A 57,671-nucleotide genomic window follows, 5' to 3' on the forward strand; every position below is an offset into this window, starting at 1 on the left:
GCAGAAAAAATGGTGTCAGTGCCTCTGAAGCTCTTCGACTTTTATTTGAAGGCAAGCTACCTGCTTTTATCGCGGAGGATCTGCCATCATCAAAGCATTTTCATATTGTGACATGCTGAATAGTTACACTTTGCTGGACGGCAATTATCCCCAGGAATGGAAAATCCGCCTCGTATTGGATAATCATTCTTCACATACTTCCAAAGAAACCCAAGCATATTTGCATCGCAAACCTGGGCGTTTTGAATTCGTCTTTACTCCGAAACATGGCTCATGGCTGAATCTGATCGAAGTATATTTCAGCAAACTGGCGCGTTCTCTTCTGCGTCATATTCGGGTAAATTCTAAGCAAGAGCTCGTTGAGCGTATTTACCATGGAATCGAAGAACACAATAAAGAGCCTGTCATATTCAAATGGAGCTATAAAATGGATGAATTGACCGGCGTATAGCTTCTATGTTATTTATGGAGCGATCTACTAGTAACCACGGACAAATTTTCCCAACATCGTCAGGAAATTTGAATTTTTGACCTAATTGGTGATGATCACAGTTTTCACCTTCAAAAATCTCTATCTCAATTTCAAAATTTGTTGTTCCCATCTGAAGATTTCTCCAGAGTTATAACGGGGAGCTAACCGACGCTGCGAGGTTTTATCGTGCAGCGTCCGGTTGAGAGCCGGGTTAGCATTAGTGTAATTTTAGTTTGCCGCAACGAAAATCGGATACCCGTAAATCTCCCCAATTCCATGTTCCTGCCAGCTACTTGAACCCCAATTTAGTGCAGAATTGCGAACTCGAAACAAGACGGTAACTTCTCTAGGTGTACTTACTAAAGCATTTATTTTTTTTAGTGATTTATTGCTCGGAGATTGGAGGCCGCCTGTTACATTCGGATCAAAATTACTAAAATCAAGATAGTTCATATTGTCAGAAACAGTACTGTTTATTATCGACCTTATTTTCTTATGAAACTCGGCCTCCCTTAACCGTTGATTCTCAATAATACTCTTATCTGATTCAATGAAGCCAGCAGCAAGCAAGTGAGTTAACGCATAATACGGCGACCCTTGAGAAACTATGCTTTCAGGCTCCTTGTCTATCTCATTGTGGCTTTCAAGTATAACAAACGATATCCAGCCCTCTTCGTTAAAACAATTATTTACCGCAACGGAACCAAGCCAAAATGAAAAATCCTTATTTTGATTAGGAACAAACAACTGTATGGCTTCAAAACTCACAAGGGCATATTTCTTTTGCGAAATACTCTTCGATCCAGGTTTTTTGGCATAACTCGCATAATACTCAATAGCGTCAGATGTACCGTCAATGAAATCGTTACAATTTCTTAGATAGTCCAAAACAGCAATTATTTTCTCGTGTTTTGTAGCTGGACGGGCGATTAATGATTGTTTCGCTTCAACCCCTATCGATGTTAAACCAAGTGATCCTTTTATCTCTGTTTGCTTGTCGTAGGTATAAATAGAGTCCGTTACTTGTGTATAGTATGAATCCAATCGATATTCGTTGATATAAAGATAATCGACAAGATTTCTTGTAAAGTCTTTCGAATTCATCTTGAGTTACCCCTCTTAACAAATCAACGCAAGTGATTGTTTTCATTTTGTTGAGGTTTTCTTCCATAGTATCCTGGGAGAACCCTGATTGGAGGCTAACGGCGCGGCGCGAAGCGTCCGCGCCATCGTCGGCCATGAGGCGCGCTGTCAAGCGTCGCCCCGATGGCCTTGTTATGCTCCGCTCGTTGAGGACAAGTGTTTCTTCAACCAATTACTCAGCACAGCGAAGAAGTCGTCCTTTGCATACTTCTCGATCTCAGGATCATGACCGCATCGCGGGAACTCGTGATATACCAAGTGGGGTATGTACCGCTTCAGGGTGTCCCGGATCATTGTTCCCGGATGGGGATCGTCGGCACCATGTAGCATGATCGCCGGGACCTTCACAGAAGAAAATGACTGCGGGTAGATGCAGGCCTCTTGGCATCGCACCATGTCTTGCCATGTCTCTGTATGGCCTTGCATGTCGAACGGCTCGGACTCCTGGGGTTCATTGTCAATGGCCAGCGGTTGATAGGCGTCGGTCATCCCGTGCCATTTCATCATCTGCGCACCGATGTCCAGTTGCAGGTCTGCCTTATACTCGGGGTGCTTGGAGATGTAGTCAGCAATTTTCTGTGTCCGTCTCTGGACGATGACATTCCGCGATGCCTTGTCAAATGTCCCGCAGCCAACGAGAACGATGGCGTTGATACTGTCCGAGTGTTCTGCTGCGTAGGCCAAAGCAAGCATAGCGCCCCATGACGAACCGACAAGGGCAGGTTTCTCACCATTGAAGCGCGAGAGGATTAGGTTGTGCAGATCCTCAATATGGATTGCAACAGTCAGCGGTCTGTCCCCGCTTGGCCGTTGCCATGGTTCGATTACCCGGAACTCCTTGGACAAGCCCTGTGCCAAATGTACGGCGCTACCAAACGCGGCCGGCCCTCCGTGCAGTGTGATTACTGAGGGGCCGTGATCGCCGTGGAAGCGAATACGCCGACCTTCCTTCCATCCTGGTTGCTTCATCATGTTCGATTTCTTTTTCATCTGGCACAACGGGGCGCCGGGCAGCATGCGGATGGTATCCGCCGCCCCGATGGCGCGGCGCGAAGCGTCCGCGCCATCATAGTATTGTGTGGTTCCGCATACCCATCAAATTTTTTTAAAACCCGACAATAGAAAACCACAAAATTACATTTCTCTAACCGTATAATCCACAATGTGTCATGGGAGGCAGAAAACTCCATAAGTTCGATTTTTTAGTTCCTGTAAAAACAGCCTTAAAAATTTTGTCTTCCACAGCGTCTAAAAAAGCGATCCAATTTTCATAGGCTACCTTAATCATCATGGCAAGTTTTTTTGTGTTGCCACCCCCCCGCTGCGTTTTCCCGCCATTTTTCACCTCCAATCCGGCTGCCCTTACTCCTTACCCAAGGTGGATCAAAAGGGTAAGGGCAGCTCGGTGCCTGTGGGGTTTTGACTGAAAAGCAAGGGACAGGTCCCATGGCATTTTCCCGGACATTTTTCCCGGCTCTTTTTTTAGAGAATGGAGGAAGAAGGATCGCCAGAAAGAGTCCCGTCCCTGGGGTTTTCATGAAAACCGCCGTGTATGCGCAGGGTGATGTCCCTGGTGTTTTTCTCTTCATGGAGATGCCAGCGGGTGTGGGCCAGGTGTGAGAGGAAGGGCAGGTCGTGGCTGACCAGCAGCAGGCCGCAGGGGCAATCCCTGAGGGCGGCTTCCAGGCTTTCAATGGCCGGAAGGTCGAGGTGATTGGTGGGCTCGTCGAGAATGATGAGGTGGGGACGGCGGAGAACCCCCAGCGCCAGCATCACCTTGCGCAGCTCCCCCGGACTGGCTTCAAGGTGCTGCATGAGACGCTCAGGCCGGGAACCGAGGGCACTGACCACGGTCATGACCCGACCCAGCTGCTCCGGCGGAAGGCGGTGCACTTCCTCCATGATGCGGCGTGTCTGATTGAGGTCAATCTCCTGAGGCAGGTAAACGAGATGGGCTTCAGGCAGGTGGAGATGGTCGAGAATGGAGCGGACGAGCGTGCTTTTGCCTGTGCCGTTGGCCCCGGTGATGGCGATGCGGTCCTGGCGCAGCATGCGGATGCCGGGGATGAGGAGCTGACGGGAAGCGTCGAGCCGGAGGCTTGTTTCTTCCATGCTGAAAAGTACCTGCCTTGGAGAAACGGAGCCTTCCAGCCAGAAGTTCGGAGCATAGCGTTTGTGTACTTTGAGAGCGCTGAGATCCGCCTGGGCCTGGGCAAGGCGGCCTTTAAGCTGACGGGCGAGGCGTCCGGCCTGCCCGTCTTTTCCGGAAACCCGCGCCCGATGGATTCTTTCACGGGCATCGTGGTCGTTGGGGGCCAGGCCCTGTTTGGATTTTTTACGATCCGCACGTGCGGCTTCGTCATGGCGGGATCGCGCGGTACGGGTCAGGCGGTCGAGATGCTGGTGACGTACTTTGCGTTCCGCAAGCAGGGTTTTTTCCTCACGTTCGGCTTCTGCGCGGGCGGCAGTGTAATTTCCAGGCCTCAGGATGGCCTGGGGCGGATCCAGAAAAAGGCATTGGGTGCAGAGGGTATCCAGCAGGAAACGATCATGGCTGACAAGAAATCCGATGCCGGAGAAGGCTCCGAGGGCTTCGGCCAGAAGGTCACGTGCGGTGGCATCCATGTGGTTGGTGGGTTCGTCGATGAGCATGAGATCGGGTTGCTGCCAGAGTGCCACTCCGATCTGGGCCCGTTTTCGTTCCCCATGGCTGAGGGTGTTCCAGCGCTGAGCCCAGTCTTCCCGGATCTGAAGTCTGCCGCGCAGCACGCAGGCCTCGGCGTCCGAAGCCTGGATGAATGGGACAAAGGATTCTGGGGGGGCATCGGTACGCTGGGGACAGAACACCGCATGGACAGGGCGGCGGATGCTTCCCTGCTGGGGTTGGAGCAGATTCGCAGCAAGGCGCAGAATGGTGGTTTTGCCCGCGCCATTGGGGCCGATAATGCCCGTCCATCCGAAAGGAAAGTGGACGTTCAGATCCTCGATGAGGGGTGAGGCGCTGCCCTCAAAGGCAAAGGTGATCCGATGAAATACAAGGGACATGGTAAACCTCCAGCTAGGCAGAAAACATACATGCTGGCGGTTTGTCGCCGCAGGGGACGGGCCATGGAACATGCCGCGAAGGATGGGCAAGGAATGGAGAGGCCCTCCGAAGAACACGGAAACAGAACACGCCAGCTCCGGAAATTCTGGATGAATTCCGAAGGAAACACGAAAAAGGAGTCGTGGGCGCAGGTTCTGTCAGATTCTCAAGGGCCTGTCTCCGTCTGGGTGAAGGGAAAGTGAAGGGCGGCAGAGCCTGAGGCTTTCTGCCAGGGGCAATAATTTAACGCTGGCTTTCCGGGGTGTCAAGGACCTTGGGACAGGGATTTCAGCCTGGAAGGATTTTCAGCTTGTCTGATGGGAAGGCGAAAAGCCTTTGGCACCTTTGGGTGGGTTGATGGCAGCCCCGGCCCAGAGCTTATGTCGTAGCATGGGGAGATTTGTCCGTTTTTTTATCACAGTGAAAAAGATCCGTGAGTTTGGAGCTTTGCCGCAAAGGGATGATGTCTCGCCTGCATACCGCATGGGAGTCGTTTTGTGTATGATTGTTTGTTTTTTTAGAGTTGTATTTTTCCCTCGTGCTGCCAGGGGATTCACTGGGCCGCTTTGGTGCATTTTGTGCATCCATGTACTGCGATTTGCGTCAAGCAGTTTTTGAGGATGATGGGTTTGGCAGAAAGTTGTTTTGAATCTGGGGAGCTGGATGAGGGATTTGTTTTCAGCTCTTGCAGGGCCAGGCCATGTGGCTCCCATGGATGGGAAGAGAGGAGGAAAAATGCCCAAGTTGAAAAGCGATCCTTGTCTTGTGGAACAATTGATTCAGACACGGGCCTGCCATCAGTGCGATCTGGATGGGGCCAACCTGACCCAGGCGAAGCTGAGCGGTGTCAATCTGAGGGGAGCCCGTTTGGGAGAAGCCGATCTCAGCGGAGCGAACCTCAGCGGAGCGGATTTGGCGGGAGCCCGTATGGGGGATGTGGATCTGACGGGAGCGGACTTGTCTGGAGCCAACATGCTGAAGGTGAACGTGAGCGGGGGGCGATTGAGCCGCGCCAACCTGACGGAAGCCACCTTTACCATGGGCAATCTTCTGAAGGCCAATCTCATGGAAGCCTGCCTTGTTCATGCGGATCTTTCTGCTTCGGATCTTCGCATGGTGAATCTTGTACGTGCGGATCTGCGTTTTGCGGATCTGAGCGAAGCGAATCTGACCCAGGGCAATCTTGTGGATGCGAACCTGAGTGATGCCAGCCTCAGTTCCGCAGATCTCAAAGGCGCGGATTTGGATGGGGCGAATCTGAGAAGGGCAAATCTGCAAGGGGCGAACCTTACCAGTGCAAGCCTTAAAGGCGCTGTTTTGTCAGAGGCCAATCTCAGCGGAGCCCTTTTGCATCTGGCGACATTGAGAAAGGCGGATTTGCGTGGGGTGTATCTGAAAAATGCCCATCTGAGGGGCGTGGTTCTGGCCGGAGCGGACCTGAGCAAAGCCTGTCTGAGTGGCTCAGATCTGGGAAATGCCAACATGAAAGAGGCTCATTTTGCGGGGACGGACCTCATCAATGCCAACCTTTGCGGTTCTGACATGAGCCTTGCGCGTCTGACGGGTGCCAATCTCAGCGGGGCCTTGCTGAAGAACGCCTTTCTCACACGAGCAGACCTTGATGGTGCCTGTCTTGTCAATGCAGACATGGAGTATGCGATTCTGGACGAGGCCAGCCTTGTGAATGCGAATCTGAACGGGGCAAACCTTAAAAATGCAGATCTGGAGGGGGCCAATTTATCCGGGGGCGGACTGGCGGGAGCCTGCCTTGAAGGGGCGGATCTTTCGGGTGCAAATCTGGATAAGGCGAACCTGAAAGGAGCCAACTTAAAAGGGGCCAACCTGGAAGGGGCCAGCCTTAACGGAGCTGTACTGACGGACGCGAATCTGGAAGGTGTGAACCTGAAAAGAAGTCGGTTGGCAAAGGCCGTTCTCAGCAAAGCCAAGCTGCAGGGAGCAAGCCTGCTGAGGGCGGATCTGAAAGGAGCGAATCTGAATAATGCCCATCTTTCAGGAACCAACCTGAGTGGGGCAGACATGGATGGAGCCAGTTTTGTGGGTGCGCTGTTTGCCAAGGCCGATGTTATCAATGCCCATCTGGAAGGTGCCAATATGGCGGAAGCCGATCTTTCGGGTTCTTGTTTTGTGGGCAGTGAGATGATGCATGGGGATCTGACAGGAGCGCGCATTGTGGATGCAGATCTCAGCGGTGTGAAGCTTATGGGCGCAAATCTGGCAAAGGCAGATCTCGAAGGAAGTGATTTCAGTGGTGCAGACCTGAAAAAGGCCAGTCTCCGTGGGGCTAAACTTAACCGGACCCGGTTTGTCCATGCGGATCTGACGGGTGCCAGCCTCATGAATGCGGATCTGGGCAGCGCCAACATGAAAGATGCGATCCTTGTAGGGGTCAATCTGAAAGGAGCCAATCTTTCCCGTGCGGATTTGGAAGGGGCGGATCTGGAAGGGGCCAATCTTGAAGAAGCCGTTGTGGAAGGCGTTTTTTTTGATAGCGCGAATCTGAGCCGGGCAACCTGGACAAATGGTCGGACCTGTTCTGAAAACTCAAAGGGAGAATGCAAGATAGGATAGGCATCCTCCTTCTTGTGAAAGAAAAAGAGCATTTACAAGGGATCTTGCATTCCGGCCGGACTTTTTTTCATAAAGGGAGGGAAGTGCATCACAGGGGCGCGTTCTTGGGCCGCGGCTGAAGGCCAAGCCTCAGAGAATCCCGTTTTTGTCCTCTTTTTTTCCGAAAAGCACCTCCACAGCCTTGGCCCGGAAATCAAAAACAGCCTCCAGTTTTCTGCGGATGAAGGGGTGCATGGGCCTGCTGAAGGGATCAAGCGGAAGGCTGTAATGCACGCAGTCTTCCATGAGAAATCCCTTTTCGCAGGGGGTGAATCGGTGCAGGTGATGCCAGAAGCGGTAGGGCCCGAACCGTTGCTCATCCACAAAGAAGAGGCCTTCCTGCACATGGGTGATTTCCGTGACCCAGGTCATGGGAATGCCAGCGAGGGCCTTGATGCGGTAGGTGAGGATCTGACCGGGAAACATGGGCCTTTCGTGGCCGGAGCGGATGTCAAAGTGCATCCACTCCGGTGTGATTTTCTGGAGATTGGCGGGATCTGCGAAAAAGGTCCAGATTTCCGCCTGATTTCCCCAGAGCATCTGTTTTCTTTCAAGCCGCTGCAATTGCATGGGGTTGGGGTCCTTTACGACGGATGAAATCGAGGATGTGGGCCGCACAGATGTCGGGCTTCTCCATGGGTACAAAATGCCCGGCCTTTTCCACCACCTGGAGTTCGCAGTCCGCCATGGTGCGGACAAGGCGTCTGGCCGCGTCATCAAGGAAGGTGTCGGATTTTTTTCCCCGGATGGCCAGTACCGGGCATTTCACCCTGCGGGCGTAGGACCAGATGTCTGCGGGAACGGATTCAAAGATCTGGGCTTCCAGTTCAGGGTCGCATTTCAGGATGGCCGTTTCTTCGTCCACTTCAAGAAGTCCGCATTCGAGGTAAGCGTCCACAAAGGCCGGGTCCCAGGTTTTGAAAATTCCCCGGCCTGCGGTGAAACGGGCGAGGGCTTCCTGCTTGCCCCTGAAGACGAATTTTCTGCGGCGCGCGCCCTTGGCCAGGGGAAACTGGCCGATGAGCCCTGTCATGCGGAGAAGCTGCATGAAGAGGAGATAGCGTCTCGGCAGGATGACAGGATCCATGAGAATGATGCAGGAAAAAAGCTCCGGATGCCTGGCTGCGGTGATCAGTGTGGTGACAGCACCCAGAGAATGGCCGATGCCGATGACCGGAGGCTGCATGAGGCCTGAAACCATGAAGTGCAGGTCATCGGCAAAGACCTTCCAGTGGCGGATGGGCATCTCCATGGGAGAAAGGGAGCTGCCATGGCCCCGGACATCACTGCCGATGATATGCAGCTCTTCGGTCATTTTCCGGATCAGGGGATCGTAGGTGCCTGCGCAGAAACCGTTGGCGTGGAGAAGGTGGGCAAGGGGGCCTTCGCCGCCCCAGTCAATGTAGTGCAGAGGCCCTTTTTCCGGATGATGAATATAGCCCTCCTGGGGCTCCTGTTGGGACATGGGAAGCTCTCCTTATCGGTTTTGAAGAATTGTGAAAAATCAGGCAGCAGAAACCATAAGGAGACGAGGCGCGTCGGTCAAGGCTTTCGTGTTTCTTTCCCCCGCATCCAGGAGGGAATCATGGAAAAAAGGGCAAGACAGGCGCCCGTTGCCATGGCGGTGCGGAAGGCCTGCATGAAGACCTCCGCATGTTCCGGAGAAAAGGCGGAGAGGGAAGCGCCCGCGCTGTTTCTGTCAAAGACAAAGTGAAAGATGGCCCCGGCCAGAGCTACGCCCAGCACCATGCCAAGGTTTCTTGCCGAAGCCAGCACCGCACCTCCGGAGCCTCTGTGGGTGGCGGGGACTCCGCCCATCACCGTGGCGGAGTTGGGGGATACGAAAATGGCGGTTCCGATACCCACCATGGCAAGACGCCAGGCAATGTCCCAGATTGTTTCGGTGGCGGTGAGGCATGAGAGGAAAAAAAGCCCGCATGCCATGATGAAAAGCCCCAGTGTACAGAGAAACCGGGAGCCCATGCGGTCGGAAAGGCTGCCGGAAAGGGGGGAGAAGATGAGGAGAAAGGCAAAGGGGATCATGAGCATTTTACCGGCAAGGCTGCTGGAGAATCCTGCGGGCAGCATGAGGTAGAAGGGCATGAGGAAAACCATGAAAAACAGGCTGCAGAAGAGGAGCATGCCGCAGAGGGCGGGCAGGGCAAAAAGCCGATTCTGGAAAAGGGAAAGGTCCAGCATGGGTTCGGGTTTCTTTTTTTCCGTGAGAATAAAAAGGAGCGCGCACACAAGGCTGAGGCCGAGGATGCCGAGAAAAAGGAAAGAGGTGAATCCCCAGTCATAGCCGTGGGTGAGGGCCATGAGCAAAAGTCCCATGCTGAGGGCGGCAAGGAGGGTGCCCTGCCAGTCAAAGTTCCGGATGCCCTTTTGCCGGGTGGATTCTTTGAGGTAACGCAGGACAAGGAGGGTGGCCACAAGGCCGATGGGGATATTGACGTAAAAGATCAGCCGCCAGGAGGCTACGGAGAGGAGAAAACCGCCGATGGCGGGACCAGCGGTGAGGCCGCAGGCCACCACAGCGCCGTTGAGTCCCAGAATTCTTCCCCTCTGGGAATCGGGAAAGGCGTCCACAAGAAGGGCGGGGGTGCAGGCCATGATCATGGCCGATCCCAGGCCCTGCAGAAGCCGGGCGGCGATGAGCATGCCGATGTGGGGAGCCAGGGCGCAGAACAGGGAGGAAAGGGTGAAAACAAAAAGGCCTGCGGCATAGATGCGTTTTCTGCCCAGAATATCCCCCAGCCTGCCAAAGGTGAGGAGAAAGCAGGTGATGGTCAGAAGGTAGACCATGACCACCCATTCGGTGATGGCGAGGCTGCTGCCGAATTCTTTTAGGATGGTGGGCAGGGCGATGTTGACAATGCTGCTGTCCAGCGTGGACATGAAAACACCGATGGCCACGAGAAAGAAAACCTGCCAGGGACTGGCCTTGGCCGGAGCTGTATGCATGGAAAAATCCTGGGCTGGGGTTTTTCAAGGACGCCCAGGGAACCGACCCTGAGGCTCATGGAAAGATGGCATAGGCCGAAGCCTCCCCCTTTGTCAATGCCGACAAAGGGGGAATAAGGGGAGAGGCTTTGTGTCAGAAGAATTTTCTGTCAAGAAGCAGGTGGGAGAAATAGCCCAGCACCAGGGCAAGGTAATAGGGCAGCACGGACTGCCAGGAATGGTGAAAAAGAAGGACAGGCGCTGCCAGAATGGGCAGAGGGATCAGGAGCATGGCCCACCAGGAATGGGTCCAGCCCCTGTGATGGCCCAGGGCGGGCAGCATGGCGCAGAAGCCTAAAATGGCCGCCCATTTGTACTGTTCTTTGAAAATGAGAAAAAGATCAAAGAGGATGAGCAGAGTATAGACGAGGTTTTGTCCCTTGGAGTCCGTGTCCACATCCGGGGTGAGGGCACCGATGAGGCAGAGGCCCATGAGCAGGGCCATGGTTTCCGGAGAGGGCCTGAAAATTCCCCAGAAAAACAGAGCCGCAAGGGTAATGAGACCCAGGAAGAAACCAAAGCCCAGATGGGCCCTATATCCGGGCATTGAGAGCATCCTCCAGAAGGGTTCCGATGGCTTTGAAATAGGTTTTCATGCCGTAGTAGAGCAGGCTGTTGTGATCGGCTATGGGAATCACCACCATGGAAAGGGGCTGGCCTGCGGCGTTTTTTTTCAGTTTTTCCGCCTGGGTCAGGGGAATGACATGGTCGTTTTCCCCATGAAGGATGAGGGTGGGCCCCGTGTAGGTGCGGATACCCGCAAGGTTGCCGAAATCCGCGTCTCTGGGAATACCCAGCATCTGGGGGTCTGCGCCGAGAAGACGGATCAGGGGCTGGGTGTCGGCAAAGCCGGATTCAATGATGAGGGCGCAGATTTCCTCTGGCCTTTTGGAAGCAATGTAAAGGACAGCCGCCGACCCCAGGGAACGGCCCATGAGGGCCATGGGTTTTTGGGGAGCTTCCCTGCGGAGGGCGTCAAAGATGAAAAGGGCGTCTTCCTGAAGATTGATGGCTGTGGGCTCTCCCTGGGATCTGCCGTAGCCACGGTAATCCATGACGAGAAAATCCCATCCCAGTGCAGTGAACAGGGGGGCAATATCCCGGTAATCCGATGCAATCTCCCCATTGCCATGGAAGAAAAGGAGGAGGGGCGCATCCGTTTTTCCGCAGGCGTGCCATTCTCCGGAAAGGCGCACTCCGGAAGGCCGCAGGATGTCTTTGTAGCTCACCGGCGGCCGGGGAGGTGCTTCCCCATCGGGCCGTGGGTGGAAGAGAACGCGCTGGATAAAGGGATGGTTCAGGGCTGCCAGGATGTGATTTTCGGTCATGGGATACCTCCGTCTTATTCCTGAAGAAGTTCCTGCTGCACAATGGGAGCAGATCTCTGGCCGCTGGTTTCCACAGGGGGCATCCCCGCACGGATGGCGGCATCCAGAGAAACCTGGATCTGCTGAAATTTCTGATTGATACGGTTTTCAAGGGCTGCGCGTTCGCTCTCATTGCGCCGCGCCAGGGTATCGAGGTCCACCCTGCGGACCGCATCCCGTGGGAGTTTTTCCATCTCTTTTTGCAGATTCTGATGCTCAGTGCGGATCTGCTGAAGGGTTTTCAGATCATTCTGGCGGGAAAGGGTCATGGCCTGAAGGTCTTTCTGCAGGCTGTCCACAAGGGTTTTCTGGCTTTCCTGAAGCTGTTTCAACTGGGCGTTTTCACGTTTGGAAGCGGCCAGTTCCGCAGCAAGCTTTTTCTGTTCTTCCCCTGCACTGCCAAGGTTTGCGCGGACCTGGGCCAGCCCCTCGCTGAGGGTTGTGAGGATTTTGGGATCCGGGCCTTTTGGTGCCTCAAGGAGGGCAAGACGTTTTTCTAAGTCTTGGAGGGACTGGCTGATACTGTCCAGATTTCCCCGACCTTCCCCATGGGCTTTATCCAGGGCTTTACGGATCTGCTCCATGCTGGCCTTGTGCAGACCCAGCTGATGGGAAAGCTCTTCAGTGCGGGCGGACAGGGCAAAAAGTTGCTGATGCACGGGATGGTTGGCTGGGATGGGATCTTCTGGCCGCTGCATGGCTGATCCCAGGGCGTTAAGACGGCTGTATCCCACAAAGGAGAGGGCCGCGATGGCGCCGAAGATCAGAAGCAGGGCCAGAGTCAGGCGAAAGGAGAGGCCGTCCACCCGTTTTTGCAGGCGTTCGGTTTCAAAGGAGGCGTCGGAAAAATCTCGCCCGATCTGCATGACAGGAATCTCCCTTTGGATCCGGAATAAAAAACCGTCCGCCCTGAGCGGCCGGACGGTTTGGGAAAGACGTTATTCCCACTCAATGGTTGCCGGAGGTTTGGAACTGATGTCGTAGGCCACCCGGTTGATGCCCCGAACCTCGTTGATGATGCGGCTCGACACCTTGGCAAGGAATTCGTGGGGCAGGCGGGCCCAGTCTGCGGTCATGGCGTCCTTGCTGTTCACGGCCCGGATCACGCAGGTGTATTCATAGGTGCGGTGATCTCCCATGACGCCTACGGTGCGGATGGGCAGCAGCACGGCAAAGCTCTGCCAGAGGTCCTTGTACAGGCCTGCCTCCTTGACTTCCTCAAGCAGGATGGCATCCGCCTCCCTGAGAATGGCAAGGCGTTCTTCTGTGATTTCTCCCAGAACCCGGATGGCAAGGCCTGGGCCGGGAAAGGGCTGACGCCAGACCATGAAGTCCGGCAGGCCGATTTCCTCACCCAGGGCGCGGACCTCATCTTTGAAAAGGTACTGGAGGGGCTCGAGAAGCCTGAGGTTCATTTTTTCCGGCAGACCGCCCACGTTGTGGTGGCTTTTGATCACAGCCGAAGGCCCGCCAAAGGCGGATCTTGATTCAATGACATCCGGGTAGAGGGTACCCTGGCCAAGAAAGGCCACGTTTTCCACCTTGTGGGCTTCGGCATCAAAGATTTCGATGAAAAGTTTACCAATGGTCTTGCGTTTTTTTTCGGGATCCGTGACCCCTTCCAGGGCGGAGAGGAAGGTTTGGCTGGCGTCCACAAAACGGATGTTCATGGAAAGGTTCTGCGTGAGCACCTTTTCCAGGGTGGTGGCCTCGTCTTTGCGGAGCAGACCGTTGTCCACAAAAATGCAGGTGAGCTGATCACCGATGGCCTTGTGGATGAGAAGGGCGGCCACAGAGGAGTCCACCCCTCCGGAAAGGCCTAAGACCACATTCTTATCGCCAACGGTCTTCCGGATGTCCTCAATGGTTTCCCTGGCAAAGGAGGCCATGGTCCAGGTGCGGGAACAGCCGCAGAGGGCAAGGAAGTTGTCGATGATCCTGCGGCCTTCTTTTGTGTGCTCCACTTCCGGATGGAACTGGACGCCGTACAGGTTTTTTTCCGGATGCTGACAGGCGGCGGCCTGGGTATTGGCCGTACTGGCTGTGATCTCAAAGCCCTGGGGGAGGGCATCAATGGAGTCCCCATGGCTCATCCAGCAGGTGGTGTCTTCCACACCTGCAAAGATTCCGTCTTTTCTGTGCAGGTTGAGGGAGGCAAAGCCGTATTCCCTTTTTTCGGATTTTTTGACAGAGCCTTTGAAATGATCCACCATGAATTGCATGCCATAGCAGATGCCGAGTACGGGAATGCCGAGATCAAAGATGGCGGGATTCACCCTGGGGCTGCCTTGGTCATAGATGCTGGCCGGTCCGCCGGAAAGGATAATGCCTTCGGGCTTCAGGGCCTGGATGCTTTCTAAGGATACGGTGGGCGGTTCGATGACGCAGTACACGGAATGTTCCCGCACCCTGCGGGCAATGAGCTGGTTGAACTGGGAACCAAAATCAATGATGAGAATCATGGCACTCCTGAAAGGGGGAGACAGGGTTCGTAAGACATAAAAAAACAGGCCCTTTTTCCGATAAAATCCATGAAATTGCAAGCCGGAATCCCAAACGCAGGAAAGGAGAAAAGGGGAGTGGATGAAGAATTGCGAAGCTTTCGGGAATATGGTAGAAACCCTCTGGATTGTCAAGATGGTGCGGAAAGGATGTTTTTGCCGTTATTCTGACCTTTTATCCCCGTGATGGAACGAAAGCCGTTTTTTGTTTGTCCATGGGGGCCTGAATTTTGATTTGCGGGGATTATCCTGCACGCCTGGGTTAAAATTCCGCCTCCTGCCACAAGAAAAAAAATCTGATTTTCGGACCGTCGTGATCCTGATGAAGGATAAGGATGGCAGCTGATTCGCAAAGACCGGTTCTGACATGGGAGCTTCCGCAAGGAGGCTTTTTTTGGGGCGCTGTCCTGAAGACGGCTCCTTCAGAGGTGTTTAAATTCATTCGGATTGAGGAGTTTTTAAGATGCTGGAATGTGGAGATCTTCGTAAGGGCCTGAAAATAGAGTATGAGGGAGATCCTTATGTTGTTACGCAGTTTGAGTTTGTAAAGCCGGGCAAGGGCCAGGCCCTTTACAAGTGCCGCCTGAAAAACATGGTCAACGGAAGTCAGTTTGACAGAACCTTCCGTTCCGGAGAAAAATTCAACAAGGCCGATCTTGAAGAACGCACCATGGAATTTTCCTATATGGACGGGGAAAATTACTGCTTTATGAACACAAGCACCTATGAGCAGGAATTCCTTACACCGGATCAGGTTGCGGATGTGGTGGGCTTTCTCAAAGAAAATACCGTATGCAGTGTGTTGTTCTGGGGAACCCGCGCCATTGGCGTGACCCTGCCTAACTTTATCGATCTTGTGGTGACAAAGTCCGATCCCTGGGTGAAAGGGGATACGGCCTCGGGTAATTCCAAGCCTGCGGTGCTGGAAACGGGCATCACGGTGCAGGTGCCTTCCTTTGTGGAGGAAGGGGAAAAGATCCGCATTGATACCCGCACAGGTGAGTATGTGGAACGGGTAAAGGACTAAGGGCAGAGAGGGGACCGCAGGTTTTGCGGTCCTTTTTTTTATCCGCTTTTTTCCGGGTGGGGTTGCCAGATCGGAAATGGTGGTGAGAGGGGTTTTATGTTCTGCTTCCGTAAGATTCTTGTGGTGGATGATGATCCGGCCCTGCGCCAGCTCCTGCATCGCATTCTGACCCTTGAAAAATATGAGTGCAGGCTGGCTGCCAATGCATCGGAAGCCCTGCTTGCGGTGGAAAGGGAGCGCCCCGACCTTGTTGTTGCGGATATCACCATGCCGGGCATGGACGGAATCGCACTCATGAGGCTTTTGCATAAAAAATATGCGGATCTGGACGTCATGATCGTCACGGGGATGTCCGAGCGCTACAATTATGCGGATATCGTGGAGGCTGGGGCTTCGGATTACGTGAGCAAACCCTTTAACCGCAGGGAGCTTGTGGCGCGGATCCGCCGTGTGGAGCGCGAGCGCGGGGCCATGAACGCCCTTAAGGAAATGAACCATTCGCTGGAACGTCTGGTTTCTGTTTCCGGTGTGCTGGCGGCTCGGGCCGAGGCGGCATCCCGGGCAAAAAGTGAATTTCTTGCGGGCATCAGTCACGAGATCCGCACGCCCCTGAACGGCATCATCGGTTTCACAGAGCTGCTTCTGGATACTTCCATGGACGAAGAACAGCGGGAGTTTCTGGGTATTATCCGATCCAGCAGCGATACCCTTCTCAATCTTCTGAATGATGTGCTGGATTTTTCCCGCATTGAAGCCGGAAAAATGGATGTGGAAGAGATCCCCTTTGATCTGGAACTGCTGTGCTTTGATGTGATGGAGCTTCTGCGGAGTCGGGTGGATGGAACCAGGATCAGCCTGATTTCTCATTTTGAAGATGCCGTACCCTCCCGTGTGGTGGGAGATCCCCAGAAACTTCGTCAGGTGCTGGTGAATCTTCTGGCCAATGCGGTCAAGTTTACGGAAAAGGGCGAGATTGTGCTTTCCGTATGCCTGGAGAAGGAGGAAGAAAACACCCTCCGGCTGGCCATCTCTGTCCGGGACACGGGCATTGGCATTGCAAAGGGCGAGGAGGAAGAAATTTTTGCCGCTTTCCGGCAATCCGAAGGCACCTGGACCCGTAAATACGGAGGCACAGGACTGGGGCTTGCCATCTGCCGTCGCCTTGTGGGGATGATGAACGGAACGATCACGGCTTCCAACAATCCTGAAGGGGGAAGCACCTTCCGTTTCACCCTCCTTGTGCGCAGGGACAGAGAAAGACAGGGAGAGGGCGAGGAGAGCTTTTTGTCCCAGAGCCTTGGAGGCAGGAAAATTTTTCTTGTTAATCCCCTGGGTGTGGAAGCCAAGGTCTGCGCCCAGTATCTGAGGGCTGCGGGCGCACGGGTGGATGTGTTCTCCCGTCTTGGGGAGATTCCCTGCGAGGGCTTTCCGGATCTCATTGTGCTGGCTCTGAATGACGGGGAGGAAGACGGAGGAGAGGAAGCGCTTTGTGTGACAAAATTCTTTCCCGGTATTCCGGTCATTGGCCTCTGCCGCCCCATGCAGGGCAGTGCGGCCCTTTGTCGGAGTCTCGGGTATGCGGGGTACCTCACCCAGCCGGTGTCCCGTTCTTTTCTTGTGGAAATGGCAGCCCGGCTCCTGGAAGGCCAAGTCCAGGAAGGTATGCTGACCCGGCATCGTTTGCGGGAGGTACAGAAAAAAAGTCTTCGGGTGCTTGTGGGAGAGGCCGGTCCGGAAGAGACCATTGGTGCCCTGGTGATGGCATCGGGCTACAGGCGGCACCAGGTTGCTGACCCTTCAGCCCTTGTGGCGGCGTATGTGGCGGAAGCCGGGCTTTTTGACGGCGTGATCATGTATTTTTCTCCGGAGAGCTGCCACAACGCCATGGTACAGATCCGAAACTGGGAACACCTTGCCCAGAAACCGGAAACCCCTGTACTGGTGCTTTGCCAGAAACAGGAAAGAGGGCTTTGGACTGTGACGGAAAATGGATATCCCCAGATCATGGAGGTGGATGCTTTCAGCCGGGAGAGCCTTCATGGCTTCATGCAGTCTGTGATGGGAAAATCCTTTTTGTATTAAACGCGTCTGTACGGGCCCAGGACACAGGGCGGCGGAGGTCTTCTGCCGCCGTTTTTTTGTGTGTGAATCCCGCTTTATCCCGTTAAAACTCCGGGGGCCTGGGAGGCAGGGGAAGAAAGCTTTGGGGCTTGAACTTTCTGAAGGGCCAGAGCCAGGGTTTGGAGAGTGAAGGGTTTTTCCAGGACAAAATCCACAAATTCATTACGAGGATGGGGCAGCCAGTGCGGACATCCTGTGGTGAGGATGATGGGCAGATCCGGCTGGGTGCGGCGGATATGCCAGGCAAGCTTGAGTCCGTTGGTTTCAGGCATGGCATAATCACTGATGATGGCGTCAAAAAAACTCGATGTTTTTTCAAGGCAAATCATGGCTTCCCTGGCATTGGAGGCTGTGGTGACCGCATATCCCAGGTGTTCCAGCATCTCCTTTCCCACACAGCCGATTTCCTTTTCATCGTCCACCCAGAGGATGTGCCCCTTTCCCGCTTCCGGAGGCGGAGATGCAAGTACGGGAGGGGCTTTTTTCTGGGCCAGGGGCAGGTCCACCCGGAAAACGGCTCCTGCGCCCGCCTGACTTTCCACGCGCATACGTCCCCCATGTTCCTCCACGATATCCTGAACCTGGGAAAGCCCCATGCCATTGCCCTCTTCCTTCAGGCGTGTGGTGAAAAAAGGCTCAAAGATACGATGCCGGATATTCTCCGGAATGCCATGCCCTGTGTCTTTGACGGATATCCGCGTCCAGCCCTGTTCCTGTTCACCCATGGGGAGAATTTCCTCAATCTCCAGGGTGAGAATACCTCCGTTTTCCTCCATGGCATGGCAGGCGTTGGTCATGAGATTGATGAGAAGCTGATGGATGCGGGTGGGATTGCCTTCAATGCAGGCGTCCATGGCGCCATTGCGGTATCGGATGGCGATGTGGGCGGGAAGGGCGGCCCGGATGAGACGGAGGCTTTCCGTAAGAATGGGTTTCAGGGAAAAGGCGTGGTGGGTGGGCCCCTCGGGTCGACTGAAGGTCAGGATCTGCTGCACAAGGTCCCTGGCCCGGTATCCTGCGGAAAAGATGGTGTTTAAGTGATGGGTTCGGCGTTTTTCATTTTCGCAGAGTTCCGCCATCTGGGCGGCTCCCATGATGGAGGAAAGAATATTGTTGAAATCATGAGAAATACCTGCAGATAAACGGCCAAGGGTCACCATCTGGCCGGATTGCCGGAGGCGGCGGTGGAGGATCATGAGCTGATCGGCCCGTTGTTCTGCCAGTCCGCGGAAGGTATCCGCCTCTGCCTTGAGACGGGTTTCCCTTTCCATATAGGTGCTTACGTCGAGGCCCACCCGCCATCTTCGTCCTTCCAGTTGCAGGGGCATCCAGTAGACCTGACGTTTTCCTTCAGGATGAACGTGGCTTGTGAGGGTTCCGCCATGGGGGCCTGGACCTGCGCCGGGCAGCTGTGAAATGAAAGAGCCCGAAGGATCCTGCCCTGTGATCCGAATGGCTTCGGCCGAGGCCTTGAGGATACGCCCTGAAGAGTGCATGAGCAGGAGGGGGCGGTTTTCCCCAAGGAGGGCTTCTTCCCGCTGACGTAAGAAGAAAAGCCAGGCCCGGAAGCGTCTATCTCTGCGTTGGATGCGTTTTTGGAGTCTGTTTTCGGCTTTGGCCATTCGGAATTGATAAAAGGCCCAGGGGATGAGGCCGCAAAGGGTCGGGAGAAGAAAGGAAAGGGGCGAGTGAAGGGATTCTGCGACATGGAGGCCGAGAAAGGACAGGCCAAGGGCCGCTGCGCAGGTCAGCAGAAAGTCCTTCGAGAAAAAATTCATGCAGCACCTGTATCGGAAAAAAGACTTGAAAAACCCGGTGTTTCACGGCGATCCCGCACCCATGCGTTGCCTTTGCGGGATTTAGCGTAGTTTTTGATCTGGGCTACGCGCTGGCTCAGGATTCGGGGATCGAGTCCGGGGTGAAAGTGACAGTCCACAATGCCCAGGGATATGGAAACCAATGGGAATTTTTTGGGGTTTCCCTCCCTGTCCTTGGCCTGGACAAAACCCTGGCATCGGATGTCCTCGGGATAAAAACCGCAGATCTCATGGGCAAAGGTTTCCGTGAGGGTTTTTGCAAAGGATTCGGCCTCCTCGGGCCGGGTGAAAATGACAAAATCATCGCCTCCCACATGACCGATGAAGGTATCCTGACCACAGCAGCGGGCTGCGGTTTCCCGGATGAGATTGGCCGTGAAAAGAAGCATGCGGTCTCCGGCTTCAAAGCCAAAGGTGTCGTTAAAAGCCTTGAAATGATCCAGATCCGCATAAATGAGGCTGATCTGTGCGCAGGTTTCCCGGTAAAAGCCCATCCTTTCTTCAATGGCCGTATTGCCGGGAAGACCTGTGAGTGGATTGGCGCCCTTGGCCATTTCCACCTGAACCTGGGAAAGGGCCTCGAGAAGGCCGCGGACAGAAAGGGCACCTGCATAAAGGCCCTTTTGCGTGATGAGAATATCATCGTAGAGGCGTTCCGCAGGACGGGCCATGGCTGCACGGGCCACCTCGTCCAGGGGCGTGCCTGCGTCCCGTATCATGGGTTCCCTGTCCATGATGCGGGACGCACTTTTTTTGAGAAAAAGGGCGTTACCATAGGGGGAACTGAGGTGACGGTCCAGGTGGTAGCGCATGAGCAGACCCACGGGTCGGTTTTCTTCCAACAGGCAGACGCTTTCCGTGGGAGGACGGTTTTCAAGTTTTTTGACGATCTGCTGAACCGTATCCGAAATGGAAGCGGTCAGGCCGCGGCGGGCGAGGTTCCCCACCTGGGGACAGGTACGGAGGGAAGGGGAGGCGGAGGCGCTTAGCTGAAAATCAGGAAGGGATCTGGGGAGGAGATCCTGGGAAGGAAAAGGGCTGGGAGCTGCAATGGCTTCTCCCTGCATGAAGCGTATGCCGAGGTTCAGAAAATGGTGAAGGTCTTCGGCGCGATGGACGCCGGAGACCGCAAGGCGAGATCCCAGGCGACGGCAGATGTCCGAGATCATGGCAGAAAGGAGGGCGGTTTCCTCTCCGTTTCTGGGTTTCTGCGTGAAAAGGTTCGGGTCTGCGAGAATAAGATTGGGGCGGATTTGCAGAAGAAAAGAAGGAGAAAGGGCCTTGGCATCCGCGCCGTAGAGGCAAAAGCCGAATCCTCGGGGTGTGAGGGCGCGCAGGGTGGAAAAGAGGCCTGGGGAGCGGGGGGCCAGATCCCTGGACCGAACGGCAAAGAGCAGATGGCGGGGATCCAGGGGCAGATCTTCCATCCCTTGTGCGAGGTGGCGGGCAAAATCCGGATGGTCAAAGCTTGCCGGGTGCAGAAGAAAAAGGAGCTGACCGTTTTCGGGCAGGCGGGGGGCTGCTGCGAGGGCCTTTTGCAGACATGCGACATCCAGGGAACTTTCCAGGCGCCAAGGGGCATCGGGCCTTACACGGTTTTCATGGAGGGCGTGGGCGGACAGGCGTCTGACTTCCCAGACAGAGATCTGCCCCTGAACCATGTCTGCGATGGGATAAAAGTCAACGTCCGGCAGGGGAAACGGGGTCTGCGAGGCTGCAATGCGCCTTGTCGTTTTATTCTGAAGAAGATTTTCCGGATTCAGGGTCATGGGACTGTCCTTTCCTCTCTGAGAAGGCAGTCTTCTTGTAGGCCTGAAATATAAAAACCGTGTTTGGATTTGATGAGAATTGGGTGTTGCAGGGCATTACCAGAAAGCAGAGCCTGACCAGAGGCTTCTGAATCCGGGCTTGAGTCCCTGGATGGACATCGTGTAAGATTCCTTTTATGCGGATTTTCTGAGCCCCGAACGGATCAGCCCCCCTTTTAGCCAGTGTGGCCTTACAAAAAGGGAGGCTGATACAAGCGGCTTTTTATGCGTCATCCAATGCCAAGGAAGGAGGAACATGATACAGGTGATTGCCAGTTTTCTGAAAGTTCTGAATTCGGAATCCGATCCCGGTCAGATCAGCCTTGCCCTCTGCCTTTCCATGGTGGCGGGTTTTGCTCCCTTTTTCAGCCTGTCCACCCTGTTTATGCTGTTGTTGGGGCTGTGTTTAAGGGTCAATCTTTCCGCCTTTTCCCTGGGCTGGGGTCTTTTTGCCCTGCTGGCCTTTTTCCTTGACCCGCTTTTTCATCATGTGGGGTGGCTGCTCCTGAACCTTCCGGATCTGGAAGGTTTCTGGACCCGTCTTTACAACCTGCCCGCCATGCGCATGACCCGTTTTTATAACAGCGTGGTGATGGGAAGCTTTGTGATTTCCCTGATCCTCTTTGTCCCGCTTTTTGTTTTCCAGTGGGTGATGATCCGGAAGTACCGCACTCATTTTATGAGTTGGATTCAGAAAACCCGAATAGCCCAGATCCTCAAGGGAACCAAAATCTATGCAGCCTACAGGGCGCTTTCATGAAAGCGAGCGGAAAATGAAAAAATGGATCCGGTGGTGGGGCTTTCTGGCCTTTGTGGTGTTTGTGGGACTTTTTGTGGCTGGCATATTTTTGTTTTCAGGTCCTTTGATTGCAAAGGGCATTGAAAAGGCGGGCACCCTTGCCATGGGGGCCAGGGTGGATGTGGGGAGTGCACATCCTGGGATTTTCCCCCTGGGACTGACGGTGAAAGGTCTGCAGGTCACAGACCCCGACGCACCGATGACCAATATTCTGGAAATTTCGGACCTGCGGCTGGGGCTGGATACGCAAGCGCTTATGCTTGGCAAGGTGGATATCCGGGAGATGGCTGTGGAGGGCATTCGATTCGGGACGCCTCGGAAAAAATCGGGAGCCTTGCCGGAAAAGCCAAAAGAGGAAAAAAGAAAGGAGGCAGCACCTGGGAAAAGTCTGCAGGAGCGTATTCCCATGCCTGCCCTGCAGATTCCTGATGTGGATGCCATTTTAGCGCGGGAGTCTTTGGCGGCCCTGGAAGAGGCAAGGGCGCTGGAAGAAGAGCTGCGGGCCGAGTTGGGGTCTTTTCAGACCCGCTTGCAGACGCTTCCTGACCTCAGAACACTGGAGGGGTATAAGACCCGGCTTGAGAATCTGAAAAAAGGGAGGGGATTGGCTGCCATTGTCACGACGGCCCGGGAGCTGCGGGAGCTCAAAGCCGCAGTGGACTCGGATATAAGAATCCTGCGCGAGACCCAAGAGGATCTTGGGAACAGGGTCACGGTTTTAAGCGGGAGGATTCGGGCTCTGAAGGAACTGGCTGCGGAGGATGTACGTCGTCTTGTTGCAAAGTACAACATTTCCGATGAAGGGCTTGGCAATGTCACTGGCCTTCTTCTGGGACCGGAATGGGAGGCGCGGATCCGAAAAGGGCTTTGGGTGTACCGCAAGGCCGAGCCCTGGCTTGCCAGACAGGCTGTCCATGAAAAAACCCCTGAGCCGGAAAAAAGGGTGCGGTGGGAAGGGGTGGACAGGGTTTTTGTGGAAGCACCTCTGCGTCCGGATTTTCTCGTACGGAAAGCAAGCCTTTCCCTCCATATCCCGGCAGGCGATCTCAAAGGAAGTCTTCGGAATGCGACAAATCAGCAGGCCCTGGTGGGAAGTCCCATGATCCTGAACCTCGCGGGGGATGGGCTTTCCGGTATGGAACGCATGGCGCTGGAGATGGTTTTCAATCGTATCAACCCCGCAGCACCTGAAGAAGGTGTGAAGGCTGAGATCCGAGGATGGCAGCCCCAGGCCATGGGAACCGGGGATTTTTCATTGGGAGCGGAAAAAGGAGACCTGGATCTGGAGATGGGGATCCGATCCGGAGTGCTTTCGGGAAAGGGGCGCATGAATCTGACCGGAGTCCGGTTCAGCGTGGCGGATTCCGGGAATCCCATGGCAAGGGTTTTAACTTCGGCCCTGGAAGAAGTGGACAGCCTCCTTGTACGGGCGGATATCTCAGGAAATCTGGACAGACCTGAAATACGTTTTTCATCCAGTCTGGATGGGGTGGTGAGGGGAGCCCTTTCCCGTGCGGTGCGGGAGGCAAGGGCCGTTTTTCAGGCGCGTCTGGACGAGGAAGTGGGCCTGCGGACGGAGGGAAAGATTCTGGAGCTTGAAAACCGGATAAAAGCCCTGGGCGACCTGGATGTCATACTGGAAGAACGCCTGACCGCCGCTAGGGGGTTGGTTTTCTGAAAAGCAAAAAAGCCCGGAGGGAATCCCCCGGGCTTTCGGAAAGATCGCATGGGCTCCCGTATTCTCCGGGAGCCCATGGTTTATTTCTTGGCTCTTTTTTTCTTCAGCTCTTCCACTTCCTTGCGGATGTCTTCCATGACGGACATGGGAACCTGACGGTAGGTGGCAAATTCCATGGTGAACTGGGCCTTGCCCTGGGTGCCGGAACGCAGCACCGTGGAGTAACCAAACATTTCCGCAAGCGGTACCTGGGCTTCAATGATGGACATGGGGCCTTCATCGGAGGAGCCCACGATCATGCCCCTGCGCTGGTTGATGGTACCCATGACGCTGCCCTGGAACTCGCTGGGGGTTTCCACCACCACCTTCATGATGGGTTCCAGCACCGTGGGCTTGGCCTTGGCGTAACCTTCAAGGAAGGCGCCGCGGGCTGCGGCCTGGAAGGCCATTTCCGAAGAGTCCACCGCGTGGGAGGCACCGTCGTTGATGACAACACGGACGCCGGTGATGGGAAACTCCAGGGAGGGGCCTTTGACCATGCAGGCCCTGAAGCCCTTTTCACAGGCGGGGATGAAGTTGGTGGGGATGGCACCGCCGGTGACGTTATTGACAAATTCGAAATCACCCTCTTCCAGGGGCTCCATGTAACCGGCCACACGACCGTACTGACCGGAGCCGCCGGTCTGTTTTCTATGGGTGTAGTTGAATTCTGCATGCTGGAGAATGGTTTCGCGGTAGGCCACCCGGGGTTTGCCCGTTTCCACTTCGGCCTTGTACTCCCGCTTCATGCGCTCCACATAAACTTCAAGGTGAAGCTCGCCCATCCCTTCAATGATGGTTTCCCCGGTTTCTTCATCCACAAAGGTGTTGAAGGTGGGGTCTTCCTTGGTGAAGCGATTGAGGGCTTTGGACATGTTGATCTGGGCCTTGTTATCCTTGGGAATGATGGAGAGGGAGATAACGGGCTTGGGTACAAACATGGAAGTCATGGACACGTTGATGGAGGGGTCTGCAAAGGTATCCCCTGAGGCGCAGTCCACACCGAAAATCGCACCGATCATGCCTGCGGGTACCTTATCAATTTCTTCCATCTGGTCGGCATGCATGCGTACAAGGCGGCCGATCTTGATCTTTTTGCCCGTACGGATGTTGATCACGGTGGAGCCTTTTTCCAGCATTCCCTGATAGACGCGGATATAGGTGAGCTGACCGTAGGCACCGTCTTCCAGTTTGAAGGCCAGAGCCACGGTGGGCTTTTGAATATCGGAGTCAAGAACAATGGGGGCTTCGGCATTGTCGAGATCCAGAGCTTCGTTGCGGACATCCGGAGGCGCAGGCAGGTAGGTGGTAACCGCATCAAGAAGAAGCTGCACACCTTTATTTTTATAGGCAGAACCCATGAACACCGGGGTCATCTGACGCAGAAGGGCACCGTTACGGATGGCCTCTACCAGCATTTTGTTGGTGATTTCCCCTTCTTCCAGGATGGCTTCGGTGAGCTCATCGGAGAAGAGGGAAGCTGCGTCAATGAGTTCTTCCCGTTTTTTCTTCGCCAGATCCACAAGCTTTGCGGGGATTTCTTCTTCCCGGATATCTTCGCCGTTGGGGCCGTCAAAGTAGAAGGCCTTCATGGCGATGAGATCCACAACGCCTTCATGGTCATTCTCAAGACCTACGGGGATCTGCATGGCCCAGGCATTGTGTCCGAGTTTTTCCCGAAGCTGGGAAATGACGCGGTCAGGGCTTGCGCCGGTGCGGTCGCACTTGTTGACAAAGGCGATGCAGGGCACGTTGTAGCGTTTCATCTGCTGATCCACGGTGATGGACTGGGACTGCACCCCGCCTACGGAGCAGAGTACAAGAATCGCGCCATCCAGAACCCGGAGGGAACGCTCCACCTCAATGGTGAAATCCACATGTCCAGGTGTGTCGATGAGGTTGATGTCATGACCCTTCCACTCGCAGAAGGTGGCTGCGGAGGCGATGGTGATGCCGCGTTCCCGTTCCAGCTCCATGGAGTCCATGGTGGCACCCACGCCGTCTTTTCCTTTAACGTCATGGATGGCGTGGATTCTTTTGGTGAAGAAGAGAATGCGTTCGGAGAGGGTCGTTTTTCCGGAGTCGATGTGGGCGCTGATGCCGATGTTCCGGACTTTCTGGATGTCGTATTTCATTTTCCCGAATCCTTGAGAAACAAAAAAGGGTTACGTGACCGACGGATGCCCCACCTGGGGTCACCGTGGTCGGAGCTTGCGCACAGCATAGAGCCGCTTTGTTTGGATTCCATCAAGATGAGCAGGAATAAAACAAAAAACCTTTTGGGTGCGGCGGCGACAGGAACCGCCCGCACCGGTCTTTGGCTGGCCGGGTTTGTGGGGGGGTTCGGAACCATAAAAAAATCATCATTTTTCCGTGAAAAGACTTCAAGGAAAAAGATGACCTTGAAACAAAATCAGCGTATTTTAATGATAATGCATTGATGTGTCAAATATTTTTTTGGTCGCACCCCGAGGGGCCGGGCTGGAAGTCAAAAGGCTTTTCACCGAAGTTTGACTTGTCCCCTCCTTTCTTCTAAAATCCGCAGGTTTTTTTGATGCAGTTGTTTTACGATCTGAAAAAATCCTTTCGGGGTGCGGGGTTTTACGGCATGGCTTTTTTTATGAAAAAAGAGGGGATCTGGCAGGGGATGCGGGCCATCTGGCCCATCTGTGTGGGATATTTCCCCTTAGGCCTTGCCTTTGGCGTACTGGCGGAAAAGGCGGGGCTTTCGGGCCTGCACATTTTTTTTATGTCTTTTCTCGTCTTTGCCGGTTCCGGGCAGTTCATTGCCGTGTCCATGCTGGATGCGGGGGCTTCGGCCCTTGCCGTGATTCTGACCACTTTCATGGTGAACCTCCGGCATCTGCTCATGTCCTCTTCCCTTGCGGTCTGGTACCGGGGAGAATCCCGCAGCCGTTTAAGTCTTCTGGCCTGCTTCATTGTGGATGAAACCTTTGCGGTGAACACAAGCCGTCTCAAGGCAGGAGCCTGGTCTTTGACATCGGCCATATCCGCAAGTTTTTTCGCCTATGCCGCCTGGGTGGGCAGCACCGTGCTGGGGGGGATTTTCGGGCGTTTCATTGCCCCTTCGGCCTTTGGCATCGACTATGCCCTCATTGCCATGTTCATCTGTCTTCTGGTGTTTCAGCTGAACGGCCTTCTCTATGTGCTCACCGGCCTTGCGGCTGCCCTTGCGGGAACCCTTGCCGCCCTTTTTATTCCAGGCAATGCCTTTATTGTGGTGGGTGCTGTGACGGGGGCCACGGTGGGGCTTTTTCTGAAGCGTCTGGCCCTGGCTTCGGGCAGGAAGGTGAGGGAATCATGAGTTCGGACTACCTTTTTCTGGTACTGGGCATGGGGCTTGTCAGTTTTCTGCCCCGCTGGGTACCCCTTTTTTTTCTGAGCCGCCGGAAGCTGCCCGCCCTTCTTGAGGAGTGGCTGGATCTGATTCCTGTGGCCATCCTTTCCGCTCTGCTGGTGCCCTATCTCATCACCTCCGGCACGCCACGGGTTCTGGATTTCATGCGGCCGGAGCTTCTGGTGGCATTCCCCACCCTCATGGTGGCCCTCTGGACCCGGTCTCTGGGAATCACCCTTGTGGCGGGCATGGGGATGTTCTGGCTTTTGGGAAAGACGGGCTGGTTTTGATATACAAAAGGAGAGAAGCCATGCAGACAGGAGACAGGGCCTGGTGTGAAAAGGTGGCGGAAGGGGCTTTGGTTCTGGGTTTCGACCTGAAGGATCAGGTTCTTTCCGCTCTGGCCCTTCATGCCACAAGCCTTTTGCGCTGGAATCAGAAGGTGAACCTCACGGCCATCACCGATCCCATGGAGGTCGCGGAAAAGCATGTGCTGGATTCCCTTGCCATCCTGCCCCATCTGCCCGCCTCGGGTTCGGTTCTGGACATGGGCTCCGGAGGTGGTTTTCCCGGTATGGTCATTGCCGTGATGCGTCCGGATCTGGAGGTTCTCATGGTGGACAGTGTGGAAAAGAAAATGGTCTTTGTCCGGGATGTGATCCGAACCCTTGGTCTGAAAAACGCCCGCGCCCTGCACCTGCGGGTGGAGACCCTTCCCGGCAGTGACATCGCTGGCAAGGGTTTTTCCTGTATCGTCTCCAGGGCCTTTACCGCACTGGATCGTTTTGTGGGGTTAAGTCTTCCCCTGCTGGCCCCGTCGGGGAGCATCCTTGCCATGAAAGGCCCGGAAGGGAGCGAAGAAACGGATCTTACCCTTGATCTCTTTTCAGATCTTGATATCAAGGAGCATGGCTATGCCCTGCCCTTTGGCGGAGGGGAGCGTCGGATTGTGGAGATCACTCCTTTGGGCCGGAAAGCAGGAACATGATTTAAGCGGATGATTTTTTTAGCCTTTCCTTGACATGCCGGAAGAAAATACCTTAGATAACCAGCTTTTACCATCAACACGGCAGCAACTGGAGGATTTTCCCGATGGACTATAAAAAAACCCTGAACCTTCCGGTAACGGATTTTCCCATGAAAGCAGGCCTCACCCAGCGTGAGCCTGTGCAGCTGGCGGACTGGGAAAGCCGGAACCTTTATGCCAAAATCCGTTCCGCCAGCGCCGGACGGCCCAAGTTCATCCTGCACGACGGTCCTCCCTATGCCAACGGCAATATTCATATTGGTACGGCTTTAAATAAGATTTTAAAGGATATCATTGTGCGTTCCCGGCAGATGGCGGGCTTTGACGCCCCCTATGTGCCGGGCTGGGACTGCCATGGCCTTCCCATTGAGCACAATGTGGATAAAAAACTCGGCAAGAAAAAGGAAAGCCTCAGCACCGTGGAAATCCGCAAGGAGTGCCGGGATTACGCCAGGGGGTTTCTGGACGTGCAGCGGGAAGAGTTCAAACGGTTGGGCGGCATGGGCGAGTGGGACAATCCCTATCAGACCATGGCCTTTGCCTATGAGGCGGCCATTGCAAAGGCCTGCGGTCTTTTTGCCTTGAACGGTGGCCTGTACCGGGGCAAAAAACCCATCCACTGGTGCTGCAGCTGCCAGACGGCTCTGGCGGAAGCGGAAATCGAGCACAAGGATGAACGTTCTCCTTCCATTTTTGTGGCCTTTCCCCTGAAGGCGGATCTTGGCCTTGAAAAGCCTGCGGATGTTCTCATCTGGACCACAACGCCCTGGACCATTCCCGCCAACCTCGGTATCTGTCTGCATCCGGATTTCACCTATGCGGCTGTGGATATGGGTAGCCGTATCCGCATTGTGGCCAAGGAGCTGGTTTCTGACCTCATGAAGACCTTTGGTCAGGAAAATTACGCCCTTGTCCGGGAATGGACGGGAAGTGAACTGGAGAATCTTCTTTGCCAGCATCCCTTTTATGACCGGCCTTCTCCCATCATGATGGGCGGGCATGTGACCCTGGAAGCGGGAACGGGCTGTGTACACACCGCCCCCGGCCATGGGGCGGATGACTACATCGTGGGGGGCCGCTACGGCCTTGAACCCTATTCGCCCGTAGAAGATAACGGCTGCTATACCGCAGAGGTGGGGGAAGAGCTGGCAGGGCTTTTTGTGTTCAAGGCCAATGAGAAGGTCATGGAAAAGCTCGCTGAGGCCGGTCATCTTGTGCATCGCATGGACATGAGCCACAGCTACCCCCACTGCTGGCGCTGCAAGAAGCCCGTGATTTTCCGGGCAACGCCCCAGTGGTTCATTTCCATGGAAAATAATGATTTAAGAAAAAATGCCCTGGAAGAAATCGACCGGGTGCAGTGGATTCCCAAATGGGGCCGGGAGCGGATTTTCGGCATGATCGCCAACCGTCCGGACTGGTGTGTCTCCCGTCAGCGTTCCTGGGGCGTTCCCATTCCCATGTTCTACTGTGCGGACTGCGGCAGCCTGTTCATGAACCGGGAAACCGTGGACCGGGTATATGAGACCTTCCTGGAGAAGGGGGCCGATGTCTGGTTTGAGCAGGAGGCCAGCCATTTTCTGGCAGGGGATGCAAAGTGCGCGGACTGCGGAGCCACCCATTTTGTGAAGGAAAGCGATATCCTCGATGTGTGGTTTGACTCCGGTGTCAGCCACATGGCCGTTCTGGAGGAAAGAAAGGAGGTGCTTTCCTGGCCTGCGGATCTCTATCTGGAGGGCAGCGATCAGCACAGGGGATGGTTTCACAGCTCGCTTCTCACTTCCGTGGGGCTTAAAGGCAAAGCGCCCTACAAATCCGTTCTGACCCATGGCTTTGTGGTGGACGGTGAAGGCCGCAAGATGTCCAAGTCTGTGGGCAACGTCATTGCGCCGGATAAGGTCATCCAGCAGCATGGGGCGGAGATTTTAAGACTCTGGGTGGCGGCTTCGGATTATAAGGATGATGTGCGCATTTCAGACAATATTCTGAAACAGCTTTCCGAAGCCTATCGCCGTATCCGCAATACCTGCCGTTTTCTCATCAGCAATCTCTATGATTTTGATCCTGTCAAAGATGCTGTGGCGGATGCCGCCCTCACGGAGCTGGACCGCTATGCCCTGCATCGTCTGGATAATCTGGTGGAGCGGGTGGAAAAGGCCTATGAAACCTATGCCTTCCATACCATCTACCATGGTCTGCACAACTTCTGCACCCTGGATCTCTCGGCCTTCTACCTGGATATTCTGAAAGACCGCCTTTACACGGAAGCGGCTTCCGGATCATTGCGCCGCAGTGCCCAGACGGCCATGTTCCGCATTGTGGATGCCCTGGTGCGCATGATGGCTCCCATCCTGCCTTTTACGGCGGAAGAGGTGTGGACCCATATGCCCCTGTGGCAGGACAAGGAGGAAAGTGTCCACCTTGCCCTCATGCCGAGGCCGCTGGGGCTTTCCGATGCAAGCCTGGTTTCCCGCTGGGACGGGCTCTCCCGCATCCGCTCCGAAGTGCTGAAGGTGCTGGAGGCGGCCCGCAGGGAAAAGACCATCGGTCATCCCCTGGATGCGGAGGTCTTTCTTGCAGCAAGAGGTGAGGCAGCGGCTCTGCTTGCAAGCTTTGATGTCCATGTTCTGCAGGATGTCTTCATCGTCAGTGCCGTCACCCTGAAGGAAAAAGAAGAAGGGTTGAGTGCTACGGAAATGGAAGGGCTTTTTGTGGGGGTAGGACGGGCTTTGGGCGAAAAATGTGTACGCTGCTGGGTGCGGGATGACAGTGTGGGAAGCTTTACCCATCACCCGGAAATCTGTTCCCGCTGTAAAAAGGCCCTGGAAGCCATGAACCTCGGGTAGACGGTTTTTATACTCCGCACGGTCATTTCTGAAACCAAGAGATGAACATCGTGGTAGTTTATTGCTTTCTGCCCTCACCCCCGGCCCCTCTCCCACAGGAGAGGGGAGAAAAAAGATATCCTCAAGGCTCCCTCTCCCACTGGGAGAGGGTTGGGGTGAGGGTTTCATTAAAAAAATCAGAACAACAGTCCAATTTTCAGATGTTTCACAGATGGACATCTGGAGTATAGGATGCACGGTCAGGGGAAGAAGATGCTTTCCTGACCCTTATGATGGTAAAAAGGGAGCCGGGTCTGCCCGGCTTCTTTGTCTTTCTCTGAAACCCTGAACCACAGGAAAGCCATGACCCGCCAAAGACTTCTTTTTCTTCTCTGGATAGCCAGTTGTGTGGTGATGCTGGATCAGGTGACCAAGCACTTTGTGCATACGGGCATGGTCTATGGCAGCGCCATTCCTATCATTCCCGGTTTTTTTGATCTGACCCATGTCCATAACCCCGGCGGAGCTTTTGGCTTTCTTGCGGGTCAGAATGCCCTGATCCGTAAAATTGTTTTTCTTTTTGTCTCCGGGCTTGCCACACTCATGATCCTGTTTTTCTATCACAGGACGCCCCAGGCCTTTTTATGGTTACGTACGGGCCTGGCCCTGATTTTCGGCGGTGCTGTGGGGAATATGGTGGATCGGATTCGATTTGGGTATGTGATTGATTTTTTTGATGTATATTGGAAAGGCTGGCATTGGCCGGCTTTTAATGTGGCAGATTCTGCCATCTGTATTGGCATGACGATTTTTGTTTTTCACGTGCTGTTTAAAAAGCTACCCGAAGGTTTTTAGCCTGTACGGGGTTTTCCCTGAAAAGGGCCTGCCGGGGTGGTATCCGCCCGCGTGCCTGAAAAAACAGTTTTTTTCATTGTCTTTCTCTGAAAGAGTTTTTTTCCATGGTGGAAATTCGTTATTCGGAGCTTACCGCAGCCTTGGAGCATCAGAAAAAGGAAGGCTTTTTTCCCGTGTATCTTGTGCATGGGGAGTCCTTTCTCTGCGATGGCGTCCTGCAGCGCCTTGTGGGAGCGCTTGGATCCGGTGATGGGCTGGAAACCCTGGACGGGGCCCTGGTTCGATTGCGAGAGGCTCTGGAAGAGATCAACACTTTTTCCCTTCTGAGTACGGGCAAGGTTGTGGCCTTGCTGGGTGCGCGGCTCTTTGATACGGACAATGAGGCCCAGGGCCTTGCGGAAAAAGCCAAAAAAGCCATGGAAAAGGGAAAAATTCCCCAGGCCATCCCCCCCTTTGTGCGTTATCTCGCCCTTAAGGGGGTGAGCCTTGAATCTCTGGTTCCCGGAGGTCGAAAAAAGAAAAAAGGAGAAGAGGATGAAGGCTGGATGCAGTCTTTGGCAGAGGCCTGCCTGGAAAGGGGAGTGAAGGTACCCGCCTCCATGGATGAGGGAGATCTTCTGCTCCGGTCCATGGAAAAGGGATTTCCCGCAGGACATTACCTCCTCATCACCGTGGATCAGGTGGACCGGCGTCGGGTTTTGTATAAAAAACTTGCCGCATCCGCCTGCGTGGTAGACTGCAGCGTACCTTCGGGGAACCGTCGCCAGGATCGGGAGGCCCGGGAAGAGATGATGCGGGCCTGTGTGGTGGGTGTGCTGGGAAAAGCCGGAAAAACCATTGATCCCAGGGCCGCGAGTCGCCTGCTGGAGCTGACGGGTTTTGACCTGCGCATGCTTTCTGCCAATCTTGAAAAGCTTGTGGATTTTGCAGGGAAACGCAAAGCCATTGTTCTTGAGGATGTGGAAGGGCTGCTGAAACGCACGCGACAGGACCCCATTTTTGTCTTCACTGGTGCGGTGGCGGATCGAAATGCAGCGGAAGCCCTCTCATCGCTCAGCGCATTGCTGGAGGAGGGTATGCATCCGTTGCAATTGCTCTCTGCCCTGATCAACCAGTTCCGGAAACTCATGATGGCGCTGGCCTTTCTCCAGTCTGCGGAAGGGGGGGCCTGGACGCGCCGCATGGCCTACGAGGCCTTTGTGAGCCGTGTACTGCCTTTGCTTCTGGAATATGAAGAAAATCTGAATCGGATGCGGGAGAGCTGGCAGCCCGAAGAGGTGAGAAAAATCAAAGCAACGGATCTTAGCATTGCAGGTAACGGAAAAAGTCCCTATCCCGTGTACCAAACCCTTTTGCGCGCAGAACGCTTCGGTTTTCCGGCTCTCTTGTCCGCCATGGGCCTGCTTGCGGAAGCGGATTTTGCCATGAAGTCCGGCATGGACCCTGCGGGAGTTCTGGAGTCCCTTGTTCTTCGCATGACTCTTAAGCCCGAAGAGACGGGTAACTGATCATCCTTTCGGCGGTGTGGGAAAGATCCACCCGCACGGATTTTATGCCATGGAGTGTTTATGCCGAAAACCAAAATTGTCTGCACCATAGGACCTGCCTGTGCTGACGTGCGGGTGCTTGAAAAGATGATCCTTGCGGGGATGCGTGTGGCCCGTCTTAATTTTTCCCACGGAAGCCATGACGACCACGCCCTTATGGTGGGTCGCATCCGGGAGGTTGCGGAAAACCTGGGTACGCCTGTGGCGATTCTGCAGGATCTCTGCGGCCCCAAGATTCGTGTGGGGAAACTGCCGGATACGGGGGTGCGGCTGGAGCCCGGAGCGGAGGTGGTGCTTTCCACGGACCGGAATGCGGATCCGGCCCTTGCCATTTCCGTGACCTACGAAGGCCTGGCCCGGGATGTATCTGTGGGGGATACCCTGCTGCTGGCCGATGGCATGATGGAGCTTCTTGTGCTGAAAAAGGGGGAAACGAACATTGACTGCCGGGTGGTGACAGGTGGGGTTCTGACCTCGGGCAAGGGGATTAACCTGCCGTCTGCGAGCCTCAACATCCCGGCTCTGACGGAAAAGGACAGGGAGGATCTTGTTTTTGGCCTGGGGTGCGGTGTGGACTTTGTGGGCCTTTCCTTTGTGCGCAGCGGGGAGGACATCCGGGAGGTGAAACGTCTTGTGGCGGCCCATGGTCAGGATACGCCGGTCATTGCCAAGATTGAAAAACATGAGGCCCTGGGCAACATGGCGGAAATTCTTGCTGAGGCCGATGGTCTGATGGTGGCCAGGGGAGATCTTGGGGTGGAGATTCCCCTGGAGAATGTGCCGGATATTCAGAAGGATCTGGTACGTATGGCCAATGAGGCGGGAAAGCCTGTGATCATTGCCACCCAGATGATGAAGTCCATGGTGGAAAGCCCAAGGCCCACCCGGGCGGAAGCCAATGACGTGGCCAATGCGGTTCTGGACGGTGCGGATGCCATCATGCTTTCCGAAGAAACGGCTATGGGTGCTTACCCCGTGGAGGCGGTGCAGTACATGGCCAAGATTGCCGGCCGTGCGGAAACCCGCTTTCCCCATGATCGTTACCGGAAAAAGCCCGAAGGCTGCGGTGTGCCCGAGTCCGTGGCCAGAGCTTCTGCGGTTCTTGCGGATGAACTGGATGCCGCAGCCCTTGTGGCTCCGACCCGCAGTGGTTTTACCGCAGCCCAGATTGCCCGCTTTCGGCCCCGTTGCCCCATCCTGGCCTTAAGTCCGGATGCCAGGGTGATCCGCAGGCTTTGTCTGCACTGGGGTTGTATTCCGAGGCTTTTTCCTGAGGTGAAAGACACGGATACCATGATCGAGAAGGCGGGAAATGCGGCCCTGGAGGCAGGGGTGGCCACAGAAGGCAGTCGTGTGGTGCTGACCGCAGGTCATCCGATCTGGCGACGGGGAACCACCAATATGGTGAAAGTCCGTATCCTGTAGCCAAAGGGCTGGGATTTCAGGGCGATTCCCCTTTGCCGAGCTTGCGGTTGAGTTCGGCAAAAAGGGCCTTTTGTTTTTCCTTTTGTTTTTTCTGGAAATTTTCAATCTCAAGATTCCGGTTTTGTCTGCGGGACTGAAAGGCTTCGATTTCCGTCGTCATCTCAGGGCCTTCATTTTTTTTGGGAAGGGCTTCAATGGCCTGCATGTCACGGATAAAAAGCCGTTCCGCACCGGCCTGTTCCACCCTTTCAAGAATCCCTGCTTTTTCCAGTTTGCGCACAAGAAAAAGCCCTTCTTCCGCGGATATATGGAGAAGGGCGCATACCTCAGAAACGTCCGGCGGGTTTCCTTTTTTCTGATAAGCGGTAATGCGTACGGCGGCAGCCAGGAGATGGGCGATTTCATAGGGGCTTTTTTCGTGCATGGCTTTGTTCTCCATAGGACCATGGCTGTGAAAGGGGAGGCAGGCTTCCAAAGAGCTGCCTTGACACAAAACCCGAGGAAGAGTATCAGTTCATGGGATTTTGTCAATGAGAATGCCTTGGTGTATGTTGTCGAAAATCTTTGATTTCAACAGGTTATTGCCTTGTGAAAATGAATGCCCTCCTCCATGGCAATGCATTCCGCCAAGCATCATCCTGTTGAATGCGTAGGGATATTTATTCAAATTGAACCCAGGTGAAGGAGATTCCATACCATGACGGAAATTGTTGATGTGCGTGCCCGCGAAGTGCTGGATTCCAGGGGGAACCCCACGGTTGAAGTGGATATCATGCTGGCCGGTGGCGCTACGGGCCGTGCGGCCGTACCTTCAGGTGCTTCCACGGGTATGCGTGAGGCCCTGGAATTGCGGGATGGGGACGCGGCTCTCTACCTGGGTAAGGGAGTACGTACTGCGGTGCGGAATGTGGTGGAACTGCTGGCTCCGGAGATTCTGGGCTATGATGTGACCGATCAGGTGGGGCTGGACCGCGCCATGCTGGAGTGCGATGGCACGGAAAACAAATCCCGTATGGGAGCCAATGCCATTTTAGCCCTTTCCATGGCCGCTGCCCGGGCGGGAGCCGATGCTTACGGTCTGCCCCTTTTCCGTTACCTGGGAGGCATTGCGGCCAATACCCTCCCCACCCCCATGATGAACATCATCAATGGAGGGGCCCATGCCAGTAACAGTCTGGACATTCAGGAATTCATGGTGATTCCCCTGGGAGCGCCCACCATGGCCGATGCGGTGCGCATGGGAGCGGAAATCTTCCATCACCTGAAAACCCAGTTGAAAAAACGCGGGCTCAATACGGCTGTGGGCGATGAGGGAGGTTTTGCACCGGATCTTGCCAGCAATGAAGAGGCTCTTTCCCTGATCATGGAAGCCATTGCTGCGGCGGGCTATACAGCGGGCAAGGATGTGGCCCTGGCCCTGGACGTGGCGGCCAGCGAGTTTTACAAGGATGGAGCGTACCACCTGGAAGGAGAGGGGCGTGTTCTTTCCTCCATTGAAATGATCGATTACTACGAGGGGCTTCTGGATCGCTATCCCATCGTTTCCATTGAAGACGGTCTTGCGGAAGAAGACTGGGAGAACTGGGCTCTCATGACCAAGCGCCTTGGCAAAAGGGTGCAGCTTGTGGGGGATGACGTGTTCGTGACCAATCCCGCCATCCTGAAAAAGGGCATTGAAGAGGGCATTGCCAATGCCATCCTCATCAAGCTTAACCAGATCGGAACGGTGAGCGAAACCCTGGAAGCCATTGCCATGGCCAAAAAAGCAGGGTACGCTACGGTCATTTCCCATCGATCCGGAGAAACGGAAGATACCTTTATCGCGGATCTGGCAGTGGGTCTCAATGCAGGTCAGATTAAAACCGGATCCCTTTCCCGCAGTGACCGTGTGGCCAAGTATAACCAGCTGATCCGTATTGAAGAGGCGTTGGGGGAAGCAGCGGTTTATGCGGGCAATGTTTTTCCCGGTAAGGCATGATGAAAAAAGGAATCCCGGGAAAGCACCTCAGGGCTTTTGCGGTGCAGGAGGCTTGCATGAAGGTTTTGGGCAAAGGGCTGGGGTTGGCCCTTATCCTGTTGCTCATCCCCTTATCTGCAACGGCCTTTGTTCCTGATGGGACGCATCTGGTGGACCTGATGGTCCGAGCCATGGGACCTGCCAAGAAAGTGCGCCTGGACGTCCAGCTGGAAATTCAGGGAGCTGATCCGGCAAAGCCCCATCTGGTGCAAGAGAGTCTTTTGTTCAAGGTGCCTGAGGCTTTCCGGAGCGAGACCAGAGATGGTCGCCGTGTGCGCCTGGGTACGGAAAAGGGCGATTTTCTGCTGGTGCTGGATGGAAAAATTATCCGAGAAACACCAGGGCTTGAAGATCTTTTCTATGTGGTGCTGCTGATTCGAAATCAAGACGCCCTGATTTCTTTTTTTGAAAACCTCGGCATGGACATGGAAAAGACCGGGCTGACCCGTTACGGAGGACGGATCTGCTACCGGTTGGGTGCAGAGGAAGGTACGCGGCTTCTGATTGATAAGGAAAGTCTTCGTCCTCTGGCCCTTACCCTTGCCCAGTTGGGGGAAGGCGGGGGCATGCGGGAGGTCACCTTCCGATACTGGGACTGGCAAGTGAGTTCCGGTGCGGCCTGGCCCCTTCGCATTGAGATCCTTGGGGGAGAAAAACGACTGCTGCAGGCCATGCTTGTGCAGGAAGTGAAGCCGGAGGTCTTTTCTGATGGGCTTTTTTCTGCGGCGAATCTGCGGATGCAGTATTCTTCTTCGAAGCCTCCCTCTCCGAAGGCGGAATCAGATCCCCTCCTGGAAATTGAAGAAGGTCTTGAGCGTTTGCGCAGGCGTTATGATTAAGGGGCTGGCGAAGACCGTTTTGCGGCTTTTTATACCTCATTTTTTAAGCTGGGAATATTATGGGTAACAATAGCACAAAGTATATTTTTGTAACCGGCGGTGTGGTTTCTTCCCTGGGAAAAGGGCTGGCGTCGGCTTCCATCGGCGCTTTGCTGGAAAGCCGTGGCCTGCGTGTCACCATCCAGAAACTGGATCCCTACATCAACGTAGACCCTGGAACCATGAGTCCCTTTCAGCATGGCGAGGTCTTTGTAACGGACGATGGGGCGGAAACCGACCTGGATCTTGGGCACTATGAACGCTTTATTTCCGTGCGTATGACCCGATTCAATAACTTCACCACGGGAAAAATTTACAATGCCGTGATTCAGAAGGAAAGGCGGGGTGAATATCTGGGGGGCACCGTGCAGGTGATTCCCCATATCACAGACGAGATCAAGGAAAGCATCCGCCGTATTGGGCGGGATGTGGATGTTGCCATCATTGAGATTGGTGGGACCATCGGGGATATCGAAAGCCTGCCCTTTCTCGAAGCCATCCGTCAGATGCGGGCGGATGAAGGCAAGAACAATGTGCTTTATATCCACCTGACCCTGGTGCCCTATATCGCCACGGCAGGGGAGCTCAAAACCAAGCCCACCCAGCACAGTGTCAAGGACCTCCGGGCCATCGGGATCCAGCCCGATATTCTTTTGTGTCGGACGGATCGCCTTTTGAGTGAAGAGCTGAAACGTAAAATCGGTCTTTACTGCAATGTGGGCGGAGACTGCGTGATCACGGCCAAGGATGTGGACTGCATCTATGAGGTGCCCATTGTCTATCATCAGCAGCGTCTGGATGATAAGATCTGTGAGCTTCTGGGTATCTGGACGCGAGCCCCCCGTCTGGAGGCCTGGGAGCGCATTGTCAAGGGTTTCCGTCATCCGGAAAGCGATGTCCGCATCAAGATTGTGGGAAAATATGTGAACCTGGCGGATTCTTACAAAAGTCTCAATGAATCCCTCGCCCATGCGGGCATTGCCAACAGTGCAAAGGTGATTTTCGATTTTGTGGATTCCGAAGAACTGACGTCGGAAAATGTTGCGGATCGTCTGTGCGATGGCGATGGCATTCTGGTGCCCGGCGGTTTTGGTAAACGCGGAGTGGAGGGAAAAATTCTGGCGGCCCGTTATGCCCGGGAACAGAAGATTCCTTACTTTGGTATCTGCCTTGGGATGCAGGTGGCGGTGATTGAATATGCCCGGAATGTGGCGGGTCTGGAAAAGGCCCACAGCACGGAGTTCGTTCCCAATACCCAGGATCCTGTGGTGCATCTGATCAAAGAATGGCTGAATCCCCGGACAGGTGAGCTGGAGCAGCGTGATATCACATCGGAAAAAGGGGGGACCATGCGTCTGGGCGCTTACCCTTGTGTGCTTCAGGAAGGAAGCATGGCTTTCCGAGCCTATGGTGAAAGGGATATTTCCGAGCGTCACAGGCATCGTTTCGAGTTTAACAATCAGTATCTGAAGGTTCTGGAAGAGGCAGGGCTGATTTTTTCAGGCATGTCTCCGGACGGAGGGCTTGTGGAAATGGTGGAGGTGGGAGAACATCCTTGGTTTGTGGGATGTCAGTTCCACCCGGAGTTCAAATCCCGTCCCATGGCAGCGCATCCCCTGTTCCGGGATTTCATTGGTGCGGCCCTGGCTAACAAACGCTCCGTATAAAGCCGAACAAAAGGCTGCTTTTGAATGGGCCCGTGGCAAGAGGCCTGCCCCCTTTCCAACAGGTATTACCGTTTTCTGGTCAGGTTCACGGGCTGGAAACGTCTGGCATTTTAAAAAATCCGCAAGCCAACCATGATATGGGGTTTGGCTTGCGGATTTTTTATCCGCCGGGCATGTGGCAGGATCTTTAAGGAAGTGGGATTGGGATACTCGGGCAATGATTTTATGAAAATAAAAAAGCGATCGTCCCACATGAAAACAAGGGGACGATCGCCAGAATTTTCTAGGATTTTGAATTAACCCAGGGGAACAACCTTGTCAGCAGCCGGACCTTTCTGGCCGTTAACAATATCGAACTGAACCCGCTGACCTTCCTGAAGCGTTTTGAATCCGCTGGTCTGGATTGCAGAGAAGTGTACAAACACATCCTGACCAGAATCGGTAGCGATAAAACCAAAGCCTTTTGTCTCATTGAACCATTTTACAGTGCCTTCTGCCAATTTCTTCTCCTTAACGTCTGTGTGGATCTAAAGTGGTGCTCAGAATTGGCAGGGATTGGATTCGCACACAATCCTTGGATCGTTTGCTGCCCATTTTTTTTCCGCCAACAGCATTGCACCTGTTGAATGTGAAAATCCTAAAGAATTGTGGATTCCCTGTCAATGATTATTTTTTAAAACCTGGAGAGATTCATGGGCTGTATTTTCATGGCCGGGGAAAAAGGTCCCTTGGGTGAACGGGGCCCGCGCTGCCTCAGGCTTTTCAGAACCTTAGGGGAGATCCGGAATGAGGATGTCTTCCCTGGGATGGCTTAAAAAAAGTCCAAACTGGCTTGATAGGAGAGGGGGGGGAGGAAAGTCAGGTTTCTGATTTCAGGCTGGCTATGGTAATGCCAAGGGTCCGCTGTTCTGAGGGGGAGATGGTGATGGCATCGTTGAGTCCGTTTTTGATCTGATCAATGGCTTCGGGCAGATCGATGCTTGTGGAGTGATCGGAAAAGCGGAAATCAAAGGGAAGGGTCAGGAGAAAGGTCTGTTCCTGGTTGTCGGGAAAAACAATATGGATATCCGCTTCTCCTTGCAGGATATCCGTTCCTTCCTGGAGGATTCTGGCCTGAATCAGTGTGCAGCTGAGATGAGCGGGAATATCCGCGTCCGCAGCAATGAGTCCGCGCAGACGCAGCAATATCTGGGAAAAAAGATCAGAAAGGAAAACCTCTTCCATGGCATTGCGGTCAATGCCGCATTCGGAGTGGAGAAGATCGCCGATCCGGATATGTCTGTGCTGCAGGTGTAAGGCCTTTTGCCTGGAAAGGGCCTGATCCACCTGACGCGGTGTGGCCAGCCCTTTTTCAATGAGCAATTCACCAAAACGCGCCGTGAGGGGAATGTGTGTCATGCCGATGCACAGAACCATAGAAACGCTCCTGCCCGACCCCAGGTCTCAGTCGGTGTTTCCGTGGAAGGATTGGTGCAGCATGTCAGCGGATGATGAAGAAAAGACCGCTCTGCTGACATGAAGGACATTTATGCTGGACTGGGAATGCGTTCTTCGGGATTGCCCTTTCGTCTGCGAATGACATGGCCTGCAGCCGCCGAGGGGCGAGTGGGGAGGGAGTCCCGAAGCCCTGGAGCCGGTGATGTGCTTTTGAGGTTTTCTTTGATCATACGGGATAACTGCGCTTCGATGCGTGCTTTTTTGGCTTTGTCCATGATGTGATGTATGTATCCGATGTTTGTAAGAGGCTGATAATATTTATTTTGCGATGAAAAAAAGAGTCTGCGCCACAGGAATACCCGTTGCAGAATACAAAAAAAGAGGTCTTTTGCGGGAAACCCTTTCAAAAGCCTCTGCTCTTTGGGGCTCTGGTACGGCTGACGTAACAGAATAAAATTATATCCAAACTCAAATGAATTCAATAAAAATCGTAAAATAAATTTTTAAATTTTTCATTTCAGATGCGGCCGGATCTTTTTTCTGTAAAAATCATCTTTTTTTACAGTTTGTTATCGTGTTGTGTGTTAAGGTAGGTGTCCTTTCGAAAAAATGATAAAAAATAAAAAATCATTTTTGTCTGTGGATAAAAGAATCGGATGAGGGGAACCCTTATTATGAAAACATTGTCGTTTCAAAGGATGCGCGGCTGGGCTTTTTTGGTCTGTGGCCTTCTGGTGCTGGGGTGGGTAGGTCTGGTCCTGGGGATCCCCTGGGGACTTCGGTATGTGCTGGAAGAAAAAGTGGCAGCTCAGATTGGCCAATCTGTTTCCGTGGGAAAAATTCGTTTTTCACCGTTGCGTTTTTCCCTTGATATCCAGGATCTCTATCTGGGTGACCCCGAAAAACCGGGAATGCATCTGGGACGGCTGGCTGTCAATGTGGGAATCTGGCGCAGCCTTTTTTCCTGGCAGTTAGTGATTTCAGGGCTTGATATTGAAAGGCCCTTTGTCCATGTCCGCATGGATGGGGCGGGTGAGTTGGAGGTGGGGGGAATTGGGATCCGGGCGGGTGAAGGAGAAGAGAACGAGGGGGAGGGCGCAGAAGCGAGTGAAGGTGAGAAAGAAGAGGGGCTTTTTCCCTTTCTCATTCAGAGGCTTGACCTCACCGAGGGCCGGATTTTTTTTCAGGATGCGGGGCGTAGTTTTACTGAAGAGCTGACGGATATGCGTTTGCGTGGTCTTCTTCTGGACACAAAGCCTGGCAGGAGGGGAAGGCTGTGGGGAGGATGGCGGGTACAGAGCGGGGGCACTTTTTCCCTGGATCTGGGACTTGGATTGAATCCTCTTTTCATCCGAGGACATGCTGGGGTGGGAGGGTTGGGTCTGCCGGTTTTTACGCCTTATATTCCGGATCTTTTTCACGGAAAGCTGGCTTCCGGACTTTTTTCCATGGGAATGGACATCCTTTTTGAAGATTATATTTTTTCCGTCCCCCACCTGAAAGGGCATGTTTCGGATCTGCGCATCCGCCATACGGATGATCAACCTTTTTTGGATATGAAGACTCTGCGGTTTTCCGGTGGTCCCCTTGCGCCCCTTGCCCAGGTCTATCAGATGGAAACAATTCGTTGCGAGGAGCCGCGGGTTTATCTGGAGCGTACGGTGGAAGGTATCCGATTGCCCCTTGTCCTGGATGCAGGAACACCGGAGGTGGGGGATGGGGGGGGCGTAGCCGAGGCAGCTCCTTCCCTTGTCCTTGAGGAAGGCGGAAGGTCAGAAATTTTCTGGGCATTGAACCGCTTGATTCTTGAAAATGGACAAATCAGCTGGACAGATCCTTTCACCCGGGATGGACAGAATCAGGCTTTTTCCGGGAATGTGAAGGATTTTCGCCTCGAAGCCCAGGGGTTTTCTGCCGAGGCGGGGAAAAGGGGACGCATTCTCGGCGCTTTTGCCATGCAAAGCGGAGGGCGCTTTGCATGGGATTTGGCCTTGGGATTGGATCCTCTTTTTGTCCAGGGACGCACCCAGGTTCAGGAGCTTTTTCTTCCGGTTTTTTCTCCTTATTTTCCGGAGTCATTTGAGGGCCACCTGGATTCAGGATTTTTTTCACTCACAGGTGAGATTCTCATGGAAGGAGACTCCTTTTCCATTCCCAAGCTTGAGGCGGGTCTTTCGGAGCTGACCCTTCTCCAGGCAGAGGGGCAGCCTTTTTTTCGTATGGATCATCTTTTGTTTTCAGGCGGTCCGTTGGAACCTGAAAAAAGAATCTTTCATGTGGAAAAAATTCATCTTAAAAACCCTGCGCTTCATGTGGAGCGGTTTTCCCATGGGATACGTCTGCCCTTTGCGATGGAGAAAGAGACACTGGAACCCGGAGGCGCAGGCGCTGGGCCAGAGACCTCAGCAAAGGATAGCGAGGAGGACTTACCGGTTTTGGGTTTGGATTTAAGGCATTTTGCCCTTTCCGGCGGTAAGATTCATTATACGGATCATGTCTTGAAAACGCCTGCATCTCTTGTTTTGGAGGATCTGGATTTTGATCTTCAGGATGTGGTTCTGCCCGGTGAGGGCGTTATGCCCTGGCATGTCTCCATGGCTGTGAATCAGGAAGGAAGGCTACGCGGGGCAGGAACTGTGACACTGAACCCTGTTTCTTTATCCGCAGATGTCTTTCTTGAAAAATTGGGGCTGAAGGCTTTTTCTCCTTATCTGGAAACCTATGCAGGGGTAGTCGCGTCCAGGGGCCAGGCGCGGTTTTCCGGTAAACTGGATTGGGATGAGAACCAGGGATTCCGTATGACGGCGGCCGCAGGGCTGGGAGATCTTGTTGTTTCACGAAAAAAGGAGAGGGAACCCTTCTTACGGGTTGATCATCTAGAGGTTCTCGGTGTGAGGTTTGGGGAAAATCCGCCTATGCTCTGCATGGAAGATGGGCTGCTTCGGGGGGCAAAAATACGGGTGGACAGGGATGCGGAAGGCATGCGGCCTTTCTGGGTGGCAGAAGGTTCTGAAAAAACGGAGCCGGAAAAGGAAGGGGCCGGACCAAAAGAAAGGGCGGAAGACCCAAAAGACGCGTTTATTTTTTGTCTGCAGAATTTTCGTATGGCGGATAATGTCTTTCATTTTTACGACAGAGCCGTTTCTCCGGTTTTTCATACGGAAATTTCTGATATCCGAGGTGCTTTACAGGGGCTGGATACGGGCAATCCGGAGCGGGTTTTCATCCTTGATATGAAAGCCCTTAAAGATGGACAAAGTCCTGTTTCCCTGAATCTGAGGGGTAAAATGGCGGATGTTTTCGGAGCCACCACCCTGGCTTTGAATCTGGATGATTTTGAACTGCCAAGTCTTTCTCCCTACAGTCGAACCCATGTGGCCCGTCCCCTGGAACGGGGAAAAATGCGAATGCGCCTGGACTGGCGGGTGGAGGACAGTCGTCTGGATATGACCAATCACCTTCGCATCGAGGGATTGCGTCTGGGCGCAAGGGTTCCGGATTCGGACGCTCCCAATCTTCCCCTGGGATTGGCCCAGGCCCTCCTGGAAGACAGGCATGGGGTGATCCAGATCGATCTACCTGTGGCAGGGCGGGTGGATGATCCGCAATTCCGCATAGGTCCTACATTGTGGCGGGCTTTCACCGGGCTTGTGGTGCGCATGGCGGCGTCGCCCTTCACAGCCCTTTCCGGTATTGGGAGCGGGGCTGCGCGTTCGGAAGTGCTTTTTGAGCCCGGATCTGTGCAATTGGATGCACAAAACCGTGAAACGCTCAGGGTCCTGGGGCAAAGCCTCCGAGACAGGCCTCGCCTGCAGCTGGAGATAGGGCCTGTAACAGGTCCCGAAGACACGGAAGCTTTGGCCGCAGAACAGCTGGAAGCAGAAATTACCGCTCATATGGTCAAAGGCATGCACAGAGAAAAGATCATCGAGCTTCTCTACCAGGAGAAAACGGGAGAAAAGCCGGAAAGCCTGGATTCTGCCATGGAAATCCTCCGGGCCATGGAGCCTGTGGATGCGGGCGTACGCATGCGCCTTGGCCGGGAGCGGGCCCAGTTGGTTCGTAAGGTGCTTTCCGAAGAGGAGGGCGTTGAAGGCGCAAGGCTCTTTATACGGGAGGCAGGGATCCATGGGAGCCCTTCCGTACAATTTTCTCTGGGTATAAGATAACGATGCCTTGACAAATCCCTACGGGATACACATAGTAGACCCATAGGAAACAGGCCATGAAAAAATGCTGGATCTGCCAGCTTGGTTTGTCTTCTTTGAGAATCGGGGAACGGAAAGGGTACCGTCTGAGATGTTTTCAGCGATTGGCGGCGAAGCGCCGCACCTTCCTTATATAAACTGGCCCACCGCCCTCCAATGAAGGGCTTCTTCTTTCAGCTTACCTACCTGTGGGTGACCATTTCCGTTCCCAATGTTTTTTCCGTGATCCCCGAGGATCACGTTAGAAACCCCCGAATCCTGGAATTTTCAAGGGTTCGGGGGTTTTTTTATGGTTACCAGGCCTTGGAATCGGGCACCTGGTTTTGCATTTTTAATAGGCTGGAATGGGGCGTTTATCGTTATCTCCGTGCTTCGGGCGCAAAAACAAAGCCTCCCCCCTTTTCATCCCAGTCCGCTTCACACCAATATCCCAGCTCCGCAGCCTTCTGAAAGACAAGGGGAGGGTTGAATATGGGACGGCCATCGGGACCGGGGCTGAGCAGTTCTTCAAGCTGGGCGAGTTCCTCGTCGTAGACGAAGACAACGATATCTTCCGGTGCTTTCTGGCTGAAACGGGCGTGGAGCAGTTCTTGTAAGGTATCGTAAAGCATGTGGGTCTCCTGCATCTCCCATAAGGGAGGAAAAGGGGTTTGGGCCGGGGCCTGCCAGAAAATAAGGCACAAAGCGTGTCATGCAGGCCTGGGGCCGTTGTGGTTTTTGAGCCAAAACGATGCTTTTGGAGTCGACCGTATGGTCTTTCAATTCAAAGGGCGAATATAGCCACGCCTCTTTGCCCTGTAAAGGGAGACAGAAGGCGGGAGTGCGGTTTCCATCAGGATTTTATCCCCATGCATCCGAAACTGGAGGGGGCTTTCATCTCAATCCAGCAGTCTGCGCACCGCGCCCGCCAGCTGGCTTCTTGTGAAGGGCTTCATCAGGTAGCTGCGTATGCCCATGCTCTCAAGGATGGGGGGAGAAACAGCTTCGGAAAAACCAGAACAGAGCAGAATGGGAAGGTCGGGTCGTATGGCCAGGAGGTGCTGGGCAAGGGTGGCTCCTGTCATGCGGGGCATGACCTGGTCAAGGATGGCAAGGTCAAAATCCTGGGGGCGCTCCATGAAAAGGGTCAGGGCTTTGTCCGCCTTTGAGGCGGTGGTCACGGCATACCCCAGTTCGGAGAGAATTTCCGCCGCAAGGTTGAGGAGTTCCGTCTCGTCATCCACAATGAGGATGCGTTCAGTTCCCCGGATACAGGCATGAATGATCTGTTCCGGAGCGGCACCGGTGCTTGCCGATGTCATGGGCAGGTAGATGCGGAAGGCGCTGCCCTTTCCCGGCGTACTATCCACCTGGATGACGCCGCCATGGCGTCCCACAATCCCATGGCTGATGGAAAGTCCCATGCCCGTTCCTTTTCCCTGGGGTTTGGTGGTGAAAAATGGATCAAAGATGCGGCTGAGGTATTCGCCAGGAATGCCGGTGCCCGAATCCCGGACCTGGAGTTCCACATAGGATCCCATGCGAAAAGATGGATCCGAAGAGGCAAAGGCGGCATCCACGTGGACGGGTCTGAGGCGTATATGGATGGTGCCCTGATTGTCCATGGCATAAGCGGCATTGGTGCAGAGATTCATGACAACCTGATGGATCTGGGTGGGATTGCCGAGGATGGGCAGGGGGCTGGGGCCATGGTCAAACTGGATTTCAAGGCTGGGCGGAAGACTTGCGCGCAGAAGTTTTAAGGCGTCTTCGGTGATTTCCACCATGCACAGGGGGCGCATGTCCTGGTTGTTGCTGTCCCCTCTGGAAAAAGAAAGGATCTGACGGACCAGGTCCGAAGCCCGGGTGCAGGCGGCGATGGCTTTTTCCATAAAAGCGCTTGCCTCGCACCCTTTTTGCAGCCTGGAGAGGGCAAGTTCCGTATATCCCAGAATTCCTGAAAGAATGTTGTTGAAATCATGTGCAATGCCACCTGCTAGGGTTCCGATGGCTTCCATTTTCTGGGATTGCAGAAGGCGATTTTCAAGCTCCTTCATCTGGGTGATGTCCCGCAAAATGAAAATGGCCTGGGGTTTCAGGTTGCGTCCCTGATAGGGGTAGCCTGCCACGTCAATGTGTCTGAGACCCCACTTGGGAAAGGACCAGGCAAAGCGGAAGCGAACCGTTTCTCCGGCCAGGCAGCGTTCCAGGGGATTTTGGAGTTTGCGTTTGAAAAGCTCAGGGTCTGTGACCAGAGCGATGTTTTTTCCCGCAAGTTTTTCCGGTTGGGTGTCAAAGGCGTCGGCGCAGGCGCGGTTGACCATAACAAAGCAGAGATCCTTGTCAATGAGGGCAACGGGATCCTGGGAAGCCGCCACAACTCCCTGGTATTCGAGAAGTTTTTCTTCGGTTCTCTGGCGTTCTGCAATTTCTTCCCGAAGACGGCCCAGGGAAGTCATCAGAGCTGCGTGGTTTTCTTTGAGATCGGAAAAAAGGGCTGCATTGCGCAGGGGGGCCAAAGCCTGACGAAGCATGGCAGCCCCCAGGCGCAGCTCGGCGTCCTGGAAGGCGTCTCCTCGGGCTTTTTTTCCGAAAAAAGCAAAACCTGTGAGTTGATCGCCATCAATCATGGGAAAGAGCACTTCCATATTCATGCGGCAAAGGAGGCTGATGAGGGCCTGGGGAGCGGAGGTATGCTTCTGGATATGGGCTGGCCAGGGGAAGGGAAGTTCCCTTGTGGAAAAAAAGAGGGTGCGGGGCGGGGCGTTGTCGGGAATGCCATTTTCCGCCATGCGAATGAAGACGTTCTCTTGACTGGGGTCTTTGAGGTAAAGGAGTCCGGGATTGGCGGTGAGGTAACCTGCCAAAGAGAGCAGTATTTTTTTGCCGATGGACGGGGCTTCGAGGTCTGCGATGAGCGAGGCTGTGGTTTCTTCCAGAAGGGCCAGTTCAAAAACCTTGCGTTCCAGTGCTGCTTTGCGTTTTTCAAGGTCCTTTTGTGTATGAAGATGGTTCAGAGCCAAACCGGCTAAGGCCGCAACTCTTTGAATGAATACTTTTTTATCTGAAATCTCTTGTCCCGTGGTGTCTGTGCAGGCCAGCAGGGCCAGCAGGGTTTTGCCGAATCCGATGGGAATGAGGTGGGTGGCGGGCCAGAGTTCAGGGGGAGCAGGGACCAAAGCGCCGACTAAGAGGGATTCCAGTAAAGGGGGCTCGGGGTGAAATTCGGAAAAGGGCGCTGTGGATTGTCCGGGGTCTGGCCCCGGAAAGTGGAAAACATGGGGGAAATCGGGTTGGGGAAAGCCCAGGCGTATCGCCATTCCCGTATGTTTTTGAAAAAAAAAGCGGAGCAGATTCTGGAAGTCCTCAAGGGAGTCCGTCTGCCCGAGATTTTTGACAAAGGTAACCACCGCATCGTCTGGCGGAGACATTGCCGCAGGGGGGGGCGTCATGGACCATCCTCATTTTTTAGCGCAAAACTGGCAAGCCCTTTTTCCATGGAATCAAAGTGGAAAAAAAAGTCGTCCATGTCCAGCAGGGTGAAAATACGTCTTACCTGGGGTTGCATGCCGCAGAAGCGGAGATCGCCCTGTTTCTTACGGATGTTCCCGATGGCACCGATGAAACAGCCCATGCCTGCACTGCTGATGTAATCAATGTTTTCCACACAGAGCAGGATCATGGGCAGAGATGCTTGGCTGAGTTCCTGCAGAAGGTTTTCCAGAGTGGGGCTGGTGTCGGCATTGAGGACGCCCTGGAGATGGATCACTTCCACGTCTTTGATTTTTTGTCTCCGGATTTCGAGCATGGTGACCCTCACAGAAATAAAACACAGCATGACTTGCCTTTGGCGCTGGGGCAAGGATGGGGCTCAGCCTTGCCTGGTAATATACCGGCGCATGGTCAGTCGGTTTGGTTTTCCAGGTTCGTTTTCATAGTGTACCTCATCCATGATTTTTCGGATGAGATGAAATCCCAGCCCCCCGGCCTTGGGGTGCAGACGCAGGGCTGCCATGTCCATGGGCTGAATCTGGGACGGATGAAAGGCGCGCCCCTGTTCTCCCTCATCGGTGAGGACAATGGTGACCGCCTGGGAGGAAATGTGGATTTCTGCTTCGATCAGTGGGTCTCTGTGCGTGTTTCCGTAAGCATGGCGAATGACGTTGGTACAGGCTTCATCCAGAGCAAGGGCGATGTCGTCCGCCGTTTCCCGGGCCAGGCCAGGGATCACAGCCGTGGTATTTTGGGTGAATCTTCGGATCAGTTCAAGCTGCCGGGTTTCTGCGGGAAAAAGAATTTTGATCCGCAACTCCCTTTCCATGCGTATGCGGCGGAGCTCCTCATGACTGATGCCTAAGGCCTGACCCTGGGCTTCCAGAAGAAGAAGAGGATCGTCTGAAAAAAAGGATGGGGCATGCATGCCGGACTCCTTCATGAAAACAGACATTCATGGAACAAAACGAAGGATCACCAAGGTGGTGTCGTCGTCTGGAATGGTATGGCTGCGAAAGGCTTTAATCTCGGCGATCAGATGCTGGACCAGGGCCTGGGCGCTGGGATGGGGCTGGGCCAGGATGGTCTGGATACGCTCTTCGCCAAAACGTTCTCCTGTCGGAGAAAGGCTTTCACTGAGGCCATCGGTATAGGCCAGGAGACAATCACCCGGTTCAAAGGATAGCCTAAGGCTTTTGAGGCGCATGTCAAATGCTTTTTGATGGAGATGGCAGAAGGGATAGCCCTGGGGTTTGAGGCGGAGGATGCTCTGGGAGTCTTTGCGGAGAAAGAAGGGATCATGCCCCGCAGAAACCAGCGTAAGGCAGCGTGCCTGGGTATCCACAAGAAGGTAGCCCAAGGTGAGAAAGTGGCGAGGGCCCATGGCCTCAGGAAGGGTGCAGTTGAGGGTTTTGAGGAGTTCTTCGGGTTTTTCCAGAAGCTCGGGAAAGGCCCGGATGAGGATGCGGGCGGCGTTGGCGATGAGGGCTGCGGGTATGCCTTTGCCCGAAGCATCTGCCACTACGGCCGCCATACGGTAGGCATCCAGAGGGAAAAAATCGAAATAATCCCCGCTGACTTCCAGGGCCGGTTCAAAGGAAAAGGCCACATCCAGCAGAGGTATAAAGGGTGGTTTCTGTGGAAGCAGCGCTTTCTGTATGGCTGCGGCAGCCTGAAATTCCCCCTCCATACGGGCTTTTGCGGCTTTTTCATGCAGGCCCTGGCGTATGGAAAGCCGCATGGTATTCATGGCATCCACAACGATATCCAGCTCATCGGGAGATTTGGGGGTTCTGGATCGGCCATGGAGGATGAGAGGGGTTTCAAGACGGTCCAGATTCATGGCCTGGGCGTAGGCGGCCATGGTTTTCAGATGCCGTGTGATGAGAATCTGGATAACCCAGAGGAAAAAGAGGCTGATCACCATGAGGTCCACGGCCCTGATGGCAAAAATACGCAGGGCTCTGGCCTGAATTCTCTGGGCAGGTTTCCTGGGATCCATGATGACCGAGAGACTGCCGATACTGAAGGAAACGAGACCTTCGGGCTGAAATAAAGGATAGGTGCGCTGCACACCTTGGGGTGGAGCGAGGCCTTTTTCCACAAGCAGTCTCTGGTGTTCATCATAGACCGCCACATGAACCACATCCGGAATATTGCGGATTCCGTCCAGAAGTAAAGGGATGTCCCTTTCGCCCATGTCCCAGACCATGGCGGACAAGGCTTCGGTGTAGGTGGTGCCGATCTGGTCAAGGGTGCTGTGCATGCGGGCATGTTCGCGTTTTTGTTCCTGCAGAACCAGGGCAAGGGTGGATCCCAGGGTGATGAGGACGGCAAGGACCATGACGTAAAAGGAGAGGCGTAAGGAAAGGGAGAGGGGACGGGGCATGGAAAGCCTCCTTGCGGTCCTTGGAAAGCGCCCTTGAAATGGTATGGCCGTTTTTAAGGGTGAAGCAGAGACATGGGTGTATGAATTATGCTTAACATCCTGAAATCCTTAGAGTCAAGTCCCATCATGAAAAAGAGGTGAGGTTGTGGGAGGCTTCTTTGTGAATTTTTTGTGCCTTGACAAGATTCTTTCCATGCATGGGCAGAGGGCAGAGGGCAAGCAAAGGCTTGTCTTTTTATGCTCGAAGGCCGGGATTTACTGAAGAATTTTTCTTTGGATCGGTGTTCGCATTCGTGATATGGTCGTGTCACGCAAGGAAGAGAAGGTCTCTTCAAAGGAAAAGACTTTCAGATATGCTGAATGGATTCAGGGCCATCCTTTCCTGACGCGGCGCATGAATCCGGAAGAATTCCAGGTGCGGGCCATGGGGATTCTCCGGATGAAAAAATCAGGGTGTCAGCCCGGCGCGTGCATGGGCGTAAGGGAAAAGAATCCTGGGTGCGGTATTGTGAGGTATCCTGTTTCCCGATCCACGGAGGCTTTGCTCCACCCTGGTAAGGTGCGGGCTGGCATACCATTTTGCATGCGGTGATGGGGAATCCGGACTTTAGCGAAACCATTAAAGCCTGAAGATAGTAAGAAAAGGGGGAAAATGCATGGGGGGTTTGCTGGATGCCTTGTGGAAGTTTTTTGTGCCTGAAGATTTTGCACAAAATGCTGAGAAAAAGAGGGTTGCGGATTTTCTGGTGATTTTTTGCGGCGTTGCGGTGGTGCTTTTTATTCTGACAACCCTGCGCTGGTTTCGCATGGGAGAAAGCGTTCTCGCCACCAACATTCTTTTTGTGATGGTGGGCATTGGAGCAGCCCCCTTTCTCCTGCGTCTGACACAGTCGTCACGGGTGGTTTCCACCTATGTGATGGCTCTTTTGGCCTGGTATTTCATCTTTTATATCTGGCGAACCGGGGGGATGGATTCCAGTGCCGTGAGCTGGCTTCTCGTCTTTCCCGTTCTGGCAGCCGTGTTCCAGGGCCTGTGGGCCTGTGCAGCCTGGTCCGTTTCCATGGGGCTGGCCCTTTTTTTCTTCAATTATGCGCCTCAGATGGGGGTTACCTTTCCCCTGCTTCAGATTGATGCGGTACAGCGGGCGGAAATCCGTTTTGGTGACCTTCTCCGTCAGCTTGCCTCTGTGGCCATCTGCATGTATGTCATTGAACGCATGCGTCTGAAGGCCATGGCCGCTCAGAAGGAAGCCGATGCCAGGCAGCAGGAAGCCATGGAAGCGCAGCAGAAATCGGCAGCGGAGCTGGCCCGGAACATGACTAATCTGGAGCATGTGTTTGAACGCACCACCCGAAATGCCTGTGATCTGCTTGAATCTTCCAAGGCTTTGGCCGCAGCCAGTATCCGCATGGGGGATGAAACAACCCGCACCGCATCGCTTTCGGGAGAGGTGCAGGATCTGACCCAGGAAATCAAGGAACTTTTGCATCTGATGGCCTCTTCCGTGGAAGAAACTGCCGTTTCCATCCGGGAGGTCCGTGATCGGGTGAATGAAGGGGCGGGCGTGGCAAGGAATGCAGTGCGGGAATCGGAATCCGCCAATGCCATGATCCATCAGCTTTCGGAAAGCAGCCTTCGCATTGGCAATGTCACGGCGGTGATCCAGGAAATTTCGGAACAGACCAATCTTTTGGCCTTAAATGCGACCATCGAAGCAGCAAGGGCTGGGGAAGCAGGCAGAGGCTTTGCCGTGGTAGCAGGTGAGATCAAGGATCTTTCCCGCAAGACCCGTGAAGCCACGGAGGAGATCCGGAACCATATCAGTGAGAATGAACGCACCGTTGCCAAGGTGGTGCAGAGCAACCAGGCCATAGGTCGCACCATTGCCCTGATCCGTGAAGGTGAAGAATCCATTGCAGCGGCCGTGGAACAACAAAGCGTGGTGATCGAGGACATTGCTGCCCGTATCGGAGAGTCGGCCCAGAGGAGTGACGCGGTGGCGGATCATGTAGTGGCCCTGAACAAAGCTGTGGAGGGGATTCGTGGGGGAGTCGGGGAAATGACCCACTCGGTTGTTTTTCTGGAAAAAATGGCCAAAGACTTAAATGATACCTGTGAAATGAAAAAAGAGGAGATGGGGTGAGATGGAAGAGCTGAATGGGAAAAGATTGGCCCAGTGGCATGATGTGGTGTTTCAGCGCAACATGGAGGCCCTGGAGTCCATGCTGGCGGAAGATGTGATGTTTTATTCCCCCGCCCTGTGGAAACCCAAAACAACCCGCATGGAAGCGCTTGCACTTCTGAGTACGGTGATTGAGGTGTTCAGCAATTTCACCTATCACAGAGAGTTGATTCAGGGTAACAACTGGGCTTTGGAATTCAGTGCGGACGTGGGGGATAAATCCGTGAAGGGTATAGACCTCATTGAGTTTAATGAAGAGGGAAAAATCCAGCGGTTTGAAGTGTTCATTCGTCCGCTCACCGGCCTCATGGCTCTGGCGCAGGTGATGGGAGAGCGTCTGAAGGAAAAGGGCTTTATCTGATGGGCTGTGGTTCCAGCCTTTAGCATATGGGTGGTATTATCCGGGATTGGAAGCCAGAGAAGGTCAGGTCGGTGAAGACCTGACCTTCTGTGCAGAAGAGAAGGGGCGAAAAGCCCCTTTTTTACTGTGTGCGCAAGGCAAAGGCATCGGATGAGAAGAGATCCTCATCAAAAAAACCGGGCTGTACACGCAGATTGCGTTCAATGAGGCAGCGAAGACGTACGGCGCAAAATTCCCGGCATATGCGGTTATGCATGCGAAAATGGGTAAAGCATTCAAGGGTGTCATCGTTACGATCAGGGGAATATGGGGTTTGCTTCATGGGTCTAACTCCAAAAGACGACGCAGGGGTTCATGGATCCGGCCGTTGCTGGCCAGAATGTCAGGGGCATGCATGTGATGGGGGTGCCCCTGGAAATCTGTGACAAGGGCTCCGGCTTCCCTGGCGATGAGGGTGCCTGCGGCGGTATCCCAGGGTTTGAGGTCTTCTTCCCAGAAGGCGTCAAAGCGACCATCGGCCAGGTAACAGAGGTCCAGAGAAGCAGCACCCAGGCGACGGATTCCCCGGGCGGCGTAAAGACAGCGGGCAAAACGTTGGGTGACAGGTGAAAATCTTTCATGGATTGCATAGGGAAAGCCCGTTGCCAGCAGGCTGTCTTCCAGATTTTGGGTCAAAGAAACCGCCATGGGGCAATGGTTTCTGTAAGCGCCCCCACCGGATGCGGCGGTAAAGCACTCACCCAGAGCGGGGGCATAGATACAGCCTGTGAGTGGGGTTTTTTCATGAAAAAGGGCAAGGGAAACGGCAAAAAAGGGCAGGCCGTGGGCAAAATTGGTGGTACCATCCAGAGGATCCAGGACCCACTGGAAAGGTGCTTTTTCCCTGCGGCATCCGCTTTCTTCGGCCAGGATTCCGTGTTCTGGGTAACGAGCTTCAAGGATGTCCATGACAGCTTTTTCCGAAGCCTCATCGGCTTCTGTGACAAGATCCACGCGACCTTTTTTCCGGATATCCTGAAGTTTACCGAAACAACGCATGAGAGCATCGCCTCCGGCCCGCGCCGCCAGAACCGTGGTATGGAGGAGCGCATCCGTATTCATGGACTTGGGTATAGGCATTTTGTCCTGGGATGTCAATTTTCTTCCCCCTGGGAGCTGATTTCTCCGAAAGGCGCAAAGGGTCGGCTTCCTTTATGGCGGTAAAGGAGAGCCTCCATGCGATCCAGAAGGGAACGAAGACTGGGTCTGGAAAGGGCGGAGATGGCAATGGCATCGGTATGGCGCAGAGCCCTTTCCACTTCCTGGGGATCGGCAATGTCGATTTTATTGAGAACACGGATCTGGGGAATCTCTGAAAGATCCAACTCCTCAATCACAGCTTCCACACTGGCCACCTGTTTTTCCCATGCGGGGTTGGAAATGTCTACCACATGGAGCAGGATATCGGCGTTTTCAAGTTCATCCAGGGTAGCGCGGAAAGCGGCCATCAGTTCCTTGGGAAGGTTACGGATGAAACCCACCGTATCCGTGATGATCACTTCCACATCCTGGGGAAAGCGCAGCCGCCTGGATGTGGGATCCAGGGTTGCGAACATCTGATCCTTGGCCTGGACCTGGCTTTGGGTCAGGGTGTTCAGAAGGGTGGATTTACCAGCGTTGGTATATCCCACAATGGAGAATACAGGCAGATCCTGGCGGTTGCGGCGGGCCTTTTGCTGGCGTCTGTGCTGCTGCACCTGGTTTACGGCCTTTTCCAGACGAAGAATCTGTTCCCGGACCCTGCGGCGGTTGATTTCAAGCTTGGTTTCTCCGGGACCTCGACCGCCGATCCCTCCTGTGAGACGGCTCATGGCAGTGTTTTTTTCGGTCAAACGAGGCTGAAGATACTTGAGCTGGGCCAGCTCCACCTGGAGTTTACCCTCCCGACTCTGGGCCCTGCGGGCAAAGATATCGAGAATCAGCTGGGTACGGTCGATGACCTTCAGTTCCATATGATCGCTGATGTTGCGCACCTGGGCCGGAGAAAGCTCCTGGTCAAAGATGATCAGAGTTGCGGCATCCTGAAGCGCCATCAGATAAAGATCCTTAAGCTTACCCTGGCCCATGAGGGTTTTTGGGTCGGGTTTCTGCCGGGTCTGCATGACATTTCGGATCACATGAACGCCGCAGGATTCGGCAAGCTCCCGGAGTTCGGCCATGTGGGCTTCGGCTTCCACCCGGCTCAGACCGGAAACTCCCACAAGGATGGCGCGTTCCACATCCGGGGGCGCGTCTTTGAGAGAGCCAGAATGGCTGAGTTCATCCTCAAGACTGAGAATAAAGCGGAGGCAGTCATTTTCAAGGAGCTGAGGGCCGCCTGGGGGCAGGACATGGCAGGGATGCTCGCTGTCTCCGCCTGGCAGGACATGGGCCACATGCACCTTGGCAAGGGTGCCTGAGGAACTGACACAAAGGGCGCAGATGAGATCCAGGCGCAAAAGGGCAAGGTCTGTGAGGTCGTCCTGGGTCAGGGCTTCTCCGGCCAGGTGGGTGTGAACGATGCGTACGCCCCGGAGACGGCCTGGCGCTGTCCGGAAATCTGAAAGATCCGGGATGAGAATTTCCTTGGCGTCCCCAGCAATGACACGGACCACCTTTCCGCCCCGGTCGATGGCAAGGCCGATCTGGCGGTGCATTTCATGGGAAAGGGTGCAGAGATCCTCAGCAAGGCCTTCTTCCAGAATACAGTCCTGGGGAATACGCTGATTGTAGAGGCTTTCAAGACGTTTGATCTGACGGGCATTGAGTCCGCTGGTGTTGCCGTATACGCTGGCCATAGAGGAACCTTCCGGAGAGTTCAGTGGGGATACTCGCCTGCGGCGAGGTCTTCAAAGCGGGTGTAAGATCCGAGGAAGGCCATGTGCGCCGTTCCCACAGGACCGTTTCTGTGTTTGGCGAGGATAATTTCCGCCTTTCCCCGGTTGGGGTTGTTTTCGTCTTTATTATAAACCTCATCCCTGTAGATGAACATAACAATATCCGCGTCCTGTTCCAGGGAGCCCGATTCCCTGAGGTCAGAGAGCATGGGACGTTTGTCGGCCCGTTGCTCCAGCATGCGGTTGAGCTGGGAAAGGGCGATGACGGGAATGCCCAGCTCCTTGGCCAGTCCTTTGAGGGATCTTGAAATTTCTGCAATTTCAAGATCCCTGCGGTCTGCCTGGGAGGAACCCCGCATCAGCTGAAGATAGTCGATGATGAGCAGACCCAGCCCCTTTTCCATCTTGAGGCGTCTGGCTTTGGCCCGGATTTCCATGGGAGAGGCGTCCGGAGAATCATCAATGAAGATGGGAGCTTCATAAAGAATGGAGGCAGCCGTATTAATGCGGTTCCACTCTTCAGGAGAAAGGGCGCCGCCCCTGACCTTGCCGGATTCCACCCGCGCCTCTGCGGTGAGCAGGCGCATGGAGAGCTGTTCTTTGCTCATCTCAAGGGAGAAAATACCCACAGGTACCCCGGATTCCACAGCGGCATTCCGAGCCATGTTCAGGACAAAGGATGTCTTTCCCATGGCGGGTCTTGCGGCCAGAATGATGAGATCGGAGCCTTGCAGGCCTGCGGTGAGCTGGTCAAGGCGACGGTAGCCTGTGGGAATGCCTGTGATGTCCTTCTGGCTTCCCTGTTGCTGTTCAATGGTATCGATGTTGACATCAATGAGCGCTTGTAAAGGAGAAAAGGCTTTCCGGGTTTTGTTTTCTGCAATTTCAAAGATGACGCTCTGGGCGAAATCAATGACAGCATCCACATCCCCGGCTTCGGAAAAACATTTTCCCACAATTTGGGTAGCCCGCTCAATGAGCCTGCGGAGCGAGGCCTTGCTTCTGACGATTTTGGCGTATTCCACCGCATTGGGGGCGATGGGAGCCGTATCCACAATGCGGGCCAGGGCCGCAGCACCGCCCACACTTTCCAGATGACCGGAATCCTGGAGAAAATTGGCCACAGTCACAAGATCCACGGGCTGTCCTTTGGCAAAAAGGGACCGGGCTGCTGCGTAGATTTTCTGATGAGACGTTCTGTAAAAATGCTCAGGATCCAGGATATCCACAATGTCGAGCAAGACATCGTTGTGGATGAGAATGGCGCTCAATAGGGAGGTCTCTGCCTCAGGACTGTGGGGAGGCGTCCGGGAAAAAAGGGGATCTTTGTCACTGGGAGTGGTGTCAGCCATGGATGCCTCAGACAGCTCAGGCGGAAAACCTTATGGAAAGCTTTCCGCCTGATCTTTATTATGAAAATGGACAAACAAACCGGAAAGGCGTCCGCCGGATCAGGCGGTGGGGACGACTTCCACGGTGATTTCCGGTTCCACACCTTTGTAGACCCGGACGGGAATCTTGTACGTGCCAATGACCTTGATGGGTTCGGCCAGGAGAAGCTGACGTCTTTCGACTTCCACATTCTGGGCCTGAAGGGCGCGGACAATGTCCTGGATGGTGACAGATCCGTAGAGCTTGCCTTCATCGGCAACCTTGGCGCTGATGGAGATGGAAATGTCA

Annotated in this window: 45 protein-coding genes and 1 pseudogene (1 of these 46 running past the window's edge); 20 read left to right on the forward strand and 26 right to left on the reverse strand. The window is 54.3% G+C overall.

Annotation, left to right across the window (positions count from 1 at the left end; translation table 11 throughout):
• Window positions 1-133: 133 nt before the first annotated feature.
• Window positions 134-451: pseudogene (locus RBR60_RS05340) on the forward strand (transposase); the annotation flags it as partial.
• Between the two features lie 249 nt (window positions 452-700).
• Here the strand turns inward: RBR60_RS05340 and RBR60_RS05345 are convergent.
• The 3 genes from RBR60_RS05345 to RBR60_RS05355 all read right to left on the reverse strand — a co-directional run bounded on the left by RBR60_RS05345 (window position 701) and on the right by RBR60_RS05355 (window position 4,660).
• Window positions 701-1,576 (reverse strand): hypothetical protein, encoded by an 876-nt coding sequence (locus tag RBR60_RS05345; RefSeq protein WP_320354849.1) that lies wholly within the window; start codon window positions 1,574-1,576, stop codon window positions 701-703.
• A 171-nt stretch (window positions 1,577-1,747) separates the two neighbouring features.
• Window positions 1,748-2,632 carry an alpha/beta hydrolase gene (locus RBR60_RS05350; RefSeq protein WP_320354850.1) on the reverse strand — a complete coding sequence of 295 codons (885 nt, stop codon included), beginning with the start codon at window positions 2,630-2,632 and terminating at the stop codon, window positions 1,748-1,750.
• A gap of 465 nt (window positions 2,633-3,097) precedes the next feature.
• The gene (locus RBR60_RS05355; RefSeq protein ID WP_320354851.1) at window positions 3,098-4,660 is read right to left on the reverse strand and encodes an ATP-binding cassette domain-containing protein; all 1,563 of its coding nucleotides are present in this window, start codon (window positions 4,658-4,660) and stop codon (window positions 3,098-3,100) included.
• A gap of 775 nt (window positions 4,661-5,435) precedes the next feature.
• On the opposite strand from RBR60_RS05355, the gene RBR60_RS05360 reads away from it, so the two are divergent.
• Entirely contained in the window at window positions 5,436-7,289 is a 1,854-nt protein-coding gene (locus tag RBR60_RS05360; RefSeq protein ID WP_320354852.1) for a pentapeptide repeat-containing protein, read from the forward strand.
• A 129-nt stretch (window positions 7,290-7,418) separates the two neighbouring features.
• Here the strand turns inward: RBR60_RS05360 and RBR60_RS05365 are convergent, their stop codons facing one another.
• The 7 genes from RBR60_RS05365 to guaA all read right to left on the reverse strand — a co-directional run bounded on the left by RBR60_RS05365 (window position 7,419) and on the right by guaA (window position 14,160).
• Window positions 7,419-7,898, reverse strand: a complete 480-nt coding sequence (locus tag RBR60_RS05365; protein ID WP_320354853.1) for an SRPBCC family protein — start codon at window positions 7,896-7,898, stop codon at window positions 7,419-7,421.
• Window positions 7,879-8,793 (reverse strand): alpha/beta hydrolase, encoded by a 915-nt coding sequence (locus RBR60_RS05370; protein WP_320354854.1) that lies wholly within the window; start codon window positions 8,791-8,793, stop codon window positions 7,879-7,881. Before RBR60_RS05370 ends, RBR60_RS05365 begins: the two co-directional genes overlap by 20 nt.
• Window positions 8,794-8,870: 77 nt before the next feature.
• Window positions 8,871-10,292 (reverse strand): MFS transporter, encoded by a 1,422-nt coding sequence (locus tag RBR60_RS05375; protein WP_320354855.1) that lies wholly within the window; start codon window positions 10,290-10,292, stop codon window positions 8,871-8,873.
• Window positions 10,293-10,425: 133 nt separating this feature from the next.
• Window positions 10,426-10,878 carry a metal-dependent hydrolase gene (locus RBR60_RS05380; protein ID WP_320354856.1) on the reverse strand — a complete coding sequence of 151 codons (453 nt, stop codon included), beginning with the start codon at window positions 10,876-10,878 and terminating at the stop codon, window positions 10,426-10,428.
• Window positions 10,865-11,659: an alpha/beta hydrolase gene (locus RBR60_RS05385; RefSeq protein ID WP_320354857.1), complete on the reverse strand. Its 795-nt coding sequence runs from the start codon at window positions 11,657-11,659 to the stop codon at window positions 10,865-10,867. The genes RBR60_RS05380 and RBR60_RS05385 overlap by 14 nt, the downstream gene beginning before the upstream one ends.
• A 14-nt stretch (window positions 11,660-11,673) precedes the next feature.
• Complete coding sequence (locus RBR60_RS05390; RefSeq protein ID WP_320354858.1) at window positions 11,674-12,564, reverse strand: hypothetical protein; 891 nt, start codon at window positions 12,562-12,564, stop codon at window positions 11,674-11,676.
• A 72-nt stretch (window positions 12,565-12,636) separates the two neighbouring features.
• On the reverse strand, window positions 12,637-14,160 hold the full coding sequence (guaA, locus tag RBR60_RS05395; protein WP_320354859.1) for a glutamine-hydrolyzing GMP synthase: 1,524 nt from the start codon (window positions 14,158-14,160) through the stop codon (window positions 12,637-12,639).
• 502 nt (window positions 14,161-14,662) lie between these two features.
• On the opposite strand from guaA, the gene efp reads away from it, so the two are divergent.
• Together efp and RBR60_RS05405 are read left to right on the forward strand one after the other, a co-directional pair.
• Window positions 14,663-15,226 carry an elongation factor P gene (gene efp / locus RBR60_RS05400; RefSeq protein ID WP_320354860.1) on the forward strand — a complete coding sequence of 188 codons (564 nt, stop codon included), beginning with the start codon at window positions 14,663-14,665 and terminating at the stop codon, window positions 15,224-15,226.
• A gap of 96 nt (window positions 15,227-15,322) precedes the next feature.
• Entirely contained in the window at window positions 15,323-17,308 is a 1,986-nt protein-coding gene (locus RBR60_RS05405) for a response regulator (RefSeq protein ID WP_320354861.1), read from the forward strand.
• Between the two features lie 74 nt (window positions 17,309-17,382).
• Here RBR60_RS05405 and RBR60_RS05410 read toward each other — a convergent pair whose 3' ends face one another.
• Window positions 17,383-19,125 (reverse strand): ATP-binding protein, encoded by a 1,743-nt coding sequence (locus RBR60_RS05410; protein ID WP_320354862.1) that lies wholly within the window; start codon window positions 19,123-19,125, stop codon window positions 17,383-17,385.
• Window positions 19,122-20,933, reverse strand: coding sequence for a GGDEF domain-containing protein (locus RBR60_RS05415; protein ID WP_320354863.1), 1,812 nt, complete (start codon window positions 20,931-20,933; stop codon window positions 19,122-19,124). The genes RBR60_RS05410 and RBR60_RS05415 overlap by 4 nt, the downstream gene beginning before the upstream one ends.
• 295 nt (window positions 20,934-21,228) lie before the next feature.
• On the opposite strand from RBR60_RS05415, the gene RBR60_RS05420 reads away from it, so the two are divergent.
• Window positions 21,229-21,732 (forward strand): TIGR03546 family protein, encoded by a 504-nt coding sequence (locus RBR60_RS05420; protein ID WP_320354864.1) that lies wholly within the window; start codon window positions 21,229-21,231, stop codon window positions 21,730-21,732.
• 13 nt (window positions 21,733-21,745) lie between these two features.
• The gene (locus tag RBR60_RS05425) at window positions 21,746-23,449 is read left to right on the forward strand and encodes a TIGR03545 family protein (RefSeq protein ID WP_320354865.1); all 1,704 of its coding nucleotides are present in this window, start codon (window positions 21,746-21,748) and stop codon (window positions 23,447-23,449) included.
• A gap of 80 nt (window positions 23,450-23,529) precedes the next feature.
• Here the strand turns inward: RBR60_RS05425 and fusA are convergent, their stop codons facing one another.
• The gene (fusA, locus tag RBR60_RS05430) at window positions 23,530-25,623 is read right to left on the reverse strand and encodes an elongation factor G (RefSeq protein WP_320354866.1); all 2,094 of its coding nucleotides are present in this window, start codon (window positions 25,621-25,623) and stop codon (window positions 23,530-23,532) included.
• Here fusA and RBR60_RS05435 point away from each other — a divergent pair.
• From RBR60_RS05435 to pyk, 8 genes are all read left to right on the forward strand, one after another.
• Window positions 25,576-25,929 carry a hypothetical protein gene (locus RBR60_RS05435; RefSeq protein WP_320354867.1) on the forward strand — a complete coding sequence of 118 codons (354 nt, stop codon included), beginning with the start codon at window positions 25,576-25,578 and terminating at the stop codon, window positions 25,927-25,929. The genes fusA and RBR60_RS05435 overlap by 48 nt on opposite strands.
• Before the next feature lie 113 nt (window positions 25,930-26,042).
• Entirely contained in the window at window positions 26,043-26,813 is a 771-nt protein-coding gene (locus tag RBR60_RS05440; protein ID WP_320354868.1) for an AzlC family ABC transporter permease, read from the forward strand.
• Entirely contained in the window at window positions 26,810-27,136 is a 327-nt protein-coding gene (locus tag RBR60_RS05445; RefSeq protein ID WP_320354869.1) for an AzlD domain-containing protein, read from the forward strand. Before RBR60_RS05440 ends, RBR60_RS05445 begins: the two co-directional genes overlap by 4 nt.
• Before the next feature lie 20 nt (window positions 27,137-27,156).
• Window positions 27,157-27,834: a 16S rRNA (guanine(527)-N(7))-methyltransferase RsmG gene (rsmG, locus tag RBR60_RS05450; protein ID WP_320354870.1), complete on the forward strand. Its 678-nt coding sequence runs from the start codon at window positions 27,157-27,159 to the stop codon at window positions 27,832-27,834.
• A 104-nt stretch (window positions 27,835-27,938) separates the two neighbouring features.
• The gene (gene ileS, locus RBR60_RS05455; protein ID WP_320354871.1) at window positions 27,939-30,719 is read left to right on the forward strand and encodes an isoleucine--tRNA ligase; all 2,781 of its coding nucleotides are present in this window, start codon (window positions 27,939-27,941) and stop codon (window positions 30,717-30,719) included.
• A 342-nt stretch (window positions 30,720-31,061) separates the two neighbouring features.
• Complete coding sequence (gene lspA / locus RBR60_RS05460; RefSeq protein ID WP_320354872.1) at window positions 31,062-31,553, forward strand: signal peptidase II; 492 nt, start codon at window positions 31,062-31,064, stop codon at window positions 31,551-31,553.
• A 104-nt stretch (window positions 31,554-31,657) separates the two neighbouring features.
• Window positions 31,658-33,061, forward strand: a complete 1,404-nt coding sequence (holA, locus tag RBR60_RS05465) for a DNA polymerase III subunit delta (protein ID WP_320354873.1) — start codon at window positions 31,658-31,660, stop codon at window positions 33,059-33,061.
• 60 nt (window positions 33,062-33,121) lie between these two features.
• On the forward strand, window positions 33,122-34,525 hold the full coding sequence (pyk, locus tag RBR60_RS05470; RefSeq protein ID WP_320354874.1) for a pyruvate kinase: 1,404 nt from the start codon (window positions 33,122-33,124) through the stop codon (window positions 34,523-34,525).
• A gap of 16 nt (window positions 34,526-34,541) precedes the next feature.
• Here pyk and RBR60_RS05475 read toward each other — a convergent pair whose 3' ends face one another.
• Window positions 34,542-34,949, reverse strand: a complete 408-nt coding sequence (locus RBR60_RS05475) for a hypothetical protein (protein ID WP_320354875.1) — start codon at window positions 34,947-34,949, stop codon at window positions 34,542-34,544.
• Between the two features lie 273 nt (window positions 34,950-35,222).
• Here RBR60_RS05475 and eno point away from each other — a divergent pair, with 273 nt between their 5' ends.
• From eno to RBR60_RS05490, 3 genes are read left to right on the forward strand one after another with little or no spacing between them, the layout of a single operon-like run.
• A complete protein-coding gene (eno, locus tag RBR60_RS05480) occupies window positions 35,223-36,503 on the forward strand; it encodes a phosphopyruvate hydratase (protein ID WP_320354876.1) in 1,281 nt (426 codons plus the stop codon).
• 56 nt (window positions 36,504-36,559) lie between these two features.
• On the forward strand, window positions 36,560-37,381 hold the full coding sequence (locus RBR60_RS05485) for a hypothetical protein (protein ID WP_320354877.1): 822 nt from the start codon (window positions 36,560-36,562) through the stop codon (window positions 37,379-37,381).
• 59 nt (window positions 37,382-37,440) lie between these two features.
• Window positions 37,441-39,087 carry a CTP synthase gene (locus tag RBR60_RS05490; protein ID WP_320354878.1) on the forward strand — a complete coding sequence of 549 codons (1,647 nt, stop codon included), beginning with the start codon at window positions 37,441-37,443 and terminating at the stop codon, window positions 39,085-39,087.
• A 296-nt stretch (window positions 39,088-39,383) separates the two neighbouring features.
• Here RBR60_RS05490 and RBR60_RS05495 read toward each other — a convergent pair whose 3' ends face one another.
• Together RBR60_RS05495 and RBR60_RS05500 are read right to left on the reverse strand one after the other, a co-directional pair.
• Window positions 39,384-39,587, reverse strand: a complete 204-nt coding sequence (locus RBR60_RS05495) for a cold-shock protein (RefSeq protein WP_144685304.1) — start codon at window positions 39,585-39,587, stop codon at window positions 39,384-39,386.
• A gap of 358 nt (window positions 39,588-39,945) precedes the next feature.
• Window positions 39,946-40,503 carry a hypothetical protein gene (locus tag RBR60_RS05500; protein WP_320354879.1) on the reverse strand — a complete coding sequence of 186 codons (558 nt, stop codon included), beginning with the start codon at window positions 40,501-40,503 and terminating at the stop codon, window positions 39,946-39,948.
• A 695-nt stretch (window positions 40,504-41,198) separates the two neighbouring features.
• Between RBR60_RS05500 and RBR60_RS05505 the strand changes: the two genes are divergently transcribed.
• Window positions 41,199-44,693 carry a DUF748 domain-containing protein gene (locus RBR60_RS05505; RefSeq protein WP_320354880.1) on the forward strand — a complete coding sequence of 1,165 codons (3,495 nt, stop codon included), beginning with the start codon at window positions 41,199-41,201 and terminating at the stop codon, window positions 44,691-44,693.
• A 398-nt stretch (window positions 44,694-45,091) separates the two neighbouring features.
• On the opposite strand, the gene RBR60_RS05510 is transcribed toward RBR60_RS05505, so the two are convergent.
• From RBR60_RS05510 to RBR60_RS05530, 5 genes are all read right to left on the reverse strand, one after another.
• Window positions 45,092-45,343: a hypothetical protein gene (locus RBR60_RS05510; protein WP_320354881.1), complete on the reverse strand. Its 252-nt coding sequence runs from the start codon at window positions 45,341-45,343 to the stop codon at window positions 45,092-45,094.
• A 267-nt stretch (window positions 45,344-45,610) separates the two neighbouring features.
• Entirely contained in the window at window positions 45,611-48,163 is a 2,553-nt protein-coding gene (locus RBR60_RS05515) for an ATP-binding protein (RefSeq protein ID WP_320354882.1), read from the reverse strand.
• A complete protein-coding gene (locus tag RBR60_RS05520; RefSeq protein WP_320354883.1) occupies window positions 48,160-48,549 on the reverse strand; it encodes an STAS domain-containing protein in 390 nt (129 codons plus the stop codon). The genes RBR60_RS05515 and RBR60_RS05520 overlap by 4 nt, the downstream gene beginning before the upstream one ends.
• 33 nt (window positions 48,550-48,582) lie before the next feature.
• Window positions 48,583-49,131, reverse strand: coding sequence for an ATP-binding protein (locus RBR60_RS05525; protein ID WP_320354884.1), 549 nt, complete (start codon window positions 49,129-49,131; stop codon window positions 48,583-48,585).
• A 27-nt stretch (window positions 49,132-49,158) separates the two neighbouring features.
• Window positions 49,159-50,592: a PP2C family protein-serine/threonine phosphatase gene (locus tag RBR60_RS05530; RefSeq protein ID WP_320354885.1), complete on the reverse strand. Its 1,434-nt coding sequence runs from the start codon at window positions 50,590-50,592 to the stop codon at window positions 49,159-49,161.
• 656 nt (window positions 50,593-51,248) lie between these two features.
• Here RBR60_RS05530 and RBR60_RS05535 point away from each other — a divergent pair.
• The gene (locus RBR60_RS05535) at window positions 51,249-52,736 is read left to right on the forward strand and encodes a methyl-accepting chemotaxis protein (RefSeq protein ID WP_320354886.1); all 1,488 of its coding nucleotides are present in this window, start codon (window positions 51,249-51,251) and stop codon (window positions 52,734-52,736) included.
• Window position 52,737: 1 nt separating this feature from the next.
• Entirely contained in the window at window positions 52,738-53,136 is a 399-nt protein-coding gene (locus RBR60_RS05540; RefSeq protein WP_320354887.1) for a nuclear transport factor 2 family protein, read from the forward strand.
• A gap of 121 nt (window positions 53,137-53,257) precedes the next feature.
• Here RBR60_RS05540 and RBR60_RS05545 read toward each other — a convergent pair whose 3' ends face one another.
• The 5 genes from RBR60_RS05545 to rplI all read right to left on the reverse strand — a co-directional run.
• A complete protein-coding gene (locus RBR60_RS05545) occupies window positions 53,258-53,458 on the reverse strand; it encodes a hypothetical protein (protein ID WP_320354888.1) in 201 nt (66 codons plus the stop codon).
• Window positions 53,455-54,255 (reverse strand): inositol monophosphatase family protein, encoded by an 801-nt coding sequence (locus tag RBR60_RS05550; RefSeq protein ID WP_320354889.1) that lies wholly within the window; start codon window positions 54,253-54,255, stop codon window positions 53,455-53,457. The genes RBR60_RS05545 and RBR60_RS05550 overlap by 4 nt, the downstream gene beginning before the upstream one ends.
• A gap of 14 nt (window positions 54,256-54,269) precedes the next feature.
• On the reverse strand, window positions 54,270-55,952 hold the full coding sequence (gene hflX, locus RBR60_RS05555; protein WP_320354890.1) for a GTPase HflX: 1,683 nt from the start codon (window positions 55,950-55,952) through the stop codon (window positions 54,270-54,272).
• 20 nt (window positions 55,953-55,972) lie between these two features.
• Window positions 55,973-57,343, reverse strand: coding sequence for a replicative DNA helicase (gene dnaB / locus RBR60_RS05560; protein ID WP_320354891.1), 1,371 nt, complete (start codon window positions 57,341-57,343; stop codon window positions 55,973-55,975).
• A 99-nt stretch (window positions 57,344-57,442) separates the two neighbouring features.
• A protein-coding gene (gene rplI / locus RBR60_RS05565) for a 50S ribosomal protein L9 (protein WP_320354892.1) crosses the window boundary here: on the reverse strand, window positions 57,443-57,671 show its 3' portion. 218 nt of this gene lie beyond the right edge of the window; only the last 229 of its 447 coding nucleotides appear in the window; its start codon lies beyond the right edge, outside the window; the stop codon is at window positions 57,443-57,445.

Source organism: Desulfobotulus sp. (assembly GCF_034006065.1).
Lineage (GTDB): Bacteria > Desulfobacterota > Desulfobacteria > Desulfobacterales > ASO4-4 > Desulfobotulus.

What these genes read in the sequence shown, in the direction of transcription:
- RBR60_RS05345 (WP_320354849.1), bottom strand. Translation starts at nt 1,576, where the DNA reads ATGAATTCGAAAGACTTTACAAGAAATCTTGTCGATTATCTTTATATC.
- RBR60_RS05350 (WP_320354850.1), bottom strand. Translation starts at nt 2,632, where the DNA reads ATGCTGCCCGGCGCCCCGTTGTGCCAGATGAAAAAGAAATCGAACATG.
- RBR60_RS05355 (WP_320354851.1), bottom strand. Translation starts at nt 4,660, where the DNA reads ATGTCCCTTGTATTTCATCGGATCACCTTTGCCTTTGAGGGCAGCGCC.
- RBR60_RS05360 (WP_320354852.1), top strand. Translation starts at nt 5,436, where the DNA reads ATGCCCAAGTTGAAAAGCGATCCTTGTCTTGTGGAACAATTGATTCAG.
- RBR60_RS05365 (WP_320354853.1), bottom strand. Translation starts at nt 7,898, where the DNA reads ATGCAATTGCAGCGGCTTGAAAGAAAACAGATGCTCTGGGGAAATCAG.
- RBR60_RS05370 (WP_320354854.1), bottom strand. Translation starts at nt 8,793, where the DNA reads ATGTCCCAACAGGAGCCCCAGGAGGGCTATATTCATCATCCGGAAAAA.
- RBR60_RS05375 (WP_320354855.1), bottom strand. Translation starts at nt 10,292, where the DNA reads ATGCATACAGCTCCGGCCAAGGCCAGTCCCTGGCAGGTTTTCTTTCTC.
- RBR60_RS05380 (WP_320354856.1), bottom strand. Translation starts at nt 10,878, where the DNA reads ATGCCCGGATATAGGGCCCATCTGGGCTTTGGTTTCTTCCTGGGTCTC.
- RBR60_RS05385 (WP_320354857.1), bottom strand. Translation starts at nt 11,659, where the DNA reads ATGACCGAAAATCACATCCTGGCAGCCCTGAACCATCCCTTTATCCAG.
- RBR60_RS05390 (WP_320354858.1), bottom strand. Translation starts at nt 12,564, where the DNA reads ATGCAGATCGGGCGAGATTTTTCCGACGCCTCCTTTGAAACCGAACGC.
- guaA (WP_320354859.1), bottom strand. Translation starts at nt 14,160, where the DNA reads ATGATTCTCATCATTGATTTTGGTTCCCAGTTCAACCAGCTCATTGCC.
- efp (WP_320354860.1), top strand. Translation starts at nt 14,663, where the DNA reads ATGCTGGAATGTGGAGATCTTCGTAAGGGCCTGAAAATAGAGTATGAG.
- RBR60_RS05405 (WP_320354861.1), top strand. Translation starts at nt 15,323, where the DNA reads ATGTTCTGCTTCCGTAAGATTCTTGTGGTGGATGATGATCCGGCCCTG.
- RBR60_RS05410 (WP_320354862.1), bottom strand. Translation starts at nt 19,125, where the DNA reads ATGAATTTTTTCTCGAAGGACTTTCTGCTGACCTGCGCAGCGGCCCTT.
- RBR60_RS05415 (WP_320354863.1), bottom strand. Translation starts at nt 20,933, where the DNA reads ATGACCCTGAATCCGGAAAATCTTCTTCAGAATAAAACGACAAGGCGC.
- RBR60_RS05420 (WP_320354864.1), top strand. Translation starts at nt 21,229, where the DNA reads ATGATACAGGTGATTGCCAGTTTTCTGAAAGTTCTGAATTCGGAATCC.
- RBR60_RS05425 (WP_320354865.1), top strand. Translation starts at nt 21,746, where the DNA reads ATGAAAAAATGGATCCGGTGGTGGGGCTTTCTGGCCTTTGTGGTGTTT.
- fusA (WP_320354866.1), bottom strand. Translation starts at nt 25,623, where the DNA reads ATGAAATACGACATCCAGAAAGTCCGGAACATCGGCATCAGCGCCCAC.
- RBR60_RS05440 (WP_320354868.1), top strand. Translation starts at nt 26,043, where the DNA reads ATGCAGTTGTTTTACGATCTGAAAAAATCCTTTCGGGGTGCGGGGTTT.
- RBR60_RS05445 (WP_320354869.1), top strand. Translation starts at nt 26,810, where the DNA reads ATGAGTTCGGACTACCTTTTTCTGGTACTGGGCATGGGGCTTGTCAGT.
- rsmG (WP_320354870.1), top strand. Translation starts at nt 27,157, where the DNA reads ATGCAGACAGGAGACAGGGCCTGGTGTGAAAAGGTGGCGGAAGGGGCT.
- ileS (WP_320354871.1), top strand. Translation starts at nt 27,939, where the DNA reads ATGGACTATAAAAAAACCCTGAACCTTCCGGTAACGGATTTTCCCATG.
- lspA (WP_320354872.1), top strand. Translation starts at nt 31,062, where the DNA reads ATGACCCGCCAAAGACTTCTTTTTCTTCTCTGGATAGCCAGTTGTGTG.
- holA (WP_320354873.1), top strand. Translation starts at nt 31,658, where the DNA reads ATGGTGGAAATTCGTTATTCGGAGCTTACCGCAGCCTTGGAGCATCAG.
- pyk (WP_320354874.1), top strand. Translation starts at nt 33,122, where the DNA reads ATGCCGAAAACCAAAATTGTCTGCACCATAGGACCTGCCTGTGCTGAC.
- RBR60_RS05475 (WP_320354875.1), bottom strand. Translation starts at nt 34,949, where the DNA reads ATGCACGAAAAAAGCCCCTATGAAATCGCCCATCTCCTGGCTGCCGCC.
- eno (WP_320354876.1), top strand. Translation starts at nt 35,223, where the DNA reads ATGACGGAAATTGTTGATGTGCGTGCCCGCGAAGTGCTGGATTCCAGG.
- RBR60_RS05485 (WP_320354877.1), top strand. Translation starts at nt 36,560, where the DNA reads ATGAAGGTTTTGGGCAAAGGGCTGGGGTTGGCCCTTATCCTGTTGCTC.
- RBR60_RS05490 (WP_320354878.1), top strand. Translation starts at nt 37,441, where the DNA reads ATGGGTAACAATAGCACAAAGTATATTTTTGTAACCGGCGGTGTGGTT.
- RBR60_RS05500 (WP_320354879.1), bottom strand. Translation starts at nt 40,503, where the DNA reads ATGGTTCTGTGCATCGGCATGACACACATTCCCCTCACGGCGCGTTTT.
- RBR60_RS05505 (WP_320354880.1), top strand. Translation starts at nt 41,199, where the DNA reads ATGAAAACATTGTCGTTTCAAAGGATGCGCGGCTGGGCTTTTTTGGTC.
- RBR60_RS05510 (WP_320354881.1), bottom strand. Translation starts at nt 45,343, where the DNA reads ATGCTTTACGATACCTTACAAGAACTGCTCCACGCCCGTTTCAGCCAG.
- RBR60_RS05515 (WP_320354882.1), bottom strand. Translation starts at nt 48,163, where the DNA reads ATGACGCCCCCCCCTGCGGCAATGTCTCCGCCAGACGATGCGGTGGTT.
- RBR60_RS05520 (WP_320354883.1), bottom strand. Translation starts at nt 48,549, where the DNA reads ATGCTGTGTTTTATTTCTGTGAGGGTCACCATGCTCGAAATCCGGAGA.
- RBR60_RS05525 (WP_320354884.1), bottom strand. Translation starts at nt 49,131, where the DNA reads ATGCATGCCCCATCCTTTTTTTCAGACGATCCTCTTCTTCTTCTGGAA.
- RBR60_RS05530 (WP_320354885.1), bottom strand. Translation starts at nt 50,592, where the DNA reads ATGCCCCGTCCCCTCTCCCTTTCCTTACGCCTCTCCTTTTACGTCATG.
- RBR60_RS05535 (WP_320354886.1), top strand. Translation starts at nt 51,249, where the DNA reads ATGGGGGGTTTGCTGGATGCCTTGTGGAAGTTTTTTGTGCCTGAAGAT.
- RBR60_RS05540 (WP_320354887.1), top strand. Translation starts at nt 52,738, where the DNA reads ATGGAAGAGCTGAATGGGAAAAGATTGGCCCAGTGGCATGATGTGGTG.
- RBR60_RS05545 (WP_320354888.1), bottom strand. Translation starts at nt 53,458, where the DNA reads ATGAAGCAAACCCCATATTCCCCTGATCGTAACGATGACACCCTTGAA.
- RBR60_RS05550 (WP_320354889.1), bottom strand. Translation starts at nt 54,255, where the DNA reads ATGCCTATACCCAAGTCCATGAATACGGATGCGCTCCTCCATACCACG.
- hflX (WP_320354890.1), bottom strand. Translation starts at nt 55,952, where the DNA reads ATGGCCAGCGTATACGGCAACACCAGCGGACTCAATGCCCGTCAGATC.
- dnaB (WP_320354891.1), bottom strand. Translation starts at nt 57,343, where the DNA reads ATGGCTGACACCACTCCCAGTGACAAAGATCCCCTTTTTTCCCGGACG.